Origin of the sequence: Nostoc sp. C057, assembly GCF_013393925.1 — a bacterium.
GTDB classification, from domain to species: domain Bacteria; phylum Cyanobacteriota; class Cyanobacteriia; order Cyanobacteriales; family Nostocaceae; genus Nostoc; species Nostoc muscorum_A.
On sequence record NZ_CP040281.1, the window covers coordinates 1,576,275 to 1,631,993 of the forward strand.

Genomic DNA, 55,719 nt, shown 5'->3' on the forward strand with positions numbered 1-55,719 from the left:
AGTCCACGCTGGCAGAAATTGGTCTATTCAATTCACTAGAGGAAAGGAGAAAACTAACAACAAGATTCATTGTTTCTGCGGGGTTGATGTGCAGTGGGCTATCCTGCCTTATCACGATCTGGTTTCGTCCAAGTTTAGCGATCACAATTACGCCAATCGGTTTTATCACGGGGGCGGCGGCAAGTAGTTTTTTGTTGGCGAATGAGGGTAGGAAAAACTTGGGATAAGCGATCGCCCTTCATAACCGCAACGACCTACTGCAAAAATTCGCCTCCTGAAAAATTTTTCATGATTGGAATTAGGGCAGATTTAGTGCAGACTTTATTTTGTTTCTCTGAAACGCTTATTTTCAAGTGATTGTGGCAATACGTAATACCGTTTCTCCTGCGGGGTTTTTCTTTGAGGGTAAACGCACCAAATACTCCAGTTACGAGATTTTTCTACGATTTACCACATTATAAATACCTCAAAATACCCTAAAATACCCTAAACTACAGCCAATAATTAGGGCATATTTAGGGCAATGCGTTACTCTTTAGAGGAGATAAATAAGCGGCTTAAAGTAAGAAGACTTGGGGTATCTCTCCGACAAAGGGGAGATACCCTAAGTCTTAGGGCAACACTACCGCCACGACCAGGTAGCGAGAAAAACCAGCCTTATCAACAAGATTTAGCATTGAAAATGTACGCTAATCCTGCTGGTATGAAAGCAGCAGAGGATAAGGCAATAGAATTAGCATCAGATATTATTAAGTGGAAATCTGGACAAAATTTTCCTTGGAGCAATTGGATTGAAGGAAAGCCCAAGCCAGGGAACACTTGTCAGTTTTGGATAGATAATTTTAAAGCGGAATTTTTAGAGCGGCAGGAAAAATTTTCACCGAGAACTTGGAAGCGGCATTATCAACCAATGTTTAATCGGCTTCCGTCAACAGCTGAATTAAATGGGGATTTGCTGTTGCGGACGGTGCTATCTTTGCCGAACGACACCTGGACTAGGTTGCGTGCTGCTTCTATCTACCAGCAGCTAGCATCTCACGCTGGGCTAGAGATAGATTTACGCCCATACAAGGGCAAGTACGATCACACCGATACTATTAAAAACTTGCCATCTGATGAATTGATAGCAGGTGTGCGAGATAAAATTACTTCCCCTCAATGGCAGTGGGTTTATGGGATGTTATCGTCCTATGGTTTGAGGCCCCATGAAGTATTTTTTGCCACAGTTGAACCCAAAGCACCTTACAAATGTCATATAGCAGAGGGCAAAACTGGGGCGAGAATCGTACAGCCCTTCTATCCTCAGTGGGCAGAGCGCTGGAAGCTGTGGGAAACTAAAAAACCTAGAACTAAACAAACAGAATATGGGGAGTTAGGCAAGGCAGTTTATCTGGCGCTGCGACGACATTTTTTAGAGACAAACGAGGCCGATTTCACTCCCTACGACTTACGCCACTGCTATGCAATTAGGGTTAGCGTAGTTTTTGAATTACCAGTAACGACATCGGCGAAGCTAATGGGGCACTCGGTGACGGAACACCTTAAAACCTACCAGCGCCATATTGACGAGAAAACTAATTCTCTTGCTGTGGAGAGAGCGATCGCCCGGTTTGATGGTGAAGCACCGTAGTTATTGAAAAATTTTTCACCTTTCGGGTGACGCTCCTACGTCCCTACCACTACGCTAACGGCAGTCGCTCATGGGGGAAACCCCCATCGCGCAGCGTCTCGTAGAGAAGACCGCGCTGCCTCACAATGTTTCGGCATGGGAACAAGGCTTATTTGTTAGCAGCAACTACCGGACATACTCCAGTTTTGCTTGCTCAAATGCGATGTTAACCGCTTTCATGCGTTCTGAATTTGGAAGAAGTCCACTGTCTGGATGGTAAATTTTGGCGTTACAAAAGTTCGCTTCCTGAAATATTTTTCAGTTAACACCAGCAGGTGTTTTCTGATTAGATTTTTTAGAGCTTGCTGATTCCCTACGTTGAATTTCTTTTTCTAGGTCAGAGAGTATGTCCCCAATAGGATGAATCGCTTTTATAACAACCTGCCCCTTATTTTTTCCGCTAAGTTTGACAATTGTTTCAACGGATTCATCTGATTTGACCCAATATAGATGCTCGTTACAAAAAATCAGAAATTTTCCAGAGAGAGATTTGTCAAACCCATGCTTTCGGATGTAATCAACTACCTTCCTGATTTCCTGCATAGATAACTGCTCTCTGAGTCTTGCGATCGCCCTCAACTCAAGAACCTGGTTTAAGGTGTAGAGAACTACTGGATGACTTTCACTACCCAGCTTTGTTGGCTCCACAACGCCAGATTTATCAAGCCGACTGAGCTGCCCTGAACTTAGTCCAGTCAGCTTTAGAACCTCCTGCCTTGAAAATAAGTTGCTCACTGTGTTCTCCTCCTTTAAAAGCAGATAAAATACCTGCTTTCACAGATACTGCTTCATTCTTGAAGCCTAATGTTCCAGATTTATTTGGAATAAATTCATTATATTGCTATCGCAGTATCTATTTACAGTGTCTATAGCCATAATTTTTTCGATACTTTGTTTCGATAGTTAGCAAAACCGAAATATCGTTGTTAAAATAGAAGCGTCGATAGTTGCACCTACCGACGCTCCAAATGCTAAAGGCTAACTAATCGCTGGAAGCCCGCCTTTAGCAGCTTAACCATGAGGCTTCCTAAAAACCTTCTATGAGCATAATTTTAGTATCCTACGACCTAAATGGGAACAGGAAAAACTACCAAGAACTGTTTGATGGCATCAAGACTTTAGGAGACTGGTGTCATTGCTTGAAGTCTTCTTGGTTGGTACACACCAAAAAGACTCCGGCACAAGTTTACAATTACCTAAGATCAAACTGTCTTGACGACGACGATCACATCTTTGTCACCGAAGCTGATCTGTCTACTGCGATTGGATGGCTTCCTCTAGAAATTTGCGACTGGATTAATGCTCGCACACCCATTTATCGATAAGAAGATGCGTCTTCTGTCATAAAGATAAACCCCTAGCACAAAATTGCGTTGGGGGTTTGTTTTTCACTTCGACAATCCATCGGTCATTTAGTCGCTTCCGCCTGTGCAAGTTTTTTAGGATCGCTCATCACGTAATTCACCCAATCTCGAATCGCCACCACCTCATCAGCACCACTCGCAACAGCATCAGCAACATGCTTTTGGTAAGAGTTGGCGGCATGATTAGAATGGTCAAACTTATCTGCTGCCCAAGTAAGGCAGATGGTTTTTACCAGTTCGCCAACGATTCTTGGCTCTAGCTGACTTGGGCGCTCAACATTTTGAAATTGCAGCCACTCCACAACCAAATCTCGTGGGTAATTCAATATTTCACGAATTTGCTTAACTCGTGAGTCTTGCGGATGTACTGCTTCAAAGATATCAGATGGAGATTTTCTACTTCTAGACTCTTTCTGAGATGCATATTTTCTGATTTCTTCAGTAACCGCATCGTATTTATTGGGAGCGATCGCCCTCATGTCCGTATAGCCAAATTTTTCAATCACCCGCAGCATATCATCTTCACTCAGATGAAGTTCATTACGTGCGATCGCCCACAGTCTTTTTGCTTGAGGTTCGGTAATTGTCTGAGTGGGACTTACCCCAGCCATGTCATGCAGGATAGAGCCTTCTTTATCCTTTCTAGGCTTTTGGGCAAAGCCTGCCTCGACCTTGATTTCTTTGGCAATCTTACGCTTGGTTTCCTCCCAATCTTGGCTATCTGGCTCCACTATTGTTACGTCTAGCAAACACAAAGTACTGTATCTGCGTCCATAGGTTATTTTCGCTCCTAAATCTTTAGGATCGTTAAAGTCCGATGGCAGTAAAAACAGCGATTCTAGCTGTTCTCCGCTTTCGTGGCGGAGTGTGGAAATGAGGCAGTATTTGCCTTCTACGAAGCCCATTTGATGAGCGATCGCCATTCCATACTGCGACAGAATTGGGGTAATGGCAGGCAAAATCTCTTCTAATTCTGCATAAGTAAAACTGATTTCCCTGCCTGCCTTGGTGGGGATCTTTACTGTGCGATTAGCCAAGATAGTCGGGATTTCTGCTTTGGCTTTTGCGAGGGCCGCATTAAGTTGGGGTGTTGGTTCCATCTCATGTTCTAGTGGTTGATTGAAACTGGACATCCTTCACGTCTACTTCTAGCTTTACCACACCAGTCTTCTTGGGTATAGGCAGGTAAACAGAGGGCAAGCAAAGCTAACGCTATCAATGCCGATAGTCTATATTTCATAGTGTTCATTCCTTTGTGTTGGCGTGGACAAGGTGCGATCGCCGTTCTTGACGAGGCAGGCGATCGCACTTAAAAAACTAAGCCGCAACTAACCGTTGTTCTAAAAATTCTCTACTGCTATCTGGTGCTTGCACTTTGTCCCTCGATGACGACAATCAGCACACTCACACCGCCAATTTGGATCTTGGTGCTTTGGGCGAACAATGTAGCGATTTTGGTTAGTAGAGTTCTCCACCACAAATTCGTCGCCCTGCTGTTCAAGCACAGTGATTGCTTGGGCACGTGGGGAACGTACTGCTGATTCCAACTTTTGCTTTTCTTGTATCTTCGCAACAGCAACCAAAGTCTCTTTAATCATTGATCCAAAATCTTCTATCAGTCGCACGCCCGTAAGATTGGATTTGTAGCCGCCACTGACTCCAATAATTAGGATTTGAATCCCATCAACAACCGATTCCCACACACCACCGCGTATTGTCTGCCCGATTTTTTCAAATGCGATCGCCTCCGAGTCAGACTGCTTTGGCATTGGGGAAGCATCACGCAATCCGCGATCGTATCCACTGCGATAACAAGGGTCATTGGACTGCATTTTTAACCCGTTGATGGCATCTTGATAGCCTTGATGGTTATTCTCCATACGTTGCAAATCGGGGGCAATAACATCCGCTTGCTCCTCAATGTGTGCAACGAATTCAGCTTGAGCAACATCCTGCTCATCTATCTGGCGGATTCCGCCAGATAACTTTTTAACCTGCGATTTTTGATGCTTAATAATCGCGTTAACCCAGATATCTTTATTGCGCTTGTCACCCTCTGGAGCGATACCTAGCTGATTGGCGATCGCTTTGACTTCGGCTAACTTGAGTTCTTGAAGCTGTTGAAGAGTATAGATTGAGTGTGTCATTATGGTTTTACCTGATGTTGTTTTACTAAGGTTCCAAGAGCGCCATTTTTCTTTGCCGGAGGGTGGCGCTTTTTGGTGCATAGACAACAGTATATACAGTAGCCAGACAAACGTCAAGGCAGTGCATAGACAAAGCGGCATTGTCTAGGCAGTAGAGCTAAGATAGGCTAATGTATATACATATAGGCAAATAGAAGGAGTCAGGCTTGCGATGGCAGCTCGTGATAGTAATCAGCTAAATATCCGCGTTGAAGAAGAAATAAAAAAAGAATTCATCCAGAAAGCCAAAGCAGATGGTACAAGCGCAACAGAACTGCTCGTTACGTACATGAAGCAATACCTAGGAAAGCAGCCCAAGAATAGCGAAGAAGAGTGGCTGCCTAAGCTAGAAGAAAAGTTGGAAGAGAGATTCGCCAGTTTCGAGAAAGAGATGCTTGCTAGGCTCCAGACAGCCCTGGGGGAATAGAGCGCCTGAGAGAGGAAAACGAATCTCTCAGGCGTTGGCGGCAACAAGTTCTTAATTTAGATCCCAAAAGACAAAGCCCTGCTTCAACAGAAAAGCAGGGCTTTTAATTGCCTATATAATTCCTATGCGTTGTCTTGATATTTGCCTATATATGTGTATATACTCTAGGAAAGTGATCGCACTTGGTGATGACAAAGCGATCGCAATCAAGCCATAAGCAGCTAAAGCGATCGCCCTCACCAGCAGTTACAGGCAAAGAGTCACCTTTGTCCAATGTCTGCTGTCCAATCAGGTGCGATCGCGTCTTTGCCGGGGAGATTGCACCAACCGCAAACAGCATTTACTGACGACACTTGCTGTTAGCAAAACTGAAGCACGAGGGAGAAAAGATGGTAAACACTGTCCTTTATCAGTTGGCAACAGACTGCTCTGAAGGGTTACAGCAGATGCCATCTTCCCTCAACCTTCAGTTCTCAAGCTTTATTGCGATCGCCTTGATATGACCAAGTGCGTTAGCGCAGCTCGCCGTAGGCATCGCTCTACAGAACCTTGAAAATTAAACAGCGTCCTATCCGCACTCCAAACTCCGTAGGACGCAAACCTTATTTTCTCAACACCTCCCTCAAAAGCGCCATCGTTGGCTCTAGAACTTTCGTCATAACCAACCCAGATGGATTAACTTGAGGATGAGCAGAAGAACTGACTAGATACTTCGCAAGTAACGCTTGGCGTTGCCTTTCTTGTTCAGTAACAAATTTTGCAAACACTGTTTGGCGTTGCTTTTCTTGCTGGGTGGAGAATTTTAGAAATGAGGCAATGATTTTCATGGTTTTACCATAGTTGTTTACAAATCCCTCCAAGAGATTCCAACTTTACTGGTGCGCCTGAAAGTGCGGTTTTTGTCCTTATGCCCTCAATGTAACGCTTTACCTTGCTGATTCACAAAAATGAGGAAAATAATGAATTATCTTCATACCGGACGAGCGCGATCGCCTTGCATTGGCAAAAGTGATCGCTTGCAATCAACGTATAATTTATTCCAGAACTTCTCTTTTAGTCTTGTTAGTTCTTCATCTACATCTCCCTCGTCCACCTGAGAAAGTTCGTATTCTAGCTGGGCTTGGCGTTCTAGTCCGTTAGCCCTCATCATTGCCTCACTTGCTGCAAATACCTTTTCCCAAGTCTCCCATCTATCCAATGGTTCTTCGATTTTTGAGATTAGTGATTTTACATCGGGTGAAGTCGAGCATTTTATTGGTCTACACAAAACTCGAACGGTCTGATTCTGGAAATCATAGACAACATCAAACACCTTAAATTTGCGCCAAGAATCAGGTTTACGCGTCTCATCTATTGGTAAAACGAGAGTTTCGCCAATTCGGGGAAGCCACTTACAGTTTGAAAACTCAGCCACCATTTTGGTGACTGAATCAATACTCCAAACAATGCGGAGTTTGAAATCTTGAGGGTTGGGCGTGACAAAAGGTTTCATTGTTCACCTGCAACTATTAGCCAATTCGTTTGCATAGCGTTCGACATCAGAGCGATGAATCGCTCTATTGCTTTCGCGTTGTCCTATGCCTTCTGCCGCCTGGTCGTAGCAGCTACTGGATTTAAAAAAAGTTCCATAAATCCAAGCACCTACAACAAGCGAAGCAATTATTGCAGCCGTAATGTTTCTGCTTTTATGATTTTCAGGATTAGTCATGTTTTTGAAATAGGACTATACCTAGCAATCCCAAAACCAACCCACGTCTAACCAGTTGTTGAAAAATTTTTCATAAGGTCTTATGACTGAAAAACCCGACTTACGCATTATCAATCAAGAAGCTGGAAGAAACGCCGCACAACTTGCCGAACAATTCTCTGATGAAGAATTGCGGCAAGCGATTCTGAAAGCCCTCAAATCCCAAGGATATCCAGGCGATGATTTACCACCCGGATTAGACACATCTAGAGAGGGGCTGCTGGATTTAATTGCAGGCATGGCAGCGATCGGGCAAAGTGCCCCAGCAGATTAGCGACCTCTTGCCAAAAAATCATGTACATTTCTACGAACACCATAAAAGCAAGCAATAAAGATCATCCAACTCCCTCTTTTTTGGCAGATAATACGGCTATTACAATGAGTGAGCTATTGTCACTTATTCCAAAAATGCAGAGCTTCCGAATGATATTTGCACAAATGCGGATAAAAGCCCTTTCAGGATTCATGTCTAGTCTAATTTCCGATCTAGAATCCGAGGGTTTTACATTCCGCGATTTACTTCTGGCCCTTGCTGATTGGTCAGAAAACCAAAATAACTGGCAAAGTGCTGCTTATTACCTTGAACTTGCCGCTAGTCCGCCTCCCCAATCTCAACCCCAGCGTGAATCGCCATCTGAGCAATCAAAAGCTGAACAAGCCTAAACTGCTCGACTTTTTCCAACTTGAAAGCGATCGCCATTACATCTTCTGCAACACGAGGCTCTGGTAATGCCTCAATTCCGACTCCAGTCAATTCCGCAATTAGCTGGAGCAAATTTCTGCCGGTTGCATCGGCGATCGCTTTCAAATTGTCCAAACTTGGTTCGCTGTCCCCTAACTCCCAATTTCTCAAAGTACCAGGATTTACGCCCAAATCCCTAGCAAATCTTCCCTGGCTCCTATCCCCCTACCCCCCTTCTCCTTATCCTCTTTTTGTTACTAAACTAATGGGCAAAACTACCACAAGAAGTTTACGACTACCTAATGAAATTGATGAAAAACTACAACTTGAGTCACAGAGAACGGGCATCCCCTTAACCGGAATCATTCTTGCTGCCGTACAAAGCTGGCTTGAATACAAGGATATAACTTACTCGCTCAGGCTGCCTAGCGGACAATTCATTGAGATAACGGCAACAAGTGGAGCGACTGATACCAGAAAGACAGCTTAATGGCTGCTGCATCTACTCAGGCATAACTATGGAGCAATCAGGGAGCTACAAAATCGCAGAAAGACTCATCCCCGAAAGCCAACTTAAGGCAATCGTCGAGGATATTGTCAAACAGACCCTAGCCGAAATGCTAGGAGTCAACACTACTGCCCAATCACAAAAGCGGTGGCACGACACAGAGCAAGCTTTTTCCCCATTGGGGCTGAATTCAGCCGAACAATTGCGGGAGATGGTGCGGAATGGATTATTGAGAATTGGGCATGAAGTGCGTGATGTATCTTCACCCGATTCTCAAATCCCCCGCTATCAGTTTCACATTGAAAAGTGTGAGCTTAGATTGTCTTTGCCCCCTGAAAAGCGGCAAACAAAAAAGGACAAAAAAATAGCGTAACTTTGACGAGCTACGCTGAACAAATCTTTTTTATTAAGTACTTAATAGGACTTAATCATGACACAAAAATTCAATAATTTCAAGCCCTGCAATCCTCACGAGATAAAGGTTCCCAGCAACTTAAGTGCTGATGAGTCTGAGGTACAAAAAGTTATATCCAGTTTTCACGCTGATGGTACAATTCCCGACATTATCATCAATGAAGATGGAGAATTGACTGAGGGAATCAATGCGCTCATTGCTGCTATTCGGCTGGGACAGAATATAATTCCGACAATAGTAGAAGTACAACCAAAACTAGAGTTATCAGTACCATTACTAATAAATACTGAGCTGCTTTATATCCATCCCCTCAACAGCACAATTTATGGCGAGAATGAGGACTTGAGCGGACTTGAAGCCGCAATACGAGAAACAGGCTGGATCAAAACCCTAGTTGCTACTCCAGATGGAAATGGAAGAAATAGGATAGTGAGCGGCAACAGCTCGCTTCAAAGTTGGCTGCAAGCTGGGCAGAAAAAGAGTTCTCTGTTGAACTAAAAATTTTCAACACCCCACAAGATGAACTCAGAGCGTTGCTTGCAGGCAATGTTGGGCGGGAAAAGACAATAGAGCAGAAAGCAAGAGAAGGGCTACTCTGGGAGGAGATTGAGCGCGAGGAAGCTAAATCTCGGCAGGGGAGAGCCGGACTTGGTGAGGGAACGGTTCGCGATCGCATTGCTACAAAAGTAGGGTTGGGCAGTGGGGTCAATTACGAACACGCGGCGGCAGCTGTAAAAGCCCTGGATGAAACTGCCGATGCACCCATTGGCAGCGTGCGACATCAGCAGCATCAGCAACTTAAACAGATACTCTCGCGCCCCAGAGGTGTAGATGCGGCTTACAAGCTGATTAAGCCAGCAGTACCCTCAACCAATCAAGCACAGCAGCGCTGGACACCCAAAGAATTTGAGCGAGTGAAAATCATCGGTGGCCCGCACAAAGGTGCGATCGCAGTTGTGCGAACAATAACGGGCCCATTTTCTGCGGTCTGCTATCTGGAAGGCGATCCAGAAGATAAGCGGCATCAAATAGCCTTCAATCAAATGGAAGCCTTGCCGGTGACAAAACCGCCGACATCGGTGACGGCTGAATTGGAGCAAAAGCAGGAAGAATTGGGCTTTGGAAAAGGAAAGCGATCGCAATTACTCCCGGATTTGACTCGCAATGAGGGCCCACCAATAGAGCAACAATCTGCAACAATCACTAACCTCAACGCCACTGGTGATGTGCTGGTGACTGAGGTGGCGATCGCGCTTTCTCGCCTGACTCCAGAGCAGCTAAATCAGGCGATAAGCAAAGCCTCCCAAACCTGGAGTAAAGCTCAGATAGAAGCTGCATACCAAGCCCTACACGAACACACCAGAGCAGTAGCATGATGACGATGAAAAATACCGCTCCCACTATTGAATTGTCGCCAGATGCTTACATAAAAATCATTGCAGGCAAGCCAATCGAAGCTCCCGCAACCAGCTTAATGCTGGGTAAGCAATACAAGCTAGTAAACGCGGCCACAAAAACTCACATGTTTCGCTGCTTGGATTTAGTCCTTGGAGATTTGAGCTACTGGAAATAATGCAACAACTAACTTTATTTGATGTCCCCAGCACGTTGCCAGTTGAGCATTATCCCGGCTTTCTGCATCACAGTGAAGCTGATGCTCTAATGGTTCACTGTAAAGCTTTGCAGTGGCAGCAAAACGAGATACGAATGCTAGGAAAACCACTTCAAGTCCCAAGGCTTGAGTGTATGTATGGCAAGGATGGGGCGAGTTACCTTTACTCTGGCAGTGTCAACCTTAATGCTCACCTTTGGACACCAGAATTGCTATCTTTACGCGATCGCATCACCGCTTTCTGCGGTCATGAATTCGATATCGTCATTGGCAATCGTTACCGCACAGGTCTTGATTCTATCGGTTGGCACAGTGACGATGAGCCATCAATGGGGTATCGGCTCGCGATCGCCTCTATATCTCTTGGAGCTTGTCGCAAATTTTCCATCAAGTCCAAAGTCAAAGGCAGCAAAGCCACTCATTTTGGCTTGAACATGGCTCATTGCTATTGATGTTACCTGGTTGTCAAGAGGGGTATGTTCATCAATTGCCCAAAGATAACAACTGTTTTTTAGAGCGAATTAACCTAACCTTCCGACCTTACGGAAGGCTGAAGTGAAGTGACGGACATTATTTTTAAATGAGCAGCAGACCTGATTCACCCTGGCACTATGCCCAAACTTTTTACGCATTGGTGAAAGCTCAGACGAAGCTGCACGCACTGATTCGATTTGTTGGGAGAACTGAATCTTATAGCAAATCTGATTCTGATAATGAAGTGATTAATAGCCAGCTTGACGAAATTGAGCAGCACCTAACTTCTGCACGCCAAAAAATTTTGGTAATTAAAATTATGGATTCAAATTTAACCCAAAAAATTGAAGCTGAATTAGCTAAAAAAGATTGCAATGCTGGGGAAATAAAAGATGCTACTGGTGCTAGTTATCCTGAGATTTTTACAAGCCTCAAGCAGCTTTCAGATACAGGGAAGGCAGAATACTACTTCATTTACACCATGCCTTTACCCGTGCTGACATATCAATTGAAAAAGCCTTTTTGGAAAATTTAATACTGAGCGTAGTCGAAGTGTAAATGGTCATCTTCCCAAAAAAGATGGCTTCCTCGCAGATAGCGCACTCTTGCATCGGAAACCAATCAAAGCAATATGATTATATCAATTCCCAAGCCCCAACGTGACGAAAAGGGCAAAATTCGAGGTGAATTTTACCCTTTGCAACGTGCAGAGTTGCTAGCACTAAGAGATTCAGAATTAGCCAGAGCCCTTTTATGTTCACCTGTGCCTAAGATTTGAAAATCCCTGGTGCGATCTCCATTCTCAGTTTCAGTTGTGCAATTTTGCAAAAGATGGCATATTCCCGAAAGCAATTTTTATCGGGCGGTCGGTAAACTCCAAGAGATGGAAATTTTAGATTGGGAGCCAAGAGAAATATTTTTTACTGGAAAAGTCCCACTAGTGAGAGTCAATTCCCAGTAGTGGGGGATAGTCCCAGTAGTGAGAGTCAATTCCCAGTAGTGGGGGATAGTCCCAGTAGTGGGAGTGAAATTCCCACTAGTGAGAGTAACAGTCCCAGTAGTGGGAGTGAAATTCCCACTAGTGAGAGTAACAGTCCCAGTAGTGGGAATTTACAAAGCTCAAAACCCTTGCTGGACAAGACTTCTGGCGATGGGTATCAACAGACTATTCAGACTTATTCAGATTTAGAAAAGACTCTCTCAGACCGGGGGGAGTGTGAAAAACTTTTGGATCAAGAAGAAGATATCAAAACTGAACATTTAACTTCGTTGTTCTCCAAAACGAAAAATAACGCACAACCGACAAACCCTCATCTAGATAATTGTTCCGCCGCCGCGACGAGCAAAATTTCTCCAGCAATCAAATATGATGCTGCTTTGGGTATTAAACCACCTAGCCAGTCAGATGCCCATTGGACACTGATTTACGATGGTGGTAACACGCCTTGGCTTGAAGCTCCCAAAGGAAGACAACTTTGCTGGAATCAGGCTTTCTTGAGATGGCAGGGAGAACGCTGGATGCAGAAGTATTCCAAGGCTGATATTTATGAAGCGATCGCTGATTTTCGCGCCAGCCTGCTCAACAATCCAGAGCGAATCGTCAATCGCTGGCAAGAGTATCAAGACCACATGACCCATCATGCTGTGGTTGCTCAAGTTCGGGTTGAGAACGGAATTGAATTAACGCAGACAGAAACGAAAAAGCTGCAAACCCATCATCGGGCCATAGAGATGGGATTTAGTACTCATGCAAGGGATAGCTTGCCCCAAGTCAAAACGATTAATGTCTCTGCACTTCCATCTGTTGATATCCCTATGGATGGCAAGGAATTGGCGGAAAATCCGCAGGCTTATGCACCAGTTGCGATCGCCCCAGAGCTTTCGAGCTTCTGGAAGTCTCTGGTATCAGATCAAAAACCAGATATTCAAGCCAACCCTGAAGATATTCCGATCCCTACATCAGACGAAATGACTGCAAAAATTCAGAGTCTGTCCCAAAAAATGACTATTGGTAAAAGTAAAAAGCAGGTTGAGATACCTGCTGATGAGCCATTTGAAAGTACTTTTGCCAGAATGCAAGAACTGGTTAAAAAAGGTAATCCTTGGCATCGTAAGCAAGCCTTAGACTGGGCTTTTGATAACTGCAAACAAGTTCGGACTATTTACGATGAGAAATTTAAACTTGCCGTGGATATTGAGTTGATAGAGGTTGATTTTTAATGAAAGCCATCACAGTTAAGTGCCCAATCGCCTGGGCAATATTCAATGCCAACTACACCACCCTTCTTCGTTACGAGCCTGTTGTTGATTGTCCCGCCAAACTAGCAATTCACGTCGGAAAGTCAACATCTAGCTTAGATGTTGAAAGATTTTTCAAGAACACAGGAATTGTTACACCTCCTGCTAGTCGGCTGTTTCTGGGTCAGGTTGTCGGAGTCGTGACAGTTGAGGCATCTACTGATTGCTTCTCCCATTGGGGTTGGGAAATCAGCAACGCCACCCCCCCATCAAGCAGTTTGACTACAAAGGGCAACCTGGAATATACGAAATTCCAGATGACCAAATTGATTACGATTGCTCCAAAAACCCCATCATTGAGGAGTCTGGCTATAAATCAAAGGGCAATCCCAGAGGTCAATGGCGAGTCAATGTGTGGCCGCATCCCCATGTTGAAAATCATTATTCTTATGCGGTGGCGATCGCTGGCGGTGTAATGGGCGGTGGCATACCTGGGCATACACTTTTGCATGGATGCTATGCAGATCCTGAAGTTGCACTCCAGGCTGGAATAGAGGAGCTTTATTCATGAAGGCTATCCAAATAATTGAATTTGAGATTGCTGCTGATGTTCGGCGGGCTGGAGGGTGCATAGGCAAGGGCGATGCAAAATTGGTGGCTGATACCATCAATCAATGGAAATGCGGTGCGATGGCGATCGTTTATTACTCCTCTTTTGGGATGTCTAGGGACGTAGAAAAATTTCGTTCTTCTGTGAAACCAGTGGTAGAAGCGGGCGTTCACGATGCTTTAATAACTGGCCGCCAAGTATTTTTATTGAATATGCTGGGGAATTGCTAGCTTACCCTGAACTTGAAGAGCCAAAAGAACCTGAAGGATATTGGTGGATGAGTATTTTGTACGAGCGCTCGACCTTGCAAGTTTCTATTCTCACGCCTGCTTATCGGGCATACAGAAATCAAGATTTTTGGAGTATTAATAATGCCAATTGAGTCCTACCAAAATAGGGAAATTGAGACAAGTTGGGAGCCGGGAAAGGGATGGTATTACAGGCTTGATTCTGGTAAGTGGTGGGGCGCGTTTGATAGTGAAGAAGAAGCGATCGCAGAAGCAGAACACAGGATTGACTCGGAGGATTATCAGGAATGACTAAATCCTGCCTCAATTGCCTCATGGGAGAATTTCACCCAATCATTGATAGCGGTTTGTATTCCTACTCTGGTGAATGCTGTCATTTTGAAACTGGCATCCGTGAGCAAGTTTTACCAATTATCGAAATTGAGAGCGAATATTTGGTGGAGGTTGAGCAGATGTTTGAGCGGGTGGGACAGCAATGCCCAATGTGGGAGCCGCAGCCATGACTACAGACTGCGCTGCCTCATTAAAACAAGTCTCTCTATTTGCTGTGAAGTGGCAACCCAAGAAAGATCAGCCATTACCTTGGGAGATTAGGCGGAAGCTTTGCAAACCCAAAGGAGGACGGAACAAGAAAGGCGATAATGATAATTTTCATAACCGTGACTATGACTTTGTTTCTCCGTCTGGTGAAATTTTCACGGGTAAAGGAGTTCGTCAATTTGCACTATTGCACGGTCTGAATGAAGTTTGCTTGTATGCTGTTCTGAATGGCAGGCTACATAGTCATAAAGGATGGACAAAAGTTGTTGGCGGCAGGAAATTACCTGTACCACCTACCTACCACTTTCTCTCACCATCTGGAGAAATTCACACCACAACAAATTTAAGTGAGTTTGCCCGTCAGCACAGCCTAGACCCGATCGCATTATCCCGAATTTCCAGATGCCTCAGAGCGATACACAGAGGATGGCGACACTGCACACCAGACGGACAGCCAATTGTGCCACCGGATATCAAGCACAGAAAATTTACACTACTTTCACCCACTGGTGAAATCATTGAAGGCAGTAATCTAAAAGCATTTGCCGAACAAAACGGACTATCCCGCACTTGTTTGATGAATGTTTTGGATGGCAGAAGTAAAGAGCATAAAGGATGGAAACTTGCTGCAACTAGCACCATGACCACTACAGCCGCAACCTTGAAAAATTTTCCAACTATGACTGCAATTGCACCGAACCTCGGCAAATTATTCACCGGCTGCACCAAACGCCCAGCCACATCAGAAGATATCGCCCTACTCGCTCCTGGCGACTGGATTAGCGAAAGGGAGTGCCCTTGGTCTTGGCAGTTCAAGAACTCTTGTCAGGATATGGCGGTGGGAGTGTGGGAGGGTAAAGAGTTTTTTGTACCACATCACTTATTGATGGTATGCGAGATCGTTGAGGGTCGGGTTGTTGAAAAATTTTTCAAGAAGTCTGAAGTTCAGGATTTCAAGGCAGATCATGCTGACTTGAAAGTAGGCGATGGTCTACGACCGACCGTAGGCGATCGCATTCGCATCACCAGAACCAGAACTCAAAACCTCAGCCAATGGATAGGTAAAACTGCCATCATTACAGCTATCAACGGCGAAACTATTAGCGTAGCGGCGGGTGAGGGTAAAGAGAAAAAGCATCTTACTCTCAAAAAAGGGTGGTATGAAGTTGCACCTTGGGAATTAGCCAAAAGCGAGTGTACACAGCAATCGCAGGTAACTAAAACTATTTCAGAAAAATATCACAAAGGCTATCAAATAGAGTTTTTTGTTTTAGAAGACGGGGAGACAATTAAGTTCAAAATCTTCAATGACCAGTGGCAGATTTATGATTATTGGCACGAATACGAGTCTCTGGATGCGGCAGAATTGGGAGCTATCGAGTGGCTTGATAAGGAATATCCAGGAGAAAGGATTTCACCACTTAGTAAAGATGCGCTTGAGCGAATGGGTCGGGCTGTCGGACTACCAAGCAATGCTTACACACGGCAATTCAAGGTAGGCGATCGCATTATCTCCAAGCACCCCCTAAGTTTGGGGCAAATCTTTGTGATAGAGGAATATCCGTCTGTGTTTGCCGATTCATCGGTCAGTTACGAATGGCTTGTAACTAATACGAATTTGGTGCTTCGCATCGATCAAGTAAGTCCAATTGAAGAAGCTGAAAAATTTTTCAACAATCAAGAATTATGCTTACAACCGGACATATCTATTGTGGAGGTGGCGGCGATACAGAAGGAGCGATCGCCGCAGGATACAGACCTATCTGGGCAGTTGACAACGACTCAAGTGCAGCAAGTGTTTACAGGAAGCGATTCCCAGGAGTCTTGCTCATTGAGCAAGATATCCGATCCATTGCAGATGAGTTTATTGCCGGACTCCCAATACCAGATATCTGTTTACTCACAACACCTTGTCCAGATTTTTCCTTGGCTGGTAAGCGAACTGGGCTTACTGGAGTTCGCGGACAACTGTTTTTTGAAGGACTCAGATTTATTCGACTCCAACGCCCAAGTGCATTTGTGTTTGAAAACGTTGACGGACTCCTTAGCGCAGACAAAGCAACTGCCTTCCCGCAAGTCATTGAAGCGTTTACAGGTCTGGGGTATCGCTGCACCTGGCAACTTAGGAATGGTAACAGGCACGTCCCCCCAAAACCGAGAACGGGTTTTCATCGTGGGCTATCACGGCAGATGTGAGAGCGACGCAGCCCAAGCAACAGAAGAAATCTTTAGCTGAGATTATTGGGGAAGGTAACGCTATTGTTTATCGCGCTGCTGGGGGCGATCGCATCTACACAGAAGAATCGCCTACATTGCGAAGCCTCTCAAATACTGGCAATCATCAAGCAGGTAGTGGAGCCTACAAAATCCGCGAATACCAAGGCGAAAACTACATTGAGCGCCCCATTAATGCGACCGAAGCAGAGCAATTAATGGGGTGGGAGGTTGGTTCGACTGCGATCGGTATTAATAAAGAAGGAGATGAGATTGCTATTAGCCAAACTCAGCGAATTAAGATGCTGGGGAATGGTATAATCCCTGGCGAAATAACCGATATTTTAACCGCAATTAAACCGATGCTGGAGCGTAAATTAGAGAATGAAGTGAGCGCAAATATGCGGTTTGCTTATCGGCAATTGCGGCAAAAAGGAATGTCTCATCAAGAGACATTACAATTAATTAGTAAACAGTAAAAGGGGATTGACGTTTTTTTTCTAAGTGCTAACTTTGATTGATTTATTATTAGCAGATAATCATGACAGCACTTACAGACGCTTTAGAAGCTGCGATCGCAGCACGCCAAACTTTGATCGATGCTCAAGCTACTTTTGATGCAGCCGCAGAAACGCTGGCTACTGCAAATACTGATTCCGAAAATGCTAGGTATGCAGTATTGGCATTACTGCCACCAGACTTAATTACTTATGAATATACAGATTCATCTAGTATTCAATGGGGAGTTTCACGAGACAATAATCCCAGTATCACTCTTCGTCCGTTAAACGCACTTCCTTAAGCTGTTTTCTCGGACAATGCAGTAATCCGTATATCGGTTACTGCTCCACTCAAAGTCGCAGTCCAGGCGTTATTTGCGGTGGACTGCTTAAGAATCCCTGCAAAACTAAATGGAATTGTACTAGCAGGTGGAATCCAGGCAGAAAAGCGAGTGGTTCCCCCTGTTGAATCTTTAATATCAACCCTTGTGCCTGTCATTACGGCAGTATTACTAATTATTAAATCAGTGATATCGTTGAAAACACCTGCACCACCAGCCGCGATTAAAGTTGTTTCTGTAGTTGTGGAAAGTGTTAAAGTATCGTTTTGCTGAAGCTCTCGAAGTTGTCCATTCTTAATAATTGTTCTTCCTATTTTATCCGTAATAGGGCGGGATACAGTTGCATCAGTTTGAGAACTTCTTTGAGTAGTTCTTGCTTCCCAGCTAACAGCGATGGGGGGGGCAGAACCGATTGCTCCTCCAGGTACTGTACTTCCAGAAACTTGGGCTTGTAAATTGCCCGGACTTGATTGGGAGACGTTAACAGCCATGCTGCTATTAGATGACTGTGTGACAATCGAACTTCCTATATAAGGAGAAGTTCTAAATACTGCACTAACAGATACAGTGCCAGATCCAAAAACACTAACTCTGGCACGAAAAAATTTTCCGTAGCATGGGAAAATACGAAATGTTGCTGTTGTTGTTGTTGCAGTTGGAGAGTACGATGAACCAGTTGATAATTGATATCCTATGACAGGATCATAAGTTGTTCCATCCACGCTTGTTTCATAAGTAATTGTGCAAGCAGTTCCGGCGTTAGTCACTTGCACAAATACCGATTGATACCCTGTAGTGTCTTGAGTAAAAATAGCCCCAACACCACTAAGGCTTCCCGATACCACCAATCCATCTTGAACAGTAACAGGTACGGCACTTTGATTGGATGCAATCACGACAGGCAAAGAACTTGCCATTACTGCTTGTCCTTTAGCCAAAGTCACGCTAAGAAATCTCTTGAATAAAGCAATTAAAGAAAAAGTTCCGGTATCAGTGGTGGCTGTCACATCACTATTAATTCCGACACTATTTGTTATGTCTGCTTGAGAAGCTGCGTTTGTCGGTAAAGGTAAACTAGATGCAGAAATCGGTTGAGTGACTGCGCTGTTGTCAACCTTCAATGCATTTCCTACTAAAGTTAGGGTAACTAACCTATCACTAATTAATTTCCAAATCGCCGATAACCAACCAAACAACCCAATGCCGCCTGTTGGCATCGTTGCGCCCGTAATCGGTGTATCTCCGACACGATCGCGCACTTGGGCTAAAGTAACTTCGCTTGCCACGCCATTAGGCAAGCGATCGCGTATATCGGTAAGCCGAGAAATCTCAGTACCTTGATTGACGGCGGAGGCATCACCGCCTCCGTCTCCGCCGCCAATAGATATGATGTTTCCATCAGCATCAACAGGGATGAATTTTTGATACGCCGTTTCTTGATACGTCATTTACTTGCTGCGCTTGCTGGCTTGGGCTTCCTCTAAGACTGGTTCTTCCAGCTCTGGTGTAGGAGTTGGTACAGGGGTTGGTATTACTGGAAGAATTACGGGTGGCTCTCTCAGCCACCCCGCTTGAATCCAACCTGGCGCGTCAATCGCTGCAATCTCACGAGTGCGCTTTCCATCTGGGCTATAAAGAGTGATTGAGGCGCTCATGCTGTCAAGAAAGCTCCATAATTCAAGTTGCCAGGGCTGCCAGTTTTTGCGGCTTTGGCGCGAACGTAAATAATGTTTGGATAAGAGGCACTAGGAAGATTCTTTTCTACCCATTCGCCACTAAGGGGAATTTGGAAGCGATTGGCGACACCAGTGGGGATAACAGTACCCACGGGGACAAAAGTAGAGTTATCGGCGGAAGCTTCAATGGTGATTGTCCATTGTGCCGAACCTGCGACATATCCAGTGTGAGCCGCGACATCCACAACTGCTTTGTAGTAGCAAAGTTCAGCAACATTCGTATTGCTGATTGCTGTCTCAGCAGTCGTGGCGCTAATGGCGGTTGCGGTTGTGAAATCCCGCAAAATCAAGCTTGCATCAAGTAAAATTGCACGGCGGTTAGCAATGGTCGAACGAGCCATATTTTTAATCCTGAAAAATTTTTCAACAATGATTTAGCTAATTGGCGGAGCGTTGGTAATGCCATAAAGCCTTGCAGCTGCACGACCGTGGTAGCAGGCGATCGCTGTGTACCAGTCAACCCGTGTTCTGAATACCGGCTTGGTTTCGAGTTCCCCTAAGTCGCGGGTGGAGACACCATACACGCCGTCAACCGCACCTTGAATGCCATTGAGCATCATTTCCTTAAAGCAAACACAATAAATGCTTTGGCATTGGGTGCTAGAAGTGCCATCGGGACTTGTTTCTGTAAAGTCCATGATGATATTGCCGTTGTTGTCGTAATCGGCGATCAGGATTGGTAAACCGTTGTAGCTCATCACGCGGTTGCCAAATTCATCTTGACTAAAATCAACGTCACCGCTTACAGTGCGGTTTCTAATTGCTTGGTTAAGTTTACGTCGTGCAGACTTGCCCATAATTAGGTGTGTGGGCGTATCTACTTGGTCTATCAGTTGGTCAAGTTTTTCTAGAGAAAGCGGCCCGCCAGCATCGTTATTGGAGATTAATTGGGTTCCAGTTAATCGCACTTGCAACCCGTCAAAACCACGCGGGTCAATATTAGAGTCACCCTTGATGAAGTTGTAAGTCCACGACAATGCTAGGGCTTTTACCTTCATCATTTCATGCACAGAGCGAACCTGCTCCCCTTGCATATCAATGATGGCGCGGTCTACATCTAGATCGCCGCCGAAAATTTTGAGTGCTTCGGACTGAGGGTTAACTACACCAACTGATTCTTTGTAGGCTTCATTGATGCCTCGAAAACCTACGCCAGGGAGTTTGTCTTCGCGGTTGTAGTGTTTGCCAGTCCCTGCTACATCTTCAAAAGGAATGGCGCGGAGGATATCGCTAGAGGCCGCGTATTCTTCAATAATTGTTGCAGTTTGAACGGAGGAAGCAATCTTTGCTGCTTCCAAAAGAGTCATTACCATAGGTGTGATGCTTTTAAATTAGATTGTCAGTACGCCTTGGCATCACGCCTACGGCAGACAAACTGATTCACTCAGTTTGAATAATTAGTTTTCTAACTACTTAATTCCCAGTTGCCTTGCTTTTGATATGCGCTCACTGCGAGGTAATGCCATAATTTGCTCTCGTACCATTGCGGTATTTTGTGTCCCATGCTGACTTCGCGTCATTCCACTTCCTGCGCCATTGCTGATTGGTTCAAATAGTGAAGCTGTAGGGCCAGCCGATCGCAACTTCAACATCAAATCATCAACCGTGAAATTTGCGCCCTTAGTGTCCTTAAGCGGCGTTTTGTCTCTGGGGTCGATGATGGTGATTTTGCCTTGATCATCAAGGACGATATAATTGGCAGCGCGATCGCGTATCAAGTCAAAATACGTGTAGCCATCTTCATCCTTACCAGACTTGCCTCCGGTGGCATAGAAGGATTTTTCTAGGGCGTTAATAATCTGGTTTTGCTTGAGGTTCTCTTGTAGTTGTTGAACTTGAGCAAGCAAAGTTGTTTCCTTGACAGTCCAACGCTCCTTAAGTTCAGAAAAATTGCGCTGTTCTTCCAGTTTGCGTTCTTCGTAAGTCTGGGCTAATTTTTCTAATTCTTGATATTTATTGGGGTCAATGCCTTTGATTTTTTCTAAGTTGCCCGAAAGTTCATTAACTTTGATTTCTAATTCTTTAGCCCTTTTAGCTGCCTCGTCTCGTTCTTTGCGGGTAGCTTGGGCTGTGGCGAGGATTCTGCTAATTTCGTCGTCAGAATATTGCTTGGTTTCGGGAGATGGAGTCGAATCTAATTCAGTAACCATAGTCAAGTCAAGCATCACGCTTTACGTCGCCAACAGAATTCCCAAGAGCGAATTTCACGGCATCAACTGGAATACAAAGCAATGCTAAATATTTTCGGATATGCCAAATAAGCAATAAATTCGACGAGCGTTTGACCCCAGTAATCATCCACAAAGAGGCGTGAAGATTGATGGTGTGAGTTAGTTCATCTTCAATAATCGGTGCTAATTTTTCTTGTACTTCTGGCGGTACAAACCTCAAAAGCTCTTTATAAAAGCAATGCTGAAAATCTTCTAAAACGCACATAAAGGCTACGCGATCGCACCAATCGTAAGAATTAGCAGTGCGAAAGCCAAAAAGATTTTGGCTGATAAATAGCGAGTACTCATCCCATCAACTTGATAGGATTCTAGTGATGAATCCCAATTGACACAGCCCCAATTAAACGCTTGTTTTTCCTCACGGTTCATCAGCCCCGCGCCAGACATATTTAATTTAGAGCCAGTGAGTTGGCAGAATACTTGGGCGTGACTGTACTCAGAAAGCGCTTGCTCTTTTAGGTTCTCATCAAGTCTCCCATAGTAACCTGGAAGGTTTTTGGCTTCAAGATAACAGCGCCAGCAGAAGAAAAATACACCAATTTCTAACTTTTTTAGTAAGGATAAATAATTAGGAAATAAAGTGATTATTCTTGCCAAAATTAGAGCAATTAAATTATCTATCATCATCTGCAACGCATGGCTGATTATTTTTGGCAAGAGGTGCGAATATTAGATGTAGTGGAACAATTATGATGAAGACTGCGATGCCTACGGCGAGCTTCGCTAACGCACACAGGCACGAAATTACTATTTCTGAAATTTTATTAATCATTACGAATACCCCAATAGAGTAATCACATTGCCATTTACCGCAAAGCAAACCCCATCTAAATAATTGCTATTAGCTGGATTTTTGGCAAAAACCGAAATCCATTTATAAGTGGAATCAATTGTGAGATTAAATTTGCCCCCAGCGCTGGGTAATTGAATTATGGGGCTGCTTTCTCTGCCAGTCATTCCAGTGTTAGGAGTCGCAGACCATCTGTAGATGGCGATCGCATTACTACCCGACTGAATGCTGATGCCAAAACTAGGCTGAATTATTAAACCTAGATTGGTTTGGGGTGCATAAAACTGAAACGCTTTCCCGCTTCCTCCTGCCGCAGTAGTGCAGCCAGAAGTACAAATGATTTGCCCTCCAAAACTTGCACCGCCGCCAGCGCCCCCACTTTTAAGCCATCGTCCAGTACTAGGGCTGTCATTGGGTAGCAACACTAAATCATCGTCGGCCGTTGCGGTGCTGGCACTAATGAAGGTATACCAAGCGGGTAATCCTGTAGCATCAGCTTTTGCCTGACGTGAGTAACCATCAGTTCGCTGGCTGGAAGTAAGGGCTTTTATGGCAGATATATCGGCGATCGCATATCCAGTTTGAATAGTCACTTTTATCTCGGCATAGCATCAATGATTGGTATTCCTCCCACTGGTGCTACTAGGCTTACTTGGTCGCCAATTGCGAACACCCCATTAGAAATCGCCCTGGCTGAAAATATTTGCCCTGCGGTATTTTTTACGTTGTAGTTGCCTAAGTTTGAGTCGTAATTGAGGATTTTTACACTGTTTTCGAGGATGCGATCGCTTTTATGTCGAGCTTGCACTTGACGCGATTGATAACCAGCACGATTAATCAGACTTAAATTAATCAACATTGTGATTTCAGACATAAATAGCAACTCCAGCGATATCGCAGTACTTGGCTATAGTCGCCACAGCAGGCTTGATTTTCGTAGAAATAGTTTTTGATTGATAAATAGGAGAGCAGGAGTTTTGACTTGGGCTAAACCTCCCTCGATTGAAAGGAATTAATTTACTTGCTGTTAAAATATTTGATCCCCCAGTAGATATAAATCGATTTTTTAAATCTATATGGGCAAATTTGTTTGCCCTAAAGCTATTGACACAAGCAATTTCATCATCTGGAGGGTTAACTAGAAATGAGTGCGTTAGTGATTTTCGCCAGTCTTTGTTATCAGGCAAATCAATAGTTGCTTCTCCCGTATATTCAAAAACTCCCATGCTAATAATATTTAATTTTTTATCAGCAGTAATAATGATAATTTTGGTGCAATAAAAGTCAGACTCGCTCCCAGAGTCTTCTTTGAAAGTTAAGTATATATTTTCTTTGGTATATGACAAAACTGAAAAATAATTAGTCGCAAGCGCTATTTGATTGTTAACTTGGTAAGGCAATTTAATAATTTTATTACCATTGCTCAGGTAATAAAATATTTGATAGACAACGAGAAAGTCTATATCTTTCGATGCTGGTGAGCTACATTCAATATATCCATCTGTTTCTGGCGTTGGAGTATAAGTGAAATTTTCATTAAAAATAATTCCTGAAGTTATTACTTCTGTGGTAAATTCTCCGCCTGGATAAGTAATGTGGATGTAGCCCCCATTTAGTCCATAAAAAGCAATAGAAATTGTTTGAGTTTCAAAGCCGACAAAAAGCCTTACCGTAAAGTTGTTTGAAGCCCGCAAGAATGAGTTACTGCCATTCATAGCTTTTGTTCCAGCAAGGGCAACAAAGCTGTATTTTTCTGCTGATTTTTTAGGAACTATTGCATCAGTTGTCCGGCGTGGCATCTCGTCATATTTGGCAAGCACCCCACCTCGTCGTAACCTAATATTTTTACCCTTACCTACTGCCCCATTGGTTTGGGCAGTGCCATAAGAAATATTTCCACCGCTATCTTGCAGCCTCCCCAAGCCCAATTCAGCATCAAAGCGACTGTAGATAGTGGGTAAAGATTGTTCGGATTGTGCCTCGGCTACATCGGTAATTTTTTGCTGATATAAATTACGGTTTAATTGCGATCGCCCCCTCAATATCTCATTAGCTTCCTGTGACATAGCCCGAATTCAGCACTACAAGAGGAATTTGATAGCTATAGCCCTGCCCATCTGCAACTGTAATTGGTGAAGTTTCCACCGCGTAGGCAACAATAATGCCGTTGGCGCTCCTGGCGCGGAATGTCCCTGAACCTGTATCTGTAATATCCACGCCTGTTAGCTGAAAATCATTGGTGGTGACACTAGAGACTGTATAGACAGTGCCAGCAGTAATGCCGCCGGGTAGGAATGCTAACGAGTCAGCAGTGAAAACTAACTTATCGCCATTGACAAAACTGTGAGCAGAGATTGTAATGCGATCGCTTGTCGGGTTAACATCGCTGCTGGTGAAAGATTTTGATGAAGCTGCTGATGAGTCAGCAATCAAAAACGCAGTTTGGAACTGGAGAGAACCGCCTGAAGCGCTAAAGCTAGCGCTGATTGTCGGCAGTTCGTGGCGCTGATCTGTGGTGTCGTAACTTCCATCACTTGAGAAATTAGCTACTGCTCTGGCATAATTGTTATTTGGCAAGAGTTCGTTAGAGATGAAATCAGCCAGCGAACTTGTCCGCCCCAATGATGCAGTGTTGGCCAGCGCCAATCGAAACTTTGAGGCATCTGGGGGAGTAGCACCCCGGAATAAAATTCTGGCTGATTGTGTTATCCAACTGTTGCTAAAAATTCCGGTTGGCATAGGGGAATGGGGAATGGGGAATGGGGAATGGGGAATGGGGAATTGGACAGTCCGAGAATAGCTAATGACCAATAACCAATAACCAATAACCAATGACCAATGACCAATGACAAATGACCAATGACAAATGACCAATGACAAATGACCAAACGCTACAAAAGTCTGTTCCAATCCGCCTCATCCCAAATTCCTGATTCCCAAGTGGGTGATGGTTGCAGAGAATTCCAGGCGCTTTCATCCACCCCATCCCAGCTAAAATCTTCCCAGTAGAGCGATGAAATAGAGCCTCCGATAAAGTTAGCGCCAAGCCCTATACCCGCAGACAGTACAAACCCACTACTCCATTCCCCACTTTCACCTAAACCCAACTGAATTTCTGATGTAGTGGTAGTTAACAGATAGGAATATGATTTAAATTCAATCCCTAACGCCATGCCTAAGGGTAAATCTTCAATCTCGGTGTATGGCAACGTAACAATGCCAGGAATCACCACACTGCCGTCGGCGGGTAGAGTTACACCGTTGATTATGGTGTTGCCGTCGGGTGTAATGGTCACGTTACCTACTACGGCGTTACCTTCTGGCGTAATCACTGCACCACTGACGATCGCACCATTGATAGAAAGTGTGGTTTCGGTAATTACAATATCGCCTGTAACTGGAATTGCCGATTGAGATTCCCCAACCCAGATGCCATCACAACTCCACAGCGCCTTCTGTGCTGTGACTACCCAACTGCACCCATCGGCTAAATAATTCTGGGCTGTACCATCAAACTCAAGCACATTTACCCCAAATAAGGGCTGGTAGGCATTGAGCAAGCTATTGGGAATTGCCCCCGCCATTTCTTGCCCCTGCCATCTGCCTCTGAGTAATTCGCCTTCACGTTTGGCGATCGCTTTCAATTGCTTGTTCGCGCTACTATCACTGCTTATGAAAAATTTTTCATAAGGGACTGTAATCCCTGCCAAAAATTCCACATTATAAGTGCGCTCCCGTTGCTTGAAGTTGCCGCTACATGGGTCTTGAAATAATGCGGTGTAAGTAACAGGGTTTTCCTCAATGCGCTTTGTGGTTGGGCGGCGCTCGGCGGCGGGTGGCGTTTCTTGTCCTGAATTGGAGCGACGTTTCTCACTTGAATCCCAAGTTAAGCCCAATTTTTGCTTTGCTCTTTGATTCACATCATCAGGATATTCAATCGCAGTACCTCCCTCAGCTTTTACGGTGGGCTTGAGAGTGTAGGTTTCGTACTGCCAGGTGTATTTATCAATTTCCTTCCATTCTTCTGATTTGTATTCCGAAGTGACAAAGTACTCTGGGATGGTTTGCCAGTCGTCCCAATTCTCGCTGCTGCCATTCAACACAATCACAGCAAGTTCTTGAGTCTCGGTGATTTTTTTAATAAGTACTTCTTTGGGGCTGTAGGTATAGGTTTCGGTAATATTTTTGGTGTTTGTTAAACCAACGTAATTACCTACAATAAAATCGGGTCTGGCTTCTTGGATTTCTGCTAAGTATTGGGATTTATCTGTATTAAAAATAGTGGTTTTCTGAATCAGCTTCCCGCCTGAATCGGCATTTTCAAAATTGGATTCTTCGATTCGATTTTCACCCAAAAATAATCTAAATAATTCTGGGGGCAAGTTTGGTGGAGTTGCAAATTTATCCCAAAAGCCCTTGCTACGATTAACCCCCCAAGGTTTCTCTGTCACAGAAATAATTGTAAAAATCCCTTGATCTTCATCCCATTTCTGAGTTTCTGTAACCCTGTTGATTACTATCAGCCCGGTGTAAGTAGGGTCAAGAATCGCAGGTGAGCCGTATTGCTCGGTGACGACAACACTTGCAAGCTCAATCTCCCGCATTACCATCTGCGTGCCGACTACCTTCACCTTCTCGCAAGGTGATTCCGCTCCCCCTAGTCGGCGATACCAAAGCTCGTTTTGACCAGCTATGAGAGAAACCAATGATTGAGTCGATTCGACATTAACAGTAGAAATTCTAAATCGCTCTTGGTTGTCAATCCACCCTACTTGATTATTTGCATAGAGTAATTTACCAACAGATTGTAGATAAGAACCTGAAAGATTTAAAGGGTAGTTGTAGAGGGTGTCTGGCAGAATTCCGGTGAAGTTATTGATTCCTGCCTCATGCAGTAGTTTGGTGATTACAGAATCTGCACTTTGAGAATCTGTGTTTTTATTGTCCGCCTTGTCAGGGTCTGTGGGTTCTTTGAAGTTGAGAAGTGTAATTAAATCAGCCACCTCAAGGGTTAGCTGCTGCTTCTCTGTGTCATATTTTGGGGTAAGAATTCGTAGTGTCCCCCGTGGGTGGCGTGTCAGACTTCCATTGGTATCGGCTATGTCCAGAGTTACCGACTTTCCCCTACAGAAGGCGCTGGGACTTTTGCGATCATCAAGGGATTGAGTAAAACCCAGTGCTTTGCCCAGCAAGATTTGCCCAGTGAAAGTAATCAAGCCAGATTGGTCAAGGTGGCTATCACTGCCTTGAAAGGAGATGAGGCAGGGTGTGAAGTCCGTGCCTCCAATTAGTAGACGGACATTTCTGGCTGATTGGTTGACGGACATGAGTGATGATGCGATCGCTACAATAATGCATAATTCCTGACATTGCTGCTACGAGGAGAGCCAAAGTTTAGCCTCTGCAATCCGCCGCCGACGTAAACCCGCTTCTACTGAAGATCCTGGATTGCAGTACAAGCTAAAAACTCGTGTCACTTCCTTTGTGTCGCTCCAAAGATCAGAATTTTTCAGCAATCTGCTGATACTGCTAAATCCTGAACTATTGTAAAAATTGCTACCCAAGTTGTAACCAAAACTCAAGATTGCCCCTCTCTGGTTTGTCGTCAGGTCATTCCAGGAAGGGATTTTTTGTAGGGAAGGTAGGTAGTCTTTCTCTAGTTGGATGATTAGCATCTCGTCAGCTTGGGCTTGAGTGATGGTTTCCCCCAAGTGCCAATTACTACCATCTAGTTTTTTGGTAGTACCCCAGCCGATGGTTATGGGTTTGGCTCCGGTGAGTGGATCGGGGTAGGCTTTGAGGAAACAGCCCTCAAATTCTTTGATTAGTTCTATTCCTGATGCTGGCAAGTTTGTCATGAATTGCGATCGCGCTTAATATCACGCTCATAATTCCTCCCAAACTTACCGCCCTCAAGCCGGGAAGTGAAACCAATAGTTGACCAATATATACTGGTAAACTGAAATAGCTTTTTTGGTAGCTTTAGTCAACTAATGCTCAGTAAACAGTAATGCGACTTTTAGTTCAACCAAAAGTAGAGCAACGATTTTGGGACAAGGTTGACAAACTTGAGTCTGGGTGCTGGCAATGGAAAGGTGCTAAAACAAAGTATGGGATCGGGCGATTCAAATACAGAGGTAAACTCAGGTCAGCCCACAGATTTGCTTATGAAATTTTTGTGGAACATATTTCTGATGATGTTTGGATAATCAGAAAGTCATTCTGTCCAACACCTGGGTGCTGTAATCCCGATCATCTAATGATGGGCGATCGCACAAAAGCCAGTAGCAATGGCTATCAACGTGGTACTGTCAATCCCCCAGACAATACTTTAGTTATTAATAGTCAAGGAAGTAAATCTCAACGGATATTTACTCCTGAGCGGATAAATGAAATTAGGCTGCTTTTGGGTGAAGGTGTCAGGGTTGCAGTGTTGAGTCAAAAATATCAAGTGGATCGCAAGACTATTTACTCAATAAAAAATAACAAAAACTATAAGGACGTGTAACGGCTTGTAAAGCAAAACCGCAAATTGGCGGTTCCACTTTATTTGTGAGACGGGCATGATGCCCGTCCCAAGCATAATTGCCAGACGGACTCCTAACCTCCCTATTATGTCGCCTTGTCCAACTCCCTTAATACAAAACTCGCTACATAGGGATATAACTGATTCTTCTGCCACTGTGACTTCGGCTCAAACATTCGCGCATGAAACCGCGCTGGGTAAGAAACGCCACCAGTAAAGTACTTTTGTTCTCCCCCTGGCACTAAAGCTCTTGAGCGATACTGCTGCTCAATAAAATCTTGAATACTATCATCTACCGTGATGCGGTAATTGCCTTGAGTCCGGCGCAGGCGATCGCATTCCCCAAATATCGCCCCCAACGCCCTCCATTGCTCGATTGTCACCATTGCCGAGATTGTCCAAATATGCTTTGGCTCATACACTGGGCCAGAATCCAAGGGTGTGCCGACGATGCTGTATTCTGTTTGCCCTGTGTCGGCTGGGATGCGATCATAAGATACGAATCGCTTGAGGGTGACAGAGATGCTGCTGATTGAGAGGGTTAGTTGGCGCATGGAAAATTTTTCAGGTATCGGCTTCAAGCTAGATTTCCTGAATCGGGCGCGATCACTATGCAGCTCTGCCTGGTCTATTGGATACTTAAGTGTCCAAGCGCATAGGTATGCTCTTGAAGCGATCGCTTTCGCTAGCTGAAAAATTTTTCATAACCGAGGGCGATCACTAATGTTGCTCAGGATGAAATCACAGCTATGACAAGCCAAGCAAATCCACAGTTTACAAACAGTGGTCGCTTTTATCCTCTTCAGAGGCAACTTTTTTATAAATATTTTTTGTTATCTTTACCAAGCTTTAGAAACTCCAACCGGAAGCCCGACACGCATAAAGAAGCGAGCAAAAGCTTGTGACAAATGCTCCCGATACGGAGGTAGCAAGCGTAATCTTGGATGTAATCTTTGCTCAAGAACAGACTCAAGGAAATCGCGTGGGATTGTATAAACATCGTGAAAATCAACAATTCGATGTTCTGTGACTATCTCTCCAATAGCTTCATTTTTAATAACACCACTGTTTAACATGGCTAAGTTCCACATATATCCATCACGGATATCATCACAAACCCTTTTCCATCCTTTTTCTGTAGGATTTTGCCCACTTGCCCTCATTGCCTCTTCCCAATCTTTTCGGTAGGCGGAAAGAGAAAGGTGAGGACATAAAATAACGTTGCTAACTTTTCCATTTTCTAAGTCGCAAGCTTGAGACATGACCACAACATCAGCCTGGATAGCATCAACAGCCCCTTTTAGGACTTCGGCTTCTGTCTCTGTCGCTTGCAACTGTGGCATCTCTGGTTTCCAGGTGAGTATCGGGCAGTTAAAAATTATATCTCCCTGCGTTAACTTGGCATTTGCTTTTACGAGTTCGTACCAAGCTTCAGTCATCTTCAGCCTCAATCATGCGACGATCAATTGTTATATGGGGCTTCCAACGTGGTAAATCCGAAGTCCGAAGCTCAACTTGTTTTGAAAATAAAACTTCTGGCTTGTGAGCAACCGAAAATGAATCATCGCGATGCAATCTAAGCTCATCTTCTAAATCTTCATCATTGTCTAAAGATGTAATTGCAATCGAGCTTGTTGTTACTCCAGTGTCATTTTGTCTAAACTGCTCCTCCGAAGCTGCAAATCTTAATACATAGTTATTTGCTTGCTTTGATGCTAGTCCAGGCTGTTCCAATACTCGCCAATAGCGTTTAGTCGGTCTGGACGGCAAAACATGCTGAAGAATAATCCCTCTAGGTGATTCTTCAGTAACAATTAAATCTGCTGTATTTGAGTGTCTAGCCTGGTTTATCTGTCTGGGCTTTTGTGAATTAATAGCAGAGCGCCTGTAACTTTGTGTGGTTGTAGTAGCTCCATTTTCTTCAAGTAACCCAGTATCCGCGTATAAAATACTGCTCATTTTTTGTGCCTCCATGCATTTTCCTGCACTTCCTTGTCCGTCAATTCAGCAAAACTCTGAACAAGAAATTTGTGAGCAAGATCGAACCATTCCCACATTGCATCGCGTGAATTATAGTGACCAATGCCACGAGCAGTTAACTCAAAAAGAAAAACGGGTTGATTATCCTGTTGGCGTATTCCATTGCGAATTGATGCATACAATCGACCAGATTTAGCAGGCAAAGTAAGTGTGGTTCTCCAGTTAATTCCTTCAAGCTCTAGAAGTTGATTTGAGTTAAAGTGCCAAGAAAAATTAGGGAAAATTTTTCCTACATCTTCAACGCTCCTCCATCCATCTCCTTGAGGAATATGATTAACGTAAGTTAGCTCATACTGTAGAGGCAAAATAGGTTCTAGGTCTATTTCTTTTAAAAACAACTCAAAGTCAAATATGTGTTGTTTAAATTTTTTTATAACCGTACTGTATTTTGGATATATATCTTGCGAACTTACTTTTTTCCAGTTATGAAGAAACCGATCGCGTTGAATCTGAATAATCTCGCTACCATTTTCATTTAAGAACCAGACTCTGGGCAAGGGAGGTATATCAATCAGGTCAAACTCTACATCAAGTGATTCACCAAACTGTTCTATTGCTGGTGCTAATGGCGCGACTTCTTGACAATACGGGTAATCAAGTTTAAATTTTTCCCACAATAAACCGACGTGAGGTGTCAAAAATGATTCCAAATTTTGGAAGAGTATTCCACAAACCACCTCTGTAAGGGGTGGGTTGTCATAGTCTGGAAAAGATTCTGTACCTGCTATTGCCACATTATTTACCCCGGATTTTGATCACTCTTTTAGTTTTATCGCCAAGTAAAACGCAAATCCATCTATATCTAGAGGATCTTTGACCAGCTTTTAAAGTAGTGCATGACACTGACGACACTAGGCAGTAAAGATATGGGGCTTACTATACCCAAAAAACCCTTTAACCATATTAAAAATGCTAGGGACATAGGATCGTTAAGCCACAGCCCTACAATCACAACGGCATGAAGCCGAATTTTGTCCCTAGCATTAGATATATTATATCTATCTTGCCGTTATAAGCGCACTGCAATGTCACCATATTGCCGTTATAAGTCTATTACAGTGCCACTATCTTGCCGTTATAAGCGCACTGTGATGGCATCATAATCACGTTATAAGTCCACTGTAATGGCATCATAATGCCGTTATTGGTCTACTATAGTGGCGTATCCGCTTGCTTGTAACCCACCCACAATCCAAGTAATACAGGCGATACAGTCTTAAAGAGTGACTTTTTTAGCTTCGGTTCTGAAAAATTTTCACATTCCCGTCGCCATAACCTGCCCCCTTGAAAAATTATTTATGATCTTCGCTGCATCATCCACAGGGTTAGCTGTAGAAACGCTAAGAGAGCGCGGCGTGTTAGCCAATGTAATAATCGCACTGTTTAGAGCATCTAGTCTTTGCTCAATGCCTTGATTCGCCATTTTGAGCGCTTCCACAAACTGATTACCTCCAGATGTCTCACGCGGCTGAATAGTGGTTGAATTTACGGCAAGAGCGGTTTTATCAACTGGCGGCATATCAACCTTGCTGCTGGGCAATTGCGCCCCTGATGTTGGCAACTTCATTCCCTCCCGTTGTCGCTGATAAGCGTCAAACAAGTTTTCTCCCGGCTTGAGTTCCAGCTTGGGCATCTGGTTGATATCAATCCTTTGGGGAAGCGCAAATTGGGGGCTTGCAGATCCAGTTTTTGCCTCCGCTTCCGACAGGTTTATTGGCTTACCTGCTTGGGCGCTGGATTCTACTAAATTCAGTGAAGCTCCACGCCTACGTCGATCGCTAGCAGCTTGCAAGCTCGAAGTTTCCGCGCCCTGGACTGCATTTTGCTCAAGGATTGAATTAGCAGCAATCTCTGGCTGATCGTTGAGGTTAGCTTGGGCGCTGGCAATGCGCTCATTACTGAGTCCAATTTGTTTGTTGGTAATCTCCAGATTGGTCTTAGCCGTTTCAATGGCGATCGGGTCTTTTTTGACGATCGCAATTTTGAGCGCACCCTCAGCCTCATTTTTAGCTTTTTGGGCTGAAAGCTGTGCAGATTGAGCTTCGTAAAGAGCAATTTGAGCAGCGATTTTCTGGCGTTTGAGGTCGTTTTCTAGAGTTTTGCGCTGAAATTCTTGCTCCATTTCCAGCGCTTTCTGCTTCTTATCCTCAATCTCCTTCTCAATCTGCGCTTGTTTCTCTTTAATCCGCAACTCCAAATCCTCTGGAGTGTCGCCACTGCTGGCTTTGGTGACTGTGGCAGGCGTGACAGTTAAGCCGCCACGCATCTCAAAACCTAACTTTTCTAACTGAGCTTTAATAGCTGCCTTGACTTGAGGCTTAAGCTTAGGATCTTTGAGTTTTTCAACTAATCCCAAAGCATCATCGGCATCAGCTTTTTTGTTTTCCAGAGGTGCGATCGCAGCATCAGACAATGCTTTAGATAAATTACGGCGAGACTGTTCTAGCCTGTTGGTTCGTTCAAGACTCTGGTTATAAAGGTCAAGTTTTGATTTGGATTCATCAAGCTCGGAAGTCTGCTTTTTAAAGCGGTTCTCCTCAAGCGCCATAATGCGCTGAATGTTATGCTCTACAGTCTCGCGGTATTTCTCCTCAGCCGTAATTTTCTGGTCAACTACTGCCAAGTTAGCTTGTGCTAACTCTTGATTTAGAGCGTATTGCTCCAGCATGAACTCTCTTGCATCCTTGCTCCCTTCTTTATACAGCTGCTTATTCTGAGCAATGCGGACTTTAATCGACTTGACGCGATCAATTGCAGTAGTAGCATCAATCTTAGTTTGATCGAGTGCAAACTGGTCTTGAGCAAGTGGCGTTAAACCACTAGATAAAAGTTTTTCTTTTGCCGCACGAGTGCTGTCAACTTGTTTTGTAGCCGTCAGCGCCTCAGCTTTCTTGTTGAAAAATTCAATTTCCTTGAGCCGACGCGCTAACACTGCCGACTGCACAGCCAGCCTGTTTTCAGACTCTTGCTTTTCTAAATTGGTTTGCTCGGTGGTCAAATCCCGTTCACGCTTGGCGAATTCCTCAGCAGATATCGCGCCTTGATCGTAATAGGTGCGGAGCGATCGCAATTGCCCATCCAAGCTTTTCTGTTGACTTCGCGTACTAGCTAATTGAATCCTGGAAATTTTTTCATTAGCTACTTCTTCGACCAAATTCTTATCTTCAAGTGCTTTCTTGATGCCAGCAATATTCTGATTCTCGGCTTTGGTAGTAGCTGCACGAGAATTAGCCGCCGACTCATCGATGCTGTACAGGGAGTTATCTTGAGTCGTCTGCTTCACCTTCAATTGTGATTCACTCAGTCCCACCCGCGCTTCAGAGAGCTTGTTTTTCTGCTCCCGCGCAGATTTGAGCTTTTCTAATATCCCCTTGTCAGCTTCATGACTAGTGTTTTTTAATACATCGTCAATCTTAGCAACTGAGGCATCTGGGGAGACTCCCAGGCGTTGCAGTGTAGTCTGGAACCCACTGGCGTTAACTGTGGTATCAGTTGCCTGCACAGCTTTTTCTAGGTCTGACACATTAGTTTGATTCTTGTCCCGTTCGGCGACAGCACTTTGTAAGGCAGCGTTGCGGGTAGCCAGTTTGTTGGTGGAGAATCCTTTGAGTTGGGTGGAGGCGATCGCTTCTCGCTCTTTATTAAAGCGTAGTTCGCTCTTTTCTTGTCCCTCAGACAATATCAAATTCAATTGTGGAAATGCTTGCGTAAATACCGCCACTAAATACATTTTTAGTGATACTAGTATAGTTTGTGCCTCAGCCTTGAATTGTCCCAAGCGATCCATTGAGGCTTTTAGATTCTGAGTTAGTTTCAGCGCCGCCTTACTTATTCCCACGGCTGCTATCCCTGACTGAGGCTAGAATTGACTCAAATTGAGTCGATGAGTTTCAACACGCTTCATCAATAGTAAAATATGTTACTTAGGATCGTCAAGCTGTACTTTAAGGTTGGGAATATAAGGGATAAGAAAAGAAAAAACCACCCAACTGGGTGGTGTTTAGGTGAGTATGGGTAGACGGCAACGATGTTGAAATGGCAGAAGCGCCTGCTGTAGTTGATTCATTTCAGTTCGTAATTCATCAAACTTGGCTTACTCATCTAGAAAGTAACTTTCATTCATTTCTGGATTTGGACTAAAGTCGTAATAATCTATCGACATCCCCGTAGGATCTACGCGTTCTGCTGTTGCTTGAACTTCTCGCTTCAAGCTATTAATTGTGTTGCACGTCTCTGGTTGTAAATAGAACCGATGATCGGATAAAAAATCTATCACTTCGTTAAATTTTCTCTGAGCAAAATTTTTATCTTCTTTTAGCTTTCTTAATTGCTCTATTGCCTGTGTGATTGATGAACGTGGAATCTGAGGCATGAGATTGGGAACCAAATCAATCAAGCCATCCTCAGACACCACAATCGCTATGCAAGGGTACTTACTTGTTTCTACATACCTGATGGCAGAGTTATATCTTGCCCCCCTAGCAGGTGAACCCTTGTCAGAAGCCAACCCATCTAAAATTACACCAATTGCGTAGCATGTAGAACTTGGGTCAATAAGCACAGCTCCATCAATAGCTGTTATCTTTTTCATAAATTCAATTGGGATTTTTACAGATTCGATAACTGTAGCCTGATTTTTCAGACGGGTTGACTCTTCTTTAGCTCCAGAAGATACAACAACCATCGTGCCGTGCTTTTGCTTGGTTGCTTCTAAAACTAACTCCCACAATCTCGAAATTTCTTTAGGTGTAATTTCAGTAAAAATTCTTTTAATATCTGCTTCAAACTTCTGCTTATTAATTCCTGTTCTAAATAATTCTGGCTGACCATTACTTACCCGCATCATTACATGGTTAGCGTGTAGGAGTTCCCAGGTATACTGCTTAATAAAATTGATTGAGAATAAATCTTCTCCACGTTGTTCGTATAATCCTTTGATATTTCCTAGCCCAAAAATGTAATCAGAGTCACTAAGCAGACAAATTTCATCAGAAGACATTTCAAGCAGTTTTCTGACTGCGCGATAATCTTGAAGTTTAACTGGGGTCGAGAGAGCAAGAGTGGCTTCAATATTGGGATGCTCCCTTTTTGAAAGCAACATTCTTCCAATGCCTTCAGCGCCTTCATAGTTTAATGAAGAAATTGCATTGCAAGCCTCAAACAGCCCATACCAATTACCCAACTTACCACATCCAAAAAGAGGTGTGTACATCAAGTTTTTGCCTGCTGCACAGATGATTTCATCAGGGTCACGCTCAAAGATCCGCCTCAAACTAGAACCTGGATATGGTTTTCCTAAAGCTTTAGCACACTCCTGAAAATACACCTCAACAGTGGCATCTAGTAAAGAGGTATTGATAGTGAATATGTTAGATTTAGTTTTGGTGAGAGCATATTGAGCAAGATATATCTTACGATTGAACTGAAGAACAACAATGACCCAGTATTGCTCTACGAATACTGGGTAAGAGCAAAAAGAAATTATGTTGCGATATTCAGCTCCACCACTCACAATTTGATGTACCGCAGTTTTTAAAGCATTCAGCTTGAGATTTTGCTCATAATCCTTTTGAGCGTTCGGATCTCCATAAAGTACATCTCTTTCTAGATCGATTGCCTCGAAGTGTTGTGCCAGCTTTTTTACGTCTGCAAATTGCTTAGGCATATAACCACAGTTTTCAGGTTCCAAGCAAATGGGATGACAATCATCTCGTTTTTCATTCAAAACACCAACAAGAAACACATGAGGTTCAAGGTTACTGGCTAACTGTGAAAAAATATTTTTAGCTTCTCTTTGAGCAGACCTCTGAAAAGAATGCTGATAGCCCCACATGAAGAGTTCAATGGTTTCCATAACTTTCAGAGATTTATCCTGATTTTTGATGCACAATACAGCATACAAGTTTAGCTTACGGATCAACTATTGTAAGTACTGCGCCAAGGTATAGCGATCGCTGAAAACCGATGATTCCCCCAACAAAAAACCACTCGACGATTGTCGGGTGGTGATAATGGCTTTCTCGTTCAGTAGGGCTAGTTATTAAGCTCTCGGTTTTTGGAAAAACGGCTTAGTTCTATCGCCGCTTCTTCTAGGTGTTTAATTGCCGAGTCGGGAACTGTCTTCTGCTCCAAATTTTTAACTAGAGCGTCTAACAAATCTTCAACCGAAAAACCCTCGCTTGCTAGCAACTTGATGAAATCTCCCAAGAATAGGTTCAGCGCTTCTATCCTGGAATCCCGTAAAGCATTACGAATTGATTGCTGTTCAGAGTCATAAATCATGGTTGCTCTACCTGGTTTAGTTGTTGGGTAAGAGCCGCTATCTTGTTTTGATGAAACTCAATCTCAGCTTGGATTTTAGCAAGGAGTTCTTCTGGCGCTAGTGGCAAGATTTCACTTTGGGCAATAACGTAACCGCTATCAGAGCCTTTATCTTTTATGACAACGTAAGCCCAAGGCTCATTACCAAAGTCAAAAGCCATCCCACTGTTTTCTGGTAGGTGTCTTATGCCAATGATTTCACCCTGCTTCACTAGTTGCCCAAGATAGTATTTGGGCTGTGTCCATTCATCCGGTAGGCGGATTGATAAATTTTGTTTGTAGTTAATCATGATTGAAATGCCTCAGTCAGTTGTTCTGTAAGAGCGGTTATTCTACTAGAGTGAAAGTCAACAAGAGCTTGGATTTTGGTTTGTAGCTCTGAGCTTGTTAATGGCGTAATCTCAGATTCAAGGAAATACTTGATGTCCTCAGCGTCAGCTTGTTCGTCAGGAAGCACACAATAGCGCCAAGTCTGTTTGTATTGATAAGCGGGTTTACTGCCAGCGTGATAGTATGTACAGCCAACGATTAAGCCCTCTTTAACCCATTGCCCCAAACGATATTTCGGGGGTGTCCAATCGCTAGGTATGGAGATTGATAGTTGTTGAGGAGAAAGAGTCATGCAAGATCGCCCTCACTCGTATTAGTAGGAACTTGAGCTACTTGACTCAACTGCTCGTCAAGAACAACTAAATTTTTTTGGTGAATCTCAACAAGTGATTTTTCGTAGTTGATTTCGTTTTCCAACTTTTCTAATGATGGCAACTCAATCTCTGACTCTTTAAGCTGGTCGGTATCATATCCCTGGTCATCAAGCAGCACAGCGTAAATCCATCCTTTTCCCAAGTCGAAAGCCCTTCTTGTCCCTGGTGATTGGTATTCAATCCCAATAATTCGACCTTTTTTAACTAACTGCCCTAAATGGTATTTGGGCTGTGGCCAATGGCTTGGAAAGCGAATGCATGATTTTTCAGCAATGATTTGTGGTGTATCTTCTGGCATAGCGTCACCTCGTTTATTGTTGCAGCCGTAACAGGCTAGTCGCAGGTTTTTAATCTTGTTGCTTCCGCCTTTTGAGAGCGGAATATAGTGGTCAATGGTTACTGTTTCTGGCTTCAGGTTATGCCCACACCAAAAACACTTCATCCCGTACTTGGCTATCAAGTGTGGGCGTTTACGATCTTTTTGGTGGTGACTTAGGCGACTGTACCGACGTAGAGGCTTCCGTTTTGGGCAGAAGGACGGAAACAAGGTAGCCAAGATATTTGCGAAAAAGTTTTTAAGCCTCATGCTTTTTCCTGGCTGATAAAGTTGCTTTTACAAGGTCACAAACCGTATCCGCAGAGTAAGAATTTACCCAGGCATAATTAACCAAACCGTCTAGCACTTCATCAAACGTAAAGCCTTGTCCTTCAAGGAAAGCCATGATTTGCGCCAAGCTGTTGCACACAAAATCATGTCTTTGTTCTTTGAGTACGATTTCAAGCGAGCCTGAATCTTTGCTCATGCTTATCTCCTCCCCTCGCCCCGTTGACAGATGGTATTTTGGCGGCATTCGTCGTTGGTAGCTTGCGCTTTTGGAGCAAAATACAGCACGAGAAATAAGACAGCGATTAGCGCTGTTGAAAAACTTTTCAGGATCATAAATTTCTGTTTTTGAAGCGATTACAAAGTAAGAAAGAGCGCCAAAATAGACGCTCGTTGATGATGGGATTTATGCTTTATGCTGCAAGAATGGCAGCGATCGCTTGAGTGTCAGATGTCCAGCGATCGCGTACTGTCGTGTTGCACGGCTGCGATACCCACAAACCATCTAGAGCATGGTAAAAAGTGCCAAGTAGGTTAATGCCCTTTTCACCACCCCAAACTCGGTAAAGCTTGCCGAATACATCGTCTGTAGAATCAATTTCGTATTCAGATGCTTCGTCTGATTGCTCAATGAGGTGAAGATTTAGCTGGAATTGGGTGATCGCTTGAGTGTCTAGGGTCGCTTGTGCCATGATAATGATCTCCATGAATAACGTGGATAGAGAAGCGCTTCAGTTACCAGCCGTGGCGCTTTCTCTATACTCATTATTGCAATTTGACTTTCAACTGTCAACATATTGACTTTCGACTGTCAGCAATCCATAATTTCAATAGGTTGAATTCTTGGAGGACAATAAGTTGAATGTTTGGATACCGGAGTTGGAAAACGTGCGAGTTTACGTTGACATATCTCGCTATTGGCTCACAGATGAGGATGGAAAACCAAAGTCAGTTAATTCCGTTTATGAGGAGATCAAGGGATCGCCAGATGAAGTGGGGCGTAACACCCTGCGCCTTGCTTTGGATGGAAATTTAGATAGAGGCTATTTCTCTAATCTTGTAAAACTAGCAAGGCTTTGCTCTAAGTGGTCTGGCAAAAAAGTTGCTCTTAGCGATTTGCTCAAGATAGAGGAGCAAGATGATTGACCCTCGGATTGGTAAGCGATCGCAACACTAAGCCATGCCAAAGCGTAAAACCCAGGATGAATTCATCCAAGAAGCGCAAGCCAAGCACGATCACTTCTATGATTACAGCTTGGTAAATTATTTAGGTTCAAGCACCAAAGTTAAGGTTATTTGCTCACATCATGGGGAATTCAGCATCACTCCTAGCCATCATGTCAAGGGCATAGGTTGTCGTAAATGTTTTGATAAGCGCCAGACTAATAGCCAAGAAAGTATCATTGCCAGATTTCGGCAGGCTCATGGCGATCGCTATGGCTATGGCTTGGTTATCTATAAGCGAATAGATGTCAAAGTTGTAATCACTTGTGCTGTTCACGGTGACTTTGAGCAATCCCCAGTTGCTCACATAGCAGGCTCAGGCTGTGTTAAGTGTGCAATAACGAGAGGCACTTTAAAAGTAGAAAAGTTTATTGAAAAAGCCCTTGCCAAGCATGGCGATAAATACGATTACAGTCAGGCAAAGTACGTTAACACAGCGACTAAAGTTACTATCATTTGCCCAAATCACGGAAGTTTTGAACAAAACCCCAGCAATCATCTTAAAGGTCACAGATGCCCTGAATGCGCCAGGGAAAATACAACTCAATCTCAGTTTAGCTTTGAATACAAAGGCGTTCAGTACCGTAGTATTAAGCACGCTTGCCAGAAGCTAGGCAAGGATTACTGGACTGTACTCAAGCGTTTAGAGACTGGCTGGACTGCGGAGGAAGCGTTTGACGATGCATCACGCGATTATTTCCAACACCCTTTCAAAGTGAATGGCGTAACTTACAACGGGGCGGAAGACGCTGTTCGTCAATTAAATGCCCCTGTTAGCGGACACACGGTTAGAAGACGTTTAGCACAAGGCATGACACCAGAGGAAGCCTTGTTTACTCCTTCTAAGTTAAGTTACAGCAATGGCGTTATTTACCTAGTAACCAATCTTGTAGATGGCAAGCAATATGTAGGGTTGACGACAACATCTTTAGATGAGCGGTGGGGGAGGCATTTAGAGCAAGTTCTCAGGAAAGATGCTTCTCTTGTGCATAAAGCGATCGCCTCATTTGGCAAAGAAAATTTTACGATTCAAGCTATTGATTCTGCCTCTAGCCCCAAAGAACTTAGAACCAAAGAACGCGAATGGATTAAGAAGTTAAATACTTTAGCTCCCAATGGCTACAACGTTACCATTGGTGGAGAAATTGGCGGATCTCCAGGAAAGCCTACAAGACTGCCTGGAGATCCGGTTCTTTATCCATCTGTTAAAGCAGCAGCAGAGGCATTGGTAGAGCGAGAGGGGATTAATTTAGAGGCTGCTGAACGGCGGATTTATGTAGGTCGATTTGATATCAAAAAGCCACACAATTTATCAAAAACACGAATTTATAGATGTTGGGACTACCTCGTTCATGGGGCGACTAATTCAAAATCCAGAGATTACACTGGTTCTACTATTTGTGAGCGGTGGAAAGATTTCAGAAATTTCTATAAAGACATGGGGGCAACGTATCAGGATGGTTTACGCCTCAAGTTAATCGATCCAAGTTCTCCTTATTGCCTTGAAAACTGTGTGTGGGTAAACCCCGAAAATAAGCACAGCAGGGTTTTGCCCAATGTTTCCTCTAAGCTTGGAGAAGTTGGAGAAGGTAATGGCAATTTTCAACAGCTTACACTTTGGGATTGGGCGGATGAAATAGAATCTCCTGGATAGAGGCGATCGCAATTAATGAGTTTTGCTTGCTCCCTTGTCCAAGTCAGCTAATCGCTTTTTGCATTCAGCGCTTAGTTCTTCCTTATCATTGGGGCTAAAGTCAGCTAATGCTTGCTTGGATCTGCACAATTTATTTTCTCGACGCTCTTGGTCTAGCTTTTCTTGATCTTCCTTAAACTTAAGCTCCATTTGATCGAGCCTCTTTACTATTTCACGCGCTTTTTGCCTTTCAATATCTATCGATGAAGCAGGAGAGGGTATAGGTGCTGGAGTTGAGGAAACGAGGGGATTTGAGGTGATTGAGGGAGCTTGCGATGCCTGCGGTGGGCTTTGCCTACGCACTCCCTTTGAAGAACAGCCGCTCAAGATACAAACTGCAATTGCAGCGCTTAAAAATGTCAGTTTCATTGGATATAGGAATTTTGGCTCTCTATTTATAGCTCCCAGGAGCAGCACCAAAATCACCATACCTGAAAAATTTTTCATGAGCCTGAACAGAGCGATCGCAAGTTTCGTCTGCTGCATTGGATACTTAAGTGTCCAAGCTCATTGGTATGCTCTTGAAGCGATCACTTTCGCTAGCTGAAAAATTTTTCATAACCGAGGGCGATCGCAAGAAGATAGCAGTGTGGACTCCTGTAGCTGTTACGGGCGAAAATTTGTGCCATTGTGGTTTACTGCTTTTTAATCTAAGCTAAAACTACAGTAGTATGCTTTGTGGAAAAACGGCTTTGTTGCACTTACCTGAGTCTGAGCGTGTAATCTATGAGCGCAATCCCCTTATTCAGGTTGCGTGTCAATTGCGGTTTCCACCCATACTTAAGATTTCTCGTCAGGAACCAGTTGAGTTTCAAGATGAGATAAGGTTTCAATACCCGCTTTTCGAGAGTATGCAGCCGCAAGTTCCATCTGAAATCTCCCAAGCAATTCAGCAATTGGGTATACCTGTGTTAAGCGATTTATCCTACAGTTTCAAATCTGAAGACCAGAGATGGCAGTTATCTATTACTAAGGATTTTATTACTATAAGCACATCCGCATACGAGAAGTACGAACTGTTTCAAAAACGCTTTAGAGAAGCTGTTGAGGTTTTCGAAAGAATATATAAACCATCTTTTTATACAAGGGCGGGACTTCAATATCAAGACTTGATTATTCGCTCAAAGCTAGGACTTGAGGATAAAGATTGGTCAGACTTGATTGGAAAAAATATTGCTTCTGAATTATACAATTCAGAGCTTGCACCCTCAATTGAGTCAATGATTAAGAACCTAATATTGAAGACTGAACACGGTCAAGTCAGTTTCAAGCACGGACTCGTTTCTGTGAAAGAAGCAGAAAAAAATAAGGACGAAATTGCTTATTTACTAGATGCTGATTTTTATATAGAAAAAAAAATAGATAGAGGCGAAAATGTCTGGAACATACTTAATCAATTCAACCAATCAGCTAGAAAGCTTTTTAGATGGAGTATCACAGATACCCTCCATAACGCTATGCGACCCCAGGCAGTTAAAACTACAGAAATATAGCGAGACTTCAACAGGAATTTCCGCAAAAAACTTTGTCCTTGATAGAGAAAGTGGGAAAACGCTTGTAATACAGTATCCATCGTTTGATTTAATGATGTCGGGTTCTTCTGTGTCTGTCAGAACTGACTGGAATCGTCTTCCTCGCCCCACATTAAGCGCACTACTAAAATGCTTGTTTATTCTCCAATCTCTGCCGGAATCTGCCTTGGAAGAAGCTGCTGACGAACTTAAAGGAATTTCTGATTTTTATTCCGATCGCTTTCCCCCAGCTAATCTACCTACTATTCCAGCTAGTAGTATCAAGGGTAAATTGAAATCTGCAAAAGTCAGACCGCCTATTGTTTTAGAATCATAGCTTGTTAAATTTAGTGCATGAGAAAACAAGCTATCTACCAACCGTCAACTAAATATGGCTCTATAAGGCAAGGAGAGATACTGACAAACGTGGTGCAGTATAACCCTGTTGCTAATGAACTATCACTAGAGGCACAAGAATTATCCTTTGAGCCAGTTGTTCATCCTTACGCAATTATTGTTACACAAGATTGTGATTTGGATTGGGATTATAGAGCTAGACAAAGTAGTAATATTCAATCGTCAAAACTGCTAAATTCTGTGATTTTATGTGAGATTGCAACAGCGCGAGAAGTTAGAGACATAGCAGATAAAAATACTATGAATAGTGGAGAGTGGAAACTTGTTCAATCTCACCGTCATGAAAGATTTTATTTCTTTGAAACAATTCCTGTTGAATGTGAGTTAGAACAAGTAGGTTTACCTGAGCTAACGGCTGATTTTAAGAAGGTTTTTGGAATTGATGCAGCAACCTTATACCGTCAAATTAGCTTAAAAATAACAAAGCGGCGGGCAGTTTTATCTAATCCCTACTTAGAACATTTTTCTAGGCGATATCATAGTTTTCATGGCAGAGTCGGATTGCCTTCCCAATACGAAAGCGAACGGGGAAGTTAAAGTTTTATCTTTAAGGGCGGGAAGTTGATTGAGTGGAGTAGACAAATCTGAAAAATTATTTAAATCAACTGATTCCCTTATGAAAAATTTTTCACATTCCCGCAGCCATTACCTGTCCCCGTGACATCCTATTCATCAAGTCCGCCGCATCATCAATCGGGTTAGCGCTGGAAACTGTTAGACTGCGCGGTGTACTAGCAACTGTAGCCATGCTTTCAATCAACCTATCAAGCCTTTGTTCAATCCCCTGATTAGCCATCTTCAGCGCCTCTACAAATTGATTGCCACTACTAGACTCACGCGGTTGAATACTGCTTGAAGTTAATACCGATTGCGTTTTATCAATTGGCGGAATGTCGGCTTTGGTAGATGTCGGAAATTTTGCTGACTCGCTTGGTAGCTTCATTCCATCCCGTTGTCGTTGGTAAGCATCAAACAGGTTTTCTCCCGGCTTGAGTTCGAGTTTAGGAATCTGGTTAACGTCAATTCTTGTCGGAAGTGCTAGTTCTGGAGATCGGTTTTTCTCAGCTTCCGACAAACTTATTGGTCTGCCAGCACGCTCACTAGTCTCTACCAAATCTATTGCAGCGCCACGTCTACGCCTTGATTCACCAGCTTGCAGGTTTAGAGCTTCCGTCCCTTGGGTGACTTTCTGCTCTTGGGTCGCGTTAGCAGCAATCTCAGGCTGGTCGTTGAGATTAGCCTGGGCACTGTCTACACGCTGATTGCTGAGGTCAATTTGCTTGTTGGCAATGTCGAGGTTAGTCTGGGCGGTTTGAATGGCCAGTGGGTCTTTTTTGGATATGGCAATCTTGAGCGCTCCCTCAGCTTCGTTTTTGGCTTTTTGGGCGGATAGTTGGGCAGCTTGAGCCTCATACAGAAGTGTTTGAGCAGCAATTTTCTGGCGCTTCAGATCATTTTCTAATGCTTTGCGTTGAAATTCCTGCTCTGCTTTCATGCTTAACTCTTTGATTCTGGCAATGTTTTGCTCAGTTTCTTCTTTTTTCTCTTTAATTTGAAGCTCGTAGTCTTCTGGGTTGTCTCCGCTACTGCCTTTTGTGACTGTGGCAGGTGTGACAGTCAGCCCGTACTGCTGCCCATAGCCTAGCTTCTTAAGTTGAGCCTTAATAGCTGCCTTAGCTTGAGGTTTAATGCTCGGATCTTTGAGCTTCTGTACCAATGCTTCCGCATCATCAGCATCAGCTTTTTGGTTTTCCAGAGGTGCAAGAGCAGCGTTAGATAACGCTTTGGATAGGCTGTTGCGGGATTGTTCTAATTTGCCAGTACGCTCCAAACTTTGGTTATAAAGGTCAAGTTTTGCTTTGGATTCATCAAGCTGACTTTGTTGCTTTTTGAAGCGATTATCCTCAGCTTGCATGATGCGTTGAATGTTATGCTCGACGACTTCCCGGTACTTCTCCTCAGCCGCAATTTTTAGGTCAATTAGTTGCTGGTTGCTTTGGGCTAGCTCAAGGTTAAGAGCCATTTCTTTTTCCGTGGCTTCTCGCGCACTAAGCACCCCTTCTCGTTGCAACTTCTTAGTTTGGGCAATCTTGGTTTTGATGAGGGCAATGTTACTAGTAGCTGCTTTCTGGTCAATGGAGTTTTGGTCAAGAGCAAATTGGTCTTGGGCTTGTGGCGTTAACCCAGAAGCTAAAAGTTTTTCTTTATTCCCAGTAGTGGCAGAAGTTGAAGAAAGTGCGATCGCACTTTCGGCTTTCTTGTTAACAAACTCAATATCTTTAAGTCGTCGCGCCTGAACTGTTTGCTGTACAGCGAGGCGGTTCTCTGCCTCTTGGCGTTCTGTGGCGGTTAATTCAGTGGATAAGTCACGCTGGCGTTTAGTGAATTCCTCGGCTGATACCTTGCCTTGTTCGTGATAAGCCCGTAGGGTAGCTAGCTGATCAACGATGTTCTTTTTCTGCAACTGACTGCTGTTGAGTTGAACTTTGGCAATTTGTTCATTAACCACTTCCTCTGACATCAGCCTAGTTGCCTGAGCGCCTTTGAGGAAGGAGATTTTATCATTCTCGGACTTTTGAATAGCAGCGCGAGAATTGGCGGCGGATTCGTCAAGTATTGACAGGGAAGTGTCTTGAATTACTTGTTGCAGCTTTCCTTTGGTGTCGGTGGTAGTTTGTTGAGCTTCGGCAAATTTTACCTTGGATTCACGTCCCGCTTTCAGCTTTTCTAATATCCCTTTGTCAGCTTCATCTGAAGTGTTTTTGAGGATATCGTCAATTTTGGCGATTGATGAATCTGGTGCTACACCTAGTCTCTTTAATGTTGATTGAAATTCTGGTCTATTGAGTTCTTTATCGTATGCTTTGGTTGCCACACCAAGAGTGCTTTCATCAGCAACAGCTGCATTATATTCATCATTAGCATTTAAGAATGCGAGCTTCTTGGTGGCTAAGTTATTACTGGAGAATCCAGCGATCGCTTCCTTGGTATTACCTAATTTACGTTGTGAAAGATTCTCCTTATTCTTCTCTTGTCCTTCAGCCAATGCCAAGTTCAATCCTCGTAGTGCTTGGGTAAATGCCCTTATTGGGTCAACTCGGAGTGAGGCTAAAGATGCGTCCAAATCAGCCTTAAATTCTTTGGTTGGGGCTGCTATTTCTTTAAGCCTAGTTTTGAGTTTTTCTACTGCCTCTACCCCTCCCAACGCGCTAACTGCCTTGGGATCGTCAAGAACCTCTAACAGTGCCTTAATGCTGTTAATATACTGGTCTGTTTTCGTCGAATCCAAGGTAATAGGTTTAGCAATTTCCGCACGCTTGTCATTAAGCTTTTTTATTTGCTCATTTTGTTCTTGTTGTTTTTGTCTGAATTCGGCAGGTACAGCTAAACCCTTATCCGTGAAATCCCGTTTGACTTGAGCTTGAGTAACTTGGCGTTGCTGTTCGGCACTTAAAAGCTCCGCATCAATTTTTGGTAATTGTCCTGTTTTGCCTGTGCCGTTTTTCAGTCCCTGCAATCGCACACGAGCCGCAGCTAAAAAATTCTTCGTTTCATCTGAAAGATCGTTAATATCTTTGATTGTTGTATCGCGCTCTAGCTCTCCAAAAGTTTGGAGTTTACTTGCCCCCTTAAGCGCTATGGCTCCTCCCGGTACATAACTAGCAGCCACGGCAGACAAAGCTGAGGTTACAGGATTGCTTTGTAATTTCTGTGCATTATTTCTGATGGGGCTAATTAAAAAATCATCTGCCAATTTACCAAAGCTATTTGAAGATTCTGGTTTACTAGCTTTTTTGTATGCGTTTGCAGCTTCCTCTGCTGTTTTCTTAGCTGCCTTAGCTGCCTCGTTAAATGATTTCACTAGGTCAGTATTTACGGCATCATTCAGCAGTTTTACAACTTCCAAAACAGCGAAAATACCAGCCGCCCATTTTACTGAAGCTGAATTATTGATAGTCTGTCCAAAGGCTTTCATTCCACCAGTCAATCCGACTTGTGCAAAATTGACTTTAATCATCTCAGACAAAACAGCGCCAAGAGCAGACAGCATCTTCCCTGACAAAGCTAGAGACACAGCTATTAGGGCAAATCCAAGCTCTCTGGCAACAGATGTGATTCCTTTGAGTACAACAGCAAAAACATTCAACCCTGCTGTAGCAGCTGGTGCAATACCTTCGCCTACACCTTGCTGCAAACTGAGGAATGCGTTTTCTACCCCAAATATTGCACTTTGGGCATTATTAGAAGCATCCTTAGCAGCATCGCCAAATTCAGATTTTAGCTGGGCAGCAAAGCGCGGCAAGAAATCCTCAGACAATATAGATCCCGTATCGAGTAGCCTACTGAACTCTGCCTCAGTTACACCCATTGCACGGGCGGCAATGCCCAAAGCGCCTGTCAGCCCTGATTCTGCTAACTGCTGGCGCATTTCCTCGGACGATAATTTTCCTTTACTGAGTGCTTGCTGTAACGCTAAAAATGCCCGTGATGTTTGCTCGCTACTGAGGCTTAATACAGTACTTGCGTCCGCCATTCCCAAAAAGAGTTCACGAGTACCCTTGCCTTCTAGACTCGTTCCTCTTGCAGCTGCTGCTAATCCCACAAAGCCCTCGGTTGAGGACTTCAAAGGGATTTTCAGATCCTCAACAGTCTTGCGGACAAACGCCAAATTCTGAGCGCCCCCAGCAGATCCCCCTGATGCGAAATTTAGGGCAGTTTTGAGGCGATCGAGTTCTACAAATGCTTTAAATGATTCCTGGGCAATGCTGCCAAAGAAATTCTGTGCCCACATTCCAATGCTGAATGCGAGGAAACCTTTGATTACCCCGCCCAGATTTTTGATAAGCCCGATCGCACCACCCGCCCCAATACCAATAGATTCCAAGAATCCCTGACTAGGCAATGGCCTGCCGATCGCATCGTAAACTTTCTCAAGTTGACTGGTTAACCTATCAAGTTGCTTGACCTGCTTCTCTGTTAAATCCCCAGGAGTTTCTAGGATTTTAGCTATGCCTTTGGTCGTTGCGCGGGACTGACGGGCTAACTTTTGGTATTGCTTTTGCTCAACCTTATCGCCACGCTGTTCGGCTGCGATCGCTTGAGTTTCTAGACTTGGCGCGATCGCGGTATCAACTTCTATCGCTAATTGGGAAGCCCGTTTTTTAACTCGTTTGGCAATACTGTTGTCAAGCGATTTGAAAATATCTTTGATGCCCTGGAATATGGAAGGACTTGGGGCAATTTCGCCAGAGTCTTGAATGCGATCTGGTAATATCTCTGGAGCTAAACCCTCCATGCCATATTTGCGTTCCAATTTGGCTGATAACTTAGCCCGTTGGCGAATGGTGTCGCGCTCGTTGTCGCGTTTGTCGGGGTTTGGAGCGTTATCTTCGCCCCTTTTGATGTTATCAGATTGAATATCTTCAACTATTTTGGATGTTGTTTGGAATCTATCTAGCTTGGCATTGAGTCCGGTTACAGTGCCTTCTAGTACTTCACTGATAGTTTCGGGCGACAGTTCTTTTTTGCCTTGGTTGATGATGTTAGCGATCGCTCTTTGTACTAGACTTGCGCCCTCTGTAATCCCAACTGCCAAACCTTCAGCGATAAATTTACCAATGCGTTCAAACACCTTAGACGGCGATCTAATCTCAGCTTCATTTTTGGCTGCTCCTTCAATAGCCGCCATTACCTGTTGAATTTGTTTGATGGGTTTTTGAGCAGTATTGCTCATACCACTTCCGATCGCACCTACTAAATTCGCTCCTAACCCCTCCCCTATGGCTGCCGGATTTCCAGTCTGACCAATCTCGGCTAATCCAATTTTCGATTGTTCGGAAATGCTTTTAAGTTGAGTCCTGACCCCTCCCAAAGACTTGCTATGTCCGGGAGTTAGCTGATGTTCGCTGCTTAACTGTTTAGCGATCGCCTCTTGTTCAGCCGATGCTTTTATTATCGACTCAAGCGCTAAACGTCTATCACTGACATCTAAATCTTGAGCAATTTTTAGGGCATCAGCAAGTGACTTTCTTGCTTTTTTGAGTTCACTGATAGCTTTTGGAGCATCAAGCGATGGATTTACATTACCTTTAGTGTTGGATTTTGATAAAAATTTATCTGGTGTAAGCTGACTTATTTTTTGGGCTATCTGCTCTCTACCATCTGCGGTTCCACCACCTGAACTAATCTCATTTAATAAAAGCTCTTTATTTGTATATTTGGTATCAATCCCCATGCGTCGTGCTAAATCCTTCACACCCTTAGCGTTGAGATTTGAAGCGGCGAATTTTCGCACATCAGCACTTGTTTTAAAATCCAGTCCTGGATTGTTAGTAGTTAAAGGCAATTCAGTTTTAGGTGAATCCCAGATATCGTAGTTTGACTTAATTGGCGATATTTTTTCTACTGAGGTAAGCTTCTTTTTCTCCAATTCACTCTGCAATGCTGCCTGCTCCTTCTCAATGGCAGACATTGATGATGCAAGAGTATTTCTAAGGGATTCTTGCAAAGCAATTATTTCTTCAGTAGGTAAGACATGAAGCGAGGAGCGTGCCTTGTCAAGTAGTGGCTTAAGCTCAGAAAATCCTTTTTCTAGTATTAACTTTTGATGAGCTAGAGATTCTTTCCCTTCTTTCTCTATACTTATCCCAGACGATAACGCTTCTTGTTGGACTTTAGTGTAATGTGTATCTACAGAGCTATTTATGCCTTTGTACTGACTTGCTGGAAGTGGAGCGCCCCTGCCAAACTCTGCTTCAAAGTTGTGAATTGCTCGTTTTTTCTCTGTCCGTTTCACTACCTCTGGTGAGAGTCTTAAGTCACCTATGTAAGCATTCGTCTCTAAAGTTCTTGATAAATCTCGTGATTGTCCGTGATTTTTTTCTGCATCTTCAAATCGAGTCGAGCCTTCAATTCGCCCACCTTCAATCCTTAGCTCCTCTGCTGTTGGCTGTATATTCCGAACAGAGTCAGCCGCATCTATCTGAGTTTTTTTGCCGAAACCATAATCAATCGCGTGGATTATTTCATGGGTAAGAGTGGATATATCGAGCGATGTTAAACTTCCAGACTGCGCTCTAGAGAATAATTCATTGCTTACCGATACTTGATTTTTTGTAGGATCGTATAACCCTGAGTAGCCTAGTTCTTGTTGAGTACCAGATGCTTTAAGTTGTGGGATGTCACGCGATTTAACCTTAATGCCTGCATACAAATCGGCTACGTCTTTAACAATTTCTCTGTATTCTCGTGGTAGCTCAGTCTCGGAGCGGTTGTTTGCTATATTTCTTTTTATTTCCTGCTCTTTCTTTTTGCCCTGCTCCCTTTGTAGTATTGCCCCTTCACTGTAGTATTCTTTCTGTTCCTGCACTACGGATTTGGGCTTTTGTGGCGCAATTTCGTTAAGATTGCCAACCTTGACTACTTCGTGCGATGCATTACTATACAGGGCGGGAATAGCTTTGGTCAGCCGAGTTTGTAATTCCTGGATATTTTCAGCTAATACTTCGTTAGCCGCCGCCAACTTCCTGTTTAATTTTTCAATTTCCTTGGCGGGATCGGCAAGTTCAAGCTTGTACAGATCCAATGCCTTGTTCGCAGCCGCCGCACGTTTTTGAAGTTTTTGAACTTGTTCAGGGGTAGCGTCTGGTGAAACGATCGCGGAATCTAAATTCGTCTTAGCAGAAGTAGCTAAGTCTGTTAACTTAGTAAGCTTCTTGCCCCGAATTGCTGTGCTAGTCTTGGCGTTGGTTTTGACGCTACCTTGGGCTATTTGAACAGATTTCTGGGCTGCTGCCATCTGTCCAAAAATTTCCATACTTTTGAGTAACTCTGCTGACTGAGAAGACAATTCTTGCTCAATTCCCAAATCAGCTAATAATTTAATTTGACTATTTAGCCTCTCAAAATAATCAGCACCAGTTTTCTTGAGAGAGGCAATAGCTTTAATATCTTGTTCAATGCTGAGATTTCCGCCCGCCAATACTTCAGAAAACTCAGCCATCTTTGATTTAATCGATGTCTCTGCTGCTCCCCTTTGTTCGAGTGGAAGTTCAGCGATTTTTTGTAGCCGGATTTCTAAAGCAGCGATCGCCTGTTGTGCAGCTTGAAGTTTTTTTTGCTTTTTGGCTAAATCCTCTTCTTTCTGCTTGATTAGCGGAACAATTTTCTTAACATCTTCTTGGTTGTTAGCGATATCCAAGAATTCACTAGCAGCCGATGCTTTGGCTTTCTTGGTTGCTTTAAACTGGGCTTCAACATCGGTGAACGCAGCACTGGATGACGCAACCGCCCTTTCTTCGTCTGTCGCCAAAGATTTAACAGCTTTCTGGGGAGATAAATTAATACTGTAAAGCTCAAGAGTTCTTTGCAACAACTCAAGCTGCTTAACTACGACTCCACCAATGGGATTGCTTTTGATTACCTCAACGATCGCCGATTGTGCGGCGGGAATGGCTTGTAACGACTTCTCTACAGCCCTTTGAGATATCAACTCCAGTGAGCCGATATTTTGCCCCAGTGTTGATTGGATAGCTTTAGATACTCCAGACCCCAGCTGAAGCCCCAAAGGTGTGCCAATGCCTTCAAACGCACCTCTGAGTGTAGCTGCTAACGGAATGGTGATTAGTGAGCCAAGTCCACCAAAGATAGCTCCCAAAAAGTTAGCTTTGGGCTTGGCTTTCTGGAATCCGTCTTCTATAGACTTGGTTATATTTTTTGCAAAGTCGCCAGCGTTTTGCGTAGATTTTTCAACTGGCGAAACGGGAGCTTGTACTTTGACTTTGCCGCTAATCCCACTAGCATCAATATCTACATTAATCTTAATTTTGGACTTCTTGAAATAGCTCTCAATTTTGTTCGTAACGCCTTTGAGTTTCGATTCATCAACTGAATCTAAACCCTGCATCAAACCCGCGATCGCATACTTACCAATGTCCCGAAAAACTTTCGACGGCGATTGAATTCCTAATTGCTTATTGACCGATCGCACCATCGAATCAATAGCCGATTTCCCAGCGTCCTCAACCCCAGAGAACCCTTGAGTAAAACCCTCAGCAGCATATTTACCAACTTGCTCAAACTGCTGTCTTACTTTCGCCTCATCGACTTTAATGTCAACTGTGACGGGAGAAATATTAGACAAGCGCCGCAGCTTTTCTTGGAAATCTTTGACGTTGGGCGCTAGGTCAATTTTGATGGGGTCGATGCTAGTTGACAGCTTCTTAATCTGCTGGTCAAAGCGGCTAGTATCTATCTCAAGGGGAATGAAGATGGGTTGTTGCGATCGCAATCCCTTGATTTGTCGCTCAAAATCTTTGGTATCCAGCTTGATACGATATGCAATCTGACCAGCATCTTGCTGTTGCAACTTTGTTAAGTCGCTATCGAACCGGGAACGATCCAGGGTTAGTTTGATTGAAGCGGAGCCAAGAGTTCCCATGATTGCGATCGCAGCATTACATCAAACAATGGGTTCCCCAATAAGTAATAAGTAATGAGTAATGAGTAATGAATCTTACTTATTACTTCACAGCCATGCTTCCAGCGCTGTCTCATGAAAAATTTTTCATGAGGTAACTGCAAACTCTCCATCCAGCACCCAAACTTGACCTAGTTCCGGTACTCTGACAACCCCGCCATCTGTAGAGATCGCCCCACTCACGCCATCAACAAACCCCAAAGAGAACCGCACCAATCCGTCATCAACAACCGGCTGTAGCAGTACCAAACCCTCACCAATCCACACAAGAGGCGTGCATGGATCGCTATTACGGGATTTAGCAAGTTTATCCACAGGTGCGATCGCTACACACCATCCAGGCAATTTACCCGCGTCAGCCAACGCAAAGAAGGCATTAGCAGCTGTGGAATTAATGCGATCGCCTTCATCATCAGCAGGAGTGAAGTAGAAAAAGTCACTCGGCTTTGCCGCCTCAGACTTCGGATCGCGGTTGGAGTTGACGAAGCACGATGTCAGAGTGGCGATTCCCAACTCAGCCAGATGCAACTCCTCACGATGCAGTTTAGCTCCGTAATGCAGCGCTTGCAAGATTACCCAGGTTGGTTGACTGCCAAATCTTCCTTCGCTGAATCTTTCTTCTTGCGGCCAGTAACGGCGGACTCGCCAGTAGATTTCTCCCCAGTCAGGATCTCTGGGGTCGGTATCGAGTTTCCCAATTCTTCTTCTGTGATTGGGGTTGCTTCTGCGGGCCAGCCAGCTTCCTCGTTTTTGGCGAATTCAATAATCAGAGTCAGTAATTGCGGATGAACTTGATTTGGATCGCCAGTATTTTCAAGCTTCCAATCCGGTACTAACCGTTGAATTACGGCAGTAGCCAGTACTAGGTTACGTGCGCTTGCTGTTTCGTCCATCAAGTCTTGGAAGGTTACAAACTCCTCTAAATACTCTGCTAGCGACTCGCTATCACCTTGAGTCAGGGCATTGTAAATATCAATTACTTTATTACCTGATTTAGTGGCGATATCTTTCGCTAATTTCACAGCAGCAATGCGAATATCTGTTAGGTTGGCCGATTTTATAAATAGGCGTTCATTGGGGCTGATGTCGCCGTATTTAGGTATCTCCAAAATGCCAGTAACATCGTTGCCGATAATAGCTAGTTCAAATTCTTTTGGCGTTGTCTTAAAAGGAAGTTTAAGCATTGTCAGTTATTAGTTATCGGTTATCAGTTAACTGAGTTCCCGATTGCCAATAAAAAGGTGGCTGGCTCACCACCTCACAAGGAGACAATAAAATTTAATCATAAATAAAAGCTTACAAAAAACGGGTGTCCATGAACACCCGTAATTCCTATTCCAATAACAAGAGTAATTTAAATTTTAAGTATTATATTGCGCTTGCTCTTTGTGCTAATAGTATAAAAGTTAAGTGTCAATCATTGATTTAGAAATGCCTGAAAATTTTAATATCTCGCCAACTTGCTCTCATACAATCTTTCGTTTCTGCTAACCCCCAGATTTCAAGCAGAAAAACAAGAAACGCCTCGCACAAACGCAAACTTTCTTTAAGCCTGAAATAAACCCACCAATAAACCCAAGATAACGGGTAAACATCTGTGCGGACACAAGTCACGGTAAAGCGCGCCTTACTTGAATACACTACTTTGTATTTCCAGGGAATAGGATGTCGATCACAAAGAGATATATGCTCCACTTCAAAGGGAGTACTCGCAGGATAACTGCCATCCCAAACCCACACCTTTTTGCAGGTTGTAATTACAGGAACTGCCATCACAGCATGAGGTGGAAATGCCCACCAATTGCCATCCACTAGAAATGGATCTCTATAATTATGGCGATCGCAATACTCTTCTATTGATTCACATTCAACTTTGAAGCCTATTGGATTCATGACAGAATTGTATAAACTTTTTTTATATTTACAGTAAATGTTAGAAACTCGCCAAGAACATTTAAGCTGGGCGAAACAAAGAAGTATTGAATATGCTCAATGTGGCGACTTGGTTAAAGCGATGAACTCCATCGCTAGCGACTTGCAAAAACACCCAGAAACCAAAGGGCATCTAGCGCCTGAACTCGCGTTGCAATTATACATATCTGGAGAAATTTCTACTCCTGAACAGATGATTAAATTCATTGAAGAAATCAGTTGAGATGTTAACTTGTCCAGTGAGTGACTGGACATATTAGAATTGTCCAGTGAGTGACTGGACAAGCTAACAATGACTGGACAAACCGTCAAAATATCTAGCCTGCAAGAGCGCTACAAACTGAACTCTAGGCAAGCCGTAAATAACCGAATCAACGGATTAAAGATAGATCCAGTAGCCCGTGGGGAAATATCCGCCGAACAATTAGACCTACTGGACAGACTGGACAAGCATATTCGGGGTGGGGGTGCGATCGCCGATTTTCCGATTCAGCCAGAAGTCCAAGTGGACAAACTAGACAAACTCCCACAACCAGACATTGAGTTTGATGCCAGTGGAATGAGCGCCATCAACGTTATGGCAGAGTTAATGGAAAAAATGATGTCTTACACTTATGCAAGGGATTTATCACCATTGGCTAATTATGAGGAACTAGAGAAAGCAGTCAAATTTGAATGGTTGCTACCCACATCTTTAGTCAAAAGGCTGACAGGAGTTTCCCCAAAAACGACGCATG

General features: G+C 43.7%; 64 protein-coding genes and 1 pseudogene (2 of these 65 running past the window's edge). 27 read left to right on the forward strand and 38 right to left on the reverse strand.

Annotation, left to right across the window (positions count from 1 at the left end):
• Positions 1–227 carry the 3' portion of a hypothetical protein gene (locus FD724_RS07055; protein WP_179072102.1) on the forward strand. 130 nt of this gene lie to the left of the window's left edge, so the window shows 227 of its 357 coding nt (coding positions 131–357); the start codon falls outside the window, past its left edge; its stop codon occupies positions 225–227.
• Between the two features lie 296 nt (positions 228–523).
• Positions 524–1,630, forward strand: coding sequence for a hypothetical protein (locus FD724_RS07060; RefSeq protein ID WP_179072103.1), 1,107 nt, complete (start codon positions 524–526; stop codon positions 1,628–1,630).
• A 297-nt stretch (positions 1,631–1,927) separates the two neighbouring features.
• On the opposite strand, the gene FD724_RS07065 is transcribed toward FD724_RS07060, so the two are convergent.
• Positions 1,928–2,404: a MerR family transcriptional regulator gene (locus FD724_RS07065; RefSeq protein WP_179071982.1), complete on the reverse strand. Its 477-nt coding sequence runs from the start codon at positions 2,402–2,404 to the stop codon at positions 1,928–1,930.
• Positions 2,405–2,709: 305 nt separating this feature from the next.
• Here FD724_RS07065 and FD724_RS07070 point away from each other — a divergent pair, with 305 nt between their 5' ends.
• Positions 2,710–2,994 carry a hypothetical protein gene (locus FD724_RS07070; protein WP_179072104.1) on the forward strand — a complete coding sequence of 95 codons (285 nt, stop codon included), beginning with the start codon at positions 2,710–2,712 and terminating at the stop codon, positions 2,992–2,994.
• Positions 2,995–3,077: 83 nt separating this feature from the next.
• Here FD724_RS07070 and FD724_RS40670 read toward each other — a convergent pair whose 3' ends face one another.
• The 3 genes from FD724_RS40670 to FD724_RS07085 form a co-directional block, all read right to left on the reverse strand.
• On the reverse strand, positions 3,078–4,166 hold the full coding sequence (locus tag FD724_RS40670; protein ID WP_256874476.1) for an ERF family protein: 1,089 nt from the start codon (positions 4,164–4,166) through the stop codon (positions 3,078–3,080).
• The gene (locus tag FD724_RS40675; protein WP_256874471.1) at positions 4,142–4,273 is read right to left on the reverse strand and encodes a hypothetical protein; all 132 of its coding nucleotides are present in this window, start codon (positions 4,271–4,273) and stop codon (positions 4,142–4,144) included. Before FD724_RS40675 ends, FD724_RS40670 begins: the two co-directional genes overlap by 25 nt.
• A 100-nt stretch (positions 4,274–4,373) precedes the next feature.
• Complete coding sequence (locus FD724_RS07085) at positions 4,374–5,180, reverse strand: hypothetical protein (RefSeq protein WP_179072105.1); 807 nt, start codon at positions 5,178–5,180, stop codon at positions 4,374–4,376.
• A 211-nt stretch (positions 5,181–5,391) separates the two neighbouring features.
• On the opposite strand from FD724_RS07085, the gene FD724_RS07090 reads away from it, so the two are divergent.
• A complete protein-coding gene (locus FD724_RS07090) occupies positions 5,392–5,646 on the forward strand; it encodes a hypothetical protein (RefSeq protein WP_179072106.1) in 255 nt (84 codons plus the stop codon).
• Between the two features lie 145 nt (positions 5,647–5,791).
• Here the strand turns inward: FD724_RS07090 and FD724_RS07095 are convergent, their stop codons facing one another.
• The 3 genes from FD724_RS07095 to FD724_RS07105 form a co-directional block, all read right to left on the reverse strand.
• Positions 5,792–5,986, reverse strand: a complete 195-nt coding sequence (locus FD724_RS07095) for a hypothetical protein (protein ID WP_179071987.1) — start codon at positions 5,984–5,986, stop codon at positions 5,792–5,794.
• 262 nt (positions 5,987–6,248) lie between these two features.
• Positions 6,249–6,473 carry a hypothetical protein gene (locus FD724_RS07100; RefSeq protein ID WP_179071988.1) on the reverse strand — a complete coding sequence of 75 codons (225 nt, stop codon included), beginning with the start codon at positions 6,471–6,473 and terminating at the stop codon, positions 6,249–6,251.
• A gap of 143 nt (positions 6,474–6,616) precedes the next feature.
• On the reverse strand, positions 6,617–7,138 hold the full coding sequence (locus tag FD724_RS07105; protein WP_179072107.1) for a hypothetical protein: 522 nt from the start codon (positions 7,136–7,138) through the stop codon (positions 6,617–6,619).
• Positions 7,139–7,436: 298 nt separating this feature from the next.
• On the opposite strand from FD724_RS07105, the gene FD724_RS07110 reads away from it, so the two are divergent.
• Positions 7,437–7,667, forward strand: a complete 231-nt coding sequence (locus FD724_RS07110) for a hypothetical protein (protein ID WP_179071990.1) — start codon at positions 7,437–7,439, stop codon at positions 7,665–7,667.
• A gap of 318 nt (positions 7,668–7,985) precedes the next feature.
• Here FD724_RS07110 and FD724_RS07115 read toward each other — a convergent pair whose 3' ends face one another.
• Positions 7,986–8,267 carry a helix-turn-helix domain-containing protein gene (locus FD724_RS07115; protein ID WP_179072108.1) on the reverse strand — a complete coding sequence of 94 codons (282 nt, stop codon included), beginning with the start codon at positions 8,265–8,267 and terminating at the stop codon, positions 7,986–7,988.
• A gap of 326 nt (positions 8,268–8,593) precedes the next feature.
• On the opposite strand from FD724_RS07115, the gene FD724_RS07120 reads away from it, so the two are divergent.
• From FD724_RS07120 to FD724_RS07190, 14 genes and pseudogenes are all read left to right on the forward strand, one after another.
• Positions 8,594–8,956 carry a hypothetical protein gene (locus FD724_RS07120; RefSeq protein WP_179071992.1) on the forward strand — a complete coding sequence of 121 codons (363 nt, stop codon included), beginning with the start codon at positions 8,594–8,596 and terminating at the stop codon, positions 8,954–8,956.
• 57 nt (positions 8,957–9,013) lie between these two features.
• Positions 9,014–9,496: a ParB/Srx family N-terminal domain-containing protein gene (locus tag FD724_RS07125; protein WP_179072109.1), complete on the forward strand. Its 483-nt coding sequence runs from the start codon at positions 9,014–9,016 to the stop codon at positions 9,494–9,496.
• Positions 9,454–10,374: a hypothetical protein gene (locus tag FD724_RS07130; RefSeq protein ID WP_179072110.1), complete on the forward strand. Its 921-nt coding sequence runs from the start codon at positions 9,454–9,456 to the stop codon at positions 10,372–10,374. The genes FD724_RS07125 and FD724_RS07130 overlap by 43 nt, the downstream gene beginning before the upstream one ends.
• Positions 10,371–10,571 carry a hypothetical protein gene (locus FD724_RS07135; protein ID WP_179071994.1) on the forward strand — a complete coding sequence of 67 codons (201 nt, stop codon included), beginning with the start codon at positions 10,371–10,373 and terminating at the stop codon, positions 10,569–10,571. The genes FD724_RS07130 and FD724_RS07135 overlap by 4 nt, the downstream gene beginning before the upstream one ends.
• An 89-nt stretch (positions 10,572–10,660) precedes the next feature.
• A pseudogene (locus FD724_RS07140) lies at positions 10,661–11,169 on the forward strand (alpha-ketoglutarate-dependent dioxygenase AlkB).
• 21 nt (positions 11,170–11,190) lie between these two features.
• On the forward strand, positions 11,191–11,619 hold the full coding sequence (locus tag FD724_RS07145) for a hypothetical protein (RefSeq protein ID WP_179071996.1): 429 nt from the start codon (positions 11,191–11,193) through the stop codon (positions 11,617–11,619).
• A gap of 425 nt (positions 11,620–12,044) precedes the next feature.
• Complete coding sequence (locus tag FD724_RS07150; protein WP_218651505.1) at positions 12,045–13,304, forward strand: hypothetical protein; 1,260 nt, start codon at positions 12,045–12,047, stop codon at positions 13,302–13,304.
• Positions 13,305–13,545: 241 nt separating this feature from the next.
• Positions 13,546–13,893, forward strand: a complete 348-nt coding sequence (locus tag FD724_RS07155; RefSeq protein WP_179072112.1) for a hypothetical protein — start codon at positions 13,546–13,548, stop codon at positions 13,891–13,893.
• On the forward strand, positions 13,890–14,162 hold the full coding sequence (locus FD724_RS07160; protein ID WP_179072113.1) for a hypothetical protein: 273 nt from the start codon (positions 13,890–13,892) through the stop codon (positions 14,160–14,162). The genes FD724_RS07155 and FD724_RS07160 overlap by 4 nt, the downstream gene beginning before the upstream one ends.
• A gap of 141 nt (positions 14,163–14,303) precedes the next feature.
• Positions 14,304–14,471, forward strand: coding sequence for a hypothetical protein (locus FD724_RS07170; protein WP_179072001.1), 168 nt, complete (start codon positions 14,304–14,306; stop codon positions 14,469–14,471).
• A complete protein-coding gene (locus FD724_RS07175) occupies positions 14,468–14,683 on the forward strand; it encodes a hypothetical protein (RefSeq protein ID WP_179072002.1) in 216 nt (71 codons plus the stop codon). The genes FD724_RS07170 and FD724_RS07175 overlap by 4 nt, the downstream gene beginning before the upstream one ends.
• A gap of 1,723 nt (positions 14,684–16,406) precedes the next feature.
• A complete protein-coding gene (locus FD724_RS41990) occupies positions 16,407–16,916 on the forward strand; it encodes a DNA cytosine methyltransferase (RefSeq protein WP_179075433.1) in 510 nt (169 codons plus the stop codon).
• Positions 16,913–17,413 carry a hypothetical protein gene (locus FD724_RS07185; RefSeq protein WP_179072115.1) on the forward strand — a complete coding sequence of 167 codons (501 nt, stop codon included), beginning with the start codon at positions 16,913–16,915 and terminating at the stop codon, positions 17,411–17,413. Before FD724_RS41990 ends, FD724_RS07185 begins: the two co-directional genes overlap by 4 nt.
• Positions 17,414–17,475: 62 nt before the next feature.
• Positions 17,476–17,736, forward strand: coding sequence for a hypothetical protein (locus FD724_RS07190; protein ID WP_179072007.1), 261 nt, complete (start codon positions 17,476–17,478; stop codon positions 17,734–17,736).
• On the opposite strand, the gene FD724_RS07195 is transcribed toward FD724_RS07190, so the two are convergent.
• The 13 genes from FD724_RS07195 to FD724_RS07255 all read right to left on the reverse strand — a co-directional run bounded on the left by FD724_RS07195 (position 17,733) and on the right by FD724_RS07255 (position 28,390).
• Positions 17,733–19,223: a hypothetical protein gene (locus tag FD724_RS07195; RefSeq protein ID WP_179072116.1), complete on the reverse strand. Its 1,491-nt coding sequence runs from the start codon at positions 19,221–19,223 to the stop codon at positions 17,733–17,735. The genes FD724_RS07190 and FD724_RS07195 overlap by 4 nt on opposite strands.
• The gene (locus FD724_RS07200; RefSeq protein ID WP_179072010.1) at positions 19,224–19,430 is read right to left on the reverse strand and encodes a hypothetical protein; all 207 of its coding nucleotides are present in this window, start codon (positions 19,428–19,430) and stop codon (positions 19,224–19,226) included.
• Entirely contained in the window at positions 19,427–19,852 is a 426-nt protein-coding gene (locus tag FD724_RS07205; protein ID WP_179072117.1) for a hypothetical protein, read from the reverse strand. The genes FD724_RS07200 and FD724_RS07205 overlap by 4 nt, the downstream gene beginning before the upstream one ends.
• Before the next feature lie 33 nt (positions 19,853–19,885).
• Positions 19,886–20,824 carry a major capsid protein gene (locus FD724_RS07210; RefSeq protein ID WP_179072118.1) on the reverse strand — a complete coding sequence of 313 codons (939 nt, stop codon included), beginning with the start codon at positions 20,822–20,824 and terminating at the stop codon, positions 19,886–19,888.
• A 96-nt stretch (positions 20,825–20,920) separates the two neighbouring features.
• Positions 20,921–21,661: a hypothetical protein gene (locus tag FD724_RS07215; protein WP_179072119.1), complete on the reverse strand. Its 741-nt coding sequence runs from the start codon at positions 21,659–21,661 to the stop codon at positions 20,921–20,923.
• 7 nt (positions 21,662–21,668) lie between these two features.
• Positions 21,669–21,947: a hypothetical protein gene (locus FD724_RS07220; protein WP_179072120.1), complete on the reverse strand. Its 279-nt coding sequence runs from the start codon at positions 21,945–21,947 to the stop codon at positions 21,669–21,671.
• Positions 21,948–21,952: 5 nt separating this feature from the next.
• Positions 21,953–22,369 carry a hypothetical protein gene (locus FD724_RS07225; RefSeq protein ID WP_179072121.1) on the reverse strand — a complete coding sequence of 139 codons (417 nt, stop codon included), beginning with the start codon at positions 22,367–22,369 and terminating at the stop codon, positions 21,953–21,955.
• A 144-nt stretch (positions 22,370–22,513) separates the two neighbouring features.
• Positions 22,514–23,125, reverse strand: coding sequence for a hypothetical protein (locus FD724_RS07230; RefSeq protein WP_179072122.1), 612 nt, complete (start codon positions 23,123–23,125; stop codon positions 22,514–22,516).
• 2 nt (positions 23,126–23,127) lie between these two features.
• Positions 23,128–23,406 carry a hypothetical protein gene (locus tag FD724_RS07235; protein ID WP_179072018.1) on the reverse strand — a complete coding sequence of 93 codons (279 nt, stop codon included), beginning with the start codon at positions 23,404–23,406 and terminating at the stop codon, positions 23,128–23,130.
• Complete coding sequence (locus FD724_RS07240) at positions 23,399–24,598, reverse strand: hypothetical protein (protein WP_179072123.1); 1,200 nt, start codon at positions 24,596–24,598, stop codon at positions 23,399–23,401. Before FD724_RS07240 ends, FD724_RS07235 begins: the two co-directional genes overlap by 8 nt.
• Positions 24,582–25,442: a hypothetical protein gene (locus FD724_RS07245; RefSeq protein WP_179072124.1), complete on the reverse strand. Its 861-nt coding sequence runs from the start codon at positions 25,440–25,442 to the stop codon at positions 24,582–24,584. Before FD724_RS07245 ends, FD724_RS07240 begins: the two co-directional genes overlap by 17 nt.
• On the reverse strand, positions 25,424–27,859 hold the full coding sequence (locus FD724_RS07250) for a hypothetical protein (protein WP_179072125.1): 2,436 nt from the start codon (positions 27,857–27,859) through the stop codon (positions 25,424–25,426). Before FD724_RS07250 ends, FD724_RS07245 begins: the two co-directional genes overlap by 19 nt.
• A gap of 48 nt (positions 27,860–27,907) precedes the next feature.
• The gene (locus FD724_RS07255; protein WP_179072126.1) at positions 27,908–28,390 is read right to left on the reverse strand and encodes a lysozyme; all 483 of its coding nucleotides are present in this window, start codon (positions 28,388–28,390) and stop codon (positions 27,908–27,910) included.
• A gap of 152 nt (positions 28,391–28,542) precedes the next feature.
• Here FD724_RS07255 and FD724_RS07260 point away from each other — a divergent pair, with 152 nt between their 5' ends.
• A complete protein-coding gene (locus FD724_RS07260) occupies positions 28,543–29,040 on the forward strand; it encodes a hypothetical protein (protein WP_179072127.1) in 498 nt (165 codons plus the stop codon).
• Between the two features lie 104 nt (positions 29,041–29,144).
• On the opposite strand, the gene FD724_RS07265 is transcribed toward FD724_RS07260, so the two are convergent.
• The 12 genes from FD724_RS07265 to FD724_RS07320 all read right to left on the reverse strand — a co-directional run bounded on the left by FD724_RS07265 (position 29,145) and on the right by FD724_RS07320 (position 39,419).
• On the reverse strand, positions 29,145–29,639 hold the full coding sequence (locus FD724_RS07265) for a hypothetical protein (protein ID WP_179072128.1): 495 nt from the start codon (positions 29,637–29,639) through the stop codon (positions 29,145–29,147).
• A 258-nt stretch (positions 29,640–29,897) separates the two neighbouring features.
• Positions 29,898–30,497 carry a hypothetical protein gene (locus FD724_RS07270; protein ID WP_218651506.1) on the reverse strand — a complete coding sequence of 200 codons (600 nt, stop codon included), beginning with the start codon at positions 30,495–30,497 and terminating at the stop codon, positions 29,898–29,900.
• Entirely contained in the window at positions 30,490–31,017 is a 528-nt protein-coding gene (locus tag FD724_RS07275) for a hypothetical protein (protein ID WP_179072129.1), read from the reverse strand. Before FD724_RS07275 ends, FD724_RS07270 begins: the two co-directional genes overlap by 8 nt.
• Positions 31,014–31,832, reverse strand: a complete 819-nt coding sequence (locus FD724_RS07280; protein ID WP_179072130.1) for a TIGR04255 family protein — start codon at positions 31,830–31,832, stop codon at positions 31,014–31,016. The genes FD724_RS07275 and FD724_RS07280 overlap by 4 nt, the downstream gene beginning before the upstream one ends.
• Positions 31,833–32,353: 521 nt before the next feature.
• Entirely contained in the window at positions 32,354–34,936 is a 2,583-nt protein-coding gene (locus FD724_RS07285; protein WP_179072131.1) for a hypothetical protein, read from the reverse strand.
• A gap of 255 nt (positions 34,937–35,191) precedes the next feature.
• Positions 35,192–36,952, reverse strand: coding sequence for a DNA integrity scanning protein DisA nucleotide-binding domain protein (locus tag FD724_RS07290; protein WP_179072132.1), 1,761 nt, complete (start codon positions 36,950–36,952; stop codon positions 35,192–35,194).
• Between the two features lie 179 nt (positions 36,953–37,131).
• The gene (locus FD724_RS07295) at positions 37,132–37,380 is read right to left on the reverse strand and encodes a hypothetical protein (RefSeq protein ID WP_179072133.1); all 249 of its coding nucleotides are present in this window, start codon (positions 37,378–37,380) and stop codon (positions 37,132–37,134) included.
• Complete coding sequence (locus FD724_RS07300; RefSeq protein WP_179072134.1) at positions 37,377–37,709, reverse strand: hypothetical protein; 333 nt, start codon at positions 37,707–37,709, stop codon at positions 37,377–37,379. Before FD724_RS07300 ends, FD724_RS07295 begins: the two co-directional genes overlap by 4 nt.
• Complete coding sequence (locus FD724_RS07305; RefSeq protein WP_179072135.1) at positions 37,706–38,041, reverse strand: hypothetical protein; 336 nt, start codon at positions 38,039–38,041, stop codon at positions 37,706–37,708. The genes FD724_RS07300 and FD724_RS07305 overlap by 4 nt, the downstream gene beginning before the upstream one ends.
• A complete protein-coding gene (locus FD724_RS07310) occupies positions 38,038–38,565 on the reverse strand; it encodes an HNH endonuclease (RefSeq protein WP_179072136.1) in 528 nt (175 codons plus the stop codon). Before FD724_RS07310 ends, FD724_RS07305 begins: the two co-directional genes overlap by 4 nt.
• Before the next feature lie 133 nt (positions 38,566–38,698).
• Positions 38,699–38,926, reverse strand: a complete 228-nt coding sequence (locus FD724_RS07315) for a hypothetical protein (RefSeq protein WP_179072137.1) — start codon at positions 38,924–38,926, stop codon at positions 38,699–38,701.
• Between the two features lie 214 nt (positions 38,927–39,140).
• The gene (locus FD724_RS07320) at positions 39,141–39,419 is read right to left on the reverse strand and encodes a hypothetical protein (protein WP_179072138.1); all 279 of its coding nucleotides are present in this window, start codon (positions 39,417–39,419) and stop codon (positions 39,141–39,143) included.
• A gap of 166 nt (positions 39,420–39,585) precedes the next feature.
• Here FD724_RS07320 and FD724_RS07325 point away from each other — a divergent pair, with 166 nt between their 5' ends.
• Together FD724_RS07325 and FD724_RS07330 are read left to right on the forward strand one after the other, a co-directional pair.
• A complete protein-coding gene (locus FD724_RS07325) occupies positions 39,586–39,873 on the forward strand; it encodes a hypothetical protein (protein ID WP_179072139.1) in 288 nt (95 codons plus the stop codon).
• 34 nt (positions 39,874–39,907) lie between these two features.
• On the forward strand, positions 39,908–41,605 hold the full coding sequence (locus FD724_RS07330; protein ID WP_179072140.1) for a GIY-YIG nuclease family protein: 1,698 nt from the start codon (positions 39,908–39,910) through the stop codon (positions 41,603–41,605).
• Between the two features lie 12 nt (positions 41,606–41,617).
• Here FD724_RS07330 and FD724_RS07335 read toward each other — a convergent pair whose 3' ends face one another.
• Complete coding sequence (locus tag FD724_RS07335) at positions 41,618–42,130, reverse strand: hypothetical protein (RefSeq protein ID WP_179072141.1); 513 nt, start codon at positions 42,128–42,130, stop codon at positions 41,618–41,620.
• A gap of 185 nt (positions 42,131–42,315) precedes the next feature.
• Between FD724_RS07335 and FD724_RS07340 the strand changes: the two genes are divergently transcribed.
• The 3 genes from FD724_RS07340 to FD724_RS07350 all read left to right on the forward strand — a co-directional run bounded on the left by FD724_RS07340 (position 42,316) and on the right by FD724_RS07350 (position 44,109).
• Positions 42,316–43,137, forward strand: coding sequence for a TIGR04255 family protein (locus FD724_RS07340; protein ID WP_256874479.1), 822 nt, complete (start codon positions 42,316–42,318; stop codon positions 43,135–43,137).
• Positions 43,138–43,246: 109 nt separating this feature from the next.
• Positions 43,247–43,492 carry a hypothetical protein gene (locus tag FD724_RS40290; RefSeq protein ID WP_218651507.1) on the forward strand — a complete coding sequence of 82 codons (246 nt, stop codon included), beginning with the start codon at positions 43,247–43,249 and terminating at the stop codon, positions 43,490–43,492.
• A gap of 17 nt (positions 43,493–43,509) precedes the next feature.
• The gene (locus tag FD724_RS07350; RefSeq protein WP_179072143.1) at positions 43,510–44,109 is read left to right on the forward strand and encodes a hypothetical protein; all 600 of its coding nucleotides are present in this window, start codon (positions 43,510–43,512) and stop codon (positions 44,107–44,109) included.
• A gap of 91 nt (positions 44,110–44,200) precedes the next feature.
• On the opposite strand, the gene FD724_RS07355 is transcribed toward FD724_RS07350, so the two are convergent.
• The 4 genes from FD724_RS07355 to FD724_RS07370 all read right to left on the reverse strand — a co-directional run bounded on the left by FD724_RS07355 (position 44,201) and on the right by FD724_RS07370 (position 54,943).
• Positions 44,201–53,011: a tape measure protein gene (locus tag FD724_RS07355; RefSeq protein WP_179072144.1), complete on the reverse strand. Its 8,811-nt coding sequence runs from the start codon at positions 53,009–53,011 to the stop codon at positions 44,201–44,203.
• 126 nt (positions 53,012–53,137) lie between these two features.
• Positions 53,138–53,620 (reverse strand): hypothetical protein, encoded by a 483-nt coding sequence (locus FD724_RS07360; protein WP_179072145.1) that lies wholly within the window; start codon positions 53,618–53,620, stop codon positions 53,138–53,140.
• Between the two features lie 2 nt (positions 53,621–53,622).
• Positions 53,623–54,234 (reverse strand): hypothetical protein, encoded by a 612-nt coding sequence (locus FD724_RS07365; protein ID WP_179072146.1) that lies wholly within the window; start codon positions 54,232–54,234, stop codon positions 53,623–53,625.
• Between the two features lie 241 nt (positions 54,235–54,475).
• A complete protein-coding gene (locus tag FD724_RS07370; RefSeq protein ID WP_179072147.1) occupies positions 54,476–54,943 on the reverse strand; it encodes a hypothetical protein in 468 nt (155 codons plus the stop codon).
• A 37-nt stretch (positions 54,944–54,980) separates the two neighbouring features.
• Here FD724_RS07370 and FD724_RS07375 point away from each other — a divergent pair, with 37 nt between their 5' ends.
• Together FD724_RS07375 and FD724_RS07380 are read left to right on the forward strand one after the other, a co-directional pair.
• Positions 54,981–55,205: a hypothetical protein gene (locus FD724_RS07375; protein WP_179072148.1), complete on the forward strand. Its 225-nt coding sequence runs from the start codon at positions 54,981–54,983 to the stop codon at positions 55,203–55,205.
• A 69-nt stretch (positions 55,206–55,274) separates the two neighbouring features.
• Positions 55,275–55,719 carry the 5' portion of a hypothetical protein gene (locus tag FD724_RS07380; RefSeq protein ID WP_179072149.1) on the forward strand. The gene runs 137 nt beyond the window's last position, so 445 of the gene's 582 nt are visible here — the first part of the coding sequence; its start codon is at positions 55,275–55,277; the stop codon falls past the right edge of the window.

What these genes read in the sequence shown, in the direction of transcription:
- FD724_RS07235 (WP_179072018.1), bottom strand. Translation starts at nt 23,406, where the DNA reads ATGTCTGAAATCACAATGTTGATTAATTTAAGTCTGATTAATCGTGCT.
- FD724_RS07210 (WP_179072118.1), bottom strand. Translation starts at nt 20,824, where the DNA reads ATGGTAATGACTCTTTTGGAAGCAGCAAAGATTGCTTCCTCCGTTCAA.
- FD724_RS07370 (WP_179072147.1), bottom strand. Translation starts at nt 54,943, where the DNA reads ATGAATCCAATAGGCTTCAAAGTTGAATGTGAATCAATAGAAGAGTAT.
- FD724_RS07240 (WP_179072123.1), bottom strand. Translation starts at nt 24,598, where the DNA reads ATGTCACAGGAAGCTAATGAGATATTGAGGGGGCGATCGCAATTAAAC.
- FD724_RS07135 (WP_179071994.1), top strand. Translation starts at nt 10,371, where the DNA reads ATGATGACGATGAAAAATACCGCTCCCACTATTGAATTGTCGCCAGAT.
- FD724_RS07330 (WP_179072140.1), top strand. Translation starts at nt 39,908, where the DNA reads ATGCCAAAGCGTAAAACCCAGGATGAATTCATCCAAGAAGCGCAAGCC.
- FD724_RS07305 (WP_179072135.1), bottom strand. Translation starts at nt 38,041, where the DNA reads ATGACTCTTTCTCCTCAACAACTATCAATCTCCATACCTAGCGATTGG.
- FD724_RS07365 (WP_179072146.1), bottom strand. Translation starts at nt 54,234, where the DNA reads ATGCTTAAACTTCCTTTTAAGACAACGCCAAAAGAATTTGAACTAGCT.
- FD724_RS07290 (WP_179072132.1), bottom strand. Translation starts at nt 36,952, where the DNA reads ATGGAAACCATTGAACTCTTCATGTGGGGCTATCAGCATTCTTTTCAG.
- FD724_RS07175 (WP_179072002.1), top strand. Translation starts at nt 14,468, where the DNA reads ATGACTAAATCCTGCCTCAATTGCCTCATGGGAGAATTTCACCCAATC.
- FD724_RS07205 (WP_179072117.1), bottom strand. Translation starts at nt 19,852, where the DNA reads ATGGCTCGTTCGACCATTGCTAACCGCCGTGCAATTTTACTTGATGCA.
- FD724_RS07060 (WP_179072103.1), top strand. Translation starts at nt 524, where the DNA reads ATGCGTTACTCTTTAGAGGAGATAAATAAGCGGCTTAAAGTAAGAAGA.
- FD724_RS07220 (WP_179072120.1), bottom strand. Translation starts at nt 21,947, where the DNA reads ATGTGCGTTTTAGAAGATTTTCAGCATTGCTTTTATAAAGAGCTTTTG.
- FD724_RS07085 (WP_179072105.1), bottom strand. Translation starts at nt 5,180, where the DNA reads ATGACACACTCAATCTATACTCTTCAACAGCTTCAAGAACTCAAGTTA.
- FD724_RS07340 (WP_256874479.1), top strand. Translation starts at nt 42,316, where the DNA reads ATGCTTTGTGGAAAAACGGCTTTGTTGCACTTACCTGAGTCTGAGCGT.
- FD724_RS07260 (WP_179072127.1), top strand. Translation starts at nt 28,543, where the DNA reads ATGCGACTTTTAGTTCAACCAAAAGTAGAGCAACGATTTTGGGACAAG.
- FD724_RS07350 (WP_179072143.1), top strand. Translation starts at nt 43,510, where the DNA reads ATGAGAAAACAAGCTATCTACCAACCGTCAACTAAATATGGCTCTATA.
- FD724_RS07300 (WP_179072134.1), bottom strand. Translation starts at nt 37,709, where the DNA reads ATGATTAACTACAAACAAAATTTATCAATCCGCCTACCGGATGAATGG.
- FD724_RS07120 (WP_179071992.1), top strand. Translation starts at nt 8,594, where the DNA reads ATGGAGCAATCAGGGAGCTACAAAATCGCAGAAAGACTCATCCCCGAA.
- FD724_RS40670 (WP_256874476.1), bottom strand. Translation starts at nt 4,166, where the DNA reads ATGTCCAGTTTCAATCAACCACTAGAACATGAGATGGAACCAACACCC.
- FD724_RS07375 (WP_179072148.1), top strand. Translation starts at nt 54,981, where the DNA reads ATGTTAGAAACTCGCCAAGAACATTTAAGCTGGGCGAAACAAAGAAGT.
- FD724_RS07355 (WP_179072144.1), bottom strand. Translation starts at nt 53,011, where the DNA reads ATGGGAACTCTTGGCTCCGCTTCAATCAAACTAACCCTGGATCGTTCC.
- FD724_RS07200 (WP_179072010.1), bottom strand. Translation starts at nt 19,430, where the DNA reads ATGAGCGCCTCAATCACTCTTTATAGCCCAGATGGAAAGCGCACTCGT.
- FD724_RS41990 (WP_179075433.1), top strand. Translation starts at nt 16,407, where the DNA reads ATGCTTACAACCGGACATATCTATTGTGGAGGTGGCGGCGATACAGAA.
- FD724_RS07335 (WP_179072141.1), bottom strand. Translation starts at nt 42,130, where the DNA reads ATGCAGCAGACGAAACTTGCGATCGCTCTGTTCAGGCTCATGAAAAAT.
- FD724_RS07275 (WP_179072129.1), bottom strand. Translation starts at nt 31,017, where the DNA reads ATGAGCAGTATTTTATACGCGGATACTGGGTTACTTGAAGAAAATGGA.
- FD724_RS07160 (WP_179072113.1), top strand. Translation starts at nt 13,890, where the DNA reads ATGAAGGCTATCCAAATAATTGAATTTGAGATTGCTGCTGATGTTCGG.
- FD724_RS40675 (WP_256874471.1), bottom strand. Translation starts at nt 4,273, where the DNA reads ATGAAATATAGACTATCGGCATTGATAGCGTTAGCTTTGCTTGCCCTC.
- FD724_RS07270 (WP_218651506.1), bottom strand. Translation starts at nt 30,497, where the DNA reads ATGACTGAAGCTTGGTACGAACTCGTAAAAGCAAATGCCAAGTTAACG.
- FD724_RS07295 (WP_179072133.1), bottom strand. Translation starts at nt 37,380, where the DNA reads ATGATTTATGACTCTGAACAGCAATCAATTCGTAATGCTTTACGGGAT.
- FD724_RS07250 (WP_179072125.1), bottom strand. Translation starts at nt 27,859, where the DNA reads ATGTCCGTCAACCAATCAGCCAGAAATGTCCGTCTACTAATTGGAGGC.
- FD724_RS07195 (WP_179072116.1), bottom strand. Translation starts at nt 19,223, where the DNA reads ATGACGTATCAAGAAACGGCGTATCAAAAATTCATCCCTGTTGATGCT.
- FD724_RS07090 (WP_179072106.1), top strand. Translation starts at nt 5,392, where the DNA reads ATGGCAGCTCGTGATAGTAATCAGCTAAATATCCGCGTTGAAGAAGAA.
- FD724_RS07100 (WP_179071988.1), bottom strand. Translation starts at nt 6,473, where the DNA reads ATGAAAATCATTGCCTCATTTCTAAAATTCTCCACCCAGCAAGAAAAG.
- FD724_RS07315 (WP_179072137.1), bottom strand. Translation starts at nt 38,926, where the DNA reads ATGAGCAAAGATTCAGGCTCGCTTGAAATCGTACTCAAAGAACAAAGA.
- FD724_RS07215 (WP_179072119.1), bottom strand. Translation starts at nt 21,661, where the DNA reads ATGGTTACTGAATTAGATTCGACTCCATCTCCCGAAACCAAGCAATAT.
- FD724_RS07095 (WP_179071987.1), bottom strand. Translation starts at nt 5,986, where the DNA reads ATGCTGTTTGCGGTTGGTGCAATCTCCCCGGCAAAGACGCGATCGCAC.
- FD724_RS07070 (WP_179072104.1), top strand. Translation starts at nt 2,710, where the DNA reads ATGAGCATAATTTTAGTATCCTACGACCTAAATGGGAACAGGAAAAAC.
- FD724_RS07170 (WP_179072001.1), top strand. Translation starts at nt 14,304, where the DNA reads ATGCCAATTGAGTCCTACCAAAATAGGGAAATTGAGACAAGTTGGGAG.
- FD724_RS07225 (WP_179072121.1), bottom strand. Translation starts at nt 22,369, where the DNA reads ATGATGATAGATAATTTAATTGCTCTAATTTTGGCAAGAATAATCACT.
- FD724_RS07125 (WP_179072109.1), top strand. Translation starts at nt 9,014, where the DNA reads ATGACACAAAAATTCAATAATTTCAAGCCCTGCAATCCTCACGAGATA.
- FD724_RS07255 (WP_179072126.1), bottom strand. Translation starts at nt 28,390, where the DNA reads ATGACAAACTTGCCAGCATCAGGAATAGAACTAATCAAAGAATTTGAG.
- FD724_RS07310 (WP_179072136.1), bottom strand. Translation starts at nt 38,565, where the DNA reads ATGAAGTGTTTTTGGTGTGGGCATAACCTGAAGCCAGAAACAGTAACC.
- FD724_RS07110 (WP_179071990.1), top strand. Translation starts at nt 7,437, where the DNA reads ATGACTGAAAAACCCGACTTACGCATTATCAATCAAGAAGCTGGAAGA.
- FD724_RS07105 (WP_179072107.1), bottom strand. Translation starts at nt 7,138, where the DNA reads ATGAAACCTTTTGTCACGCCCAACCCTCAAGATTTCAAACTCCGCATT.
- FD724_RS07190 (WP_179072007.1), top strand. Translation starts at nt 17,476, where the DNA reads ATGACAGCACTTACAGACGCTTTAGAAGCTGCGATCGCAGCACGCCAA.
- FD724_RS07145 (WP_179071996.1), top strand. Translation starts at nt 11,191, where the DNA reads ATGAGCAGCAGACCTGATTCACCCTGGCACTATGCCCAAACTTTTTAC.
- FD724_RS07320 (WP_179072138.1), bottom strand. Translation starts at nt 39,419, where the DNA reads ATGGCACAAGCGACCCTAGACACTCAAGCGATCACCCAATTCCAGCTA.